Annotated in this window: 58 protein-coding genes and 1 tRNA gene (2 of these 59 only partly in view); 42 read left to right on the top strand and 17 right to left on the bottom strand. The window is 67.5% G+C overall.

Going from position 1 to position 56,367, the window contains the following annotated elements:
* The 4 genes from glmU to pth all read left to right on the top strand — a co-directional run.
* A protein-coding gene (glmU, locus tag ACR4XW_RS04455) for a bifunctional UDP-N-acetylglucosamine diphosphorylase/glucosamine-1-phosphate N-acetyltransferase GlmU (RefSeq protein ID WP_434759297.1) crosses the window boundary here: on the top strand, positions 1 to 1,184 show its 3' portion. 259 nt of this gene lie to the left of the window's left edge; the window shows 1,184 of its 1,443 coding nt (coding positions 260-1,443); the start codon falls outside the window, past its left edge; the stop codon is at positions 1,182 to 1,184.
* Positions 1,181 to 2,161: a ribose-phosphate diphosphokinase gene (locus ACR4XW_RS04450; RefSeq protein WP_434759296.1), complete on the top strand. Its 981-nt coding sequence runs from the start codon at positions 1,181 to 1,183 to the stop codon at positions 2,159 to 2,161. Before glmU ends, ACR4XW_RS04450 begins: the two co-directional genes overlap by 4 nt.
* A gap of 162 nt (positions 2,162 to 2,323) precedes the next feature.
* A complete protein-coding gene (locus ACR4XW_RS04445) occupies positions 2,324 to 2,947 on the top strand; it encodes a 50S ribosomal protein L25/general stress protein Ctc (protein ID WP_434759295.1) in 624 nt (207 codons plus the stop codon).
* Positions 2,948 to 2,958: 11 nt separating this feature from the next.
* On the top strand, positions 2,959 to 3,552 hold the full coding sequence (gene pth / locus ACR4XW_RS04440; protein WP_434759294.1) for an aminoacyl-tRNA hydrolase: 594 nt from the start codon (positions 2,959 to 2,961) through the stop codon (positions 3,550 to 3,552).
* Between the two features lie 6 nt (positions 3,553 to 3,558).
* Here pth and ACR4XW_RS04435 read toward each other — a convergent pair whose 3' ends face one another.
* Complete coding sequence (locus tag ACR4XW_RS04435) at positions 3,559 to 4,941, bottom strand: PrsW family intramembrane metalloprotease (RefSeq protein ID WP_434759293.1); 1,383 nt, start codon at positions 4,939 to 4,941, stop codon at positions 3,559 to 3,561.
* A 237-nt stretch (positions 4,942 to 5,178) separates the two neighbouring features.
* Between ACR4XW_RS04435 and ACR4XW_RS04430 the strand changes: the two genes are divergently transcribed.
* From ACR4XW_RS04430 to mfd, 3 genes are all read left to right on the top strand, one after another.
* Positions 5,179 to 6,357 carry a phosphotransferase gene (locus tag ACR4XW_RS04430; RefSeq protein WP_434759292.1) on the top strand — a complete coding sequence of 393 codons (1,179 nt, stop codon included), beginning with the start codon at positions 5,179 to 5,181 and terminating at the stop codon, positions 6,355 to 6,357.
* A 156-nt stretch (positions 6,358 to 6,513) separates the two neighbouring features.
* Positions 6,514 to 8,589, top strand: coding sequence for an MMPL family transporter (locus ACR4XW_RS04425; RefSeq protein ID WP_434759291.1), 2,076 nt, complete (start codon positions 6,514 to 6,516; stop codon positions 8,587 to 8,589).
* A 9-nt stretch (positions 8,590 to 8,598) separates the two neighbouring features.
* The gene (gene mfd / locus ACR4XW_RS04420; RefSeq protein WP_434759290.1) at positions 8,599 to 12,177 is read left to right on the top strand and encodes a transcription-repair coupling factor; all 3,579 of its coding nucleotides are present in this window, start codon (positions 8,599 to 8,601) and stop codon (positions 12,175 to 12,177) included.
* A gap of 3 nt (positions 12,178 to 12,180) precedes the next feature.
* Here the strand turns inward: mfd and ACR4XW_RS04415 are convergent, their stop codons facing one another.
* Complete coding sequence (locus ACR4XW_RS04415; protein WP_434759289.1) at positions 12,181 to 12,468, bottom strand: hypothetical protein; 288 nt, start codon at positions 12,466 to 12,468, stop codon at positions 12,181 to 12,183.
* A 154-nt stretch (positions 12,469 to 12,622) separates the two neighbouring features.
* On the bottom strand, positions 12,623 to 15,412 hold the full coding sequence (locus tag ACR4XW_RS04410; protein ID WP_434759288.1) for a cation-translocating P-type ATPase: 2,790 nt from the start codon (positions 15,410 to 15,412) through the stop codon (positions 12,623 to 12,625).
* Between the two features lie 105 nt (positions 15,413 to 15,517).
* Here ACR4XW_RS04410 and ACR4XW_RS04405 point away from each other — a divergent pair, with 105 nt between their 5' ends.
* The 9 genes from ACR4XW_RS04405 (at position 15,518) to ACR4XW_RS04365 (ending at position 21,596) form a co-directional block, all read left to right on the top strand.
* Positions 15,518 to 16,045, top strand: a complete 528-nt coding sequence (locus ACR4XW_RS04405) for a hypothetical protein (RefSeq protein ID WP_434759287.1) — start codon at positions 15,518 to 15,520, stop codon at positions 16,043 to 16,045.
* A 29-nt stretch (positions 16,046 to 16,074) separates the two neighbouring features.
* Positions 16,075 to 16,710: a nucleoside triphosphate pyrophosphohydrolase gene (locus tag ACR4XW_RS04400; protein WP_434759406.1), complete on the top strand. Its 636-nt coding sequence runs from the start codon at positions 16,075 to 16,077 to the stop codon at positions 16,708 to 16,710.
* 66 nt (positions 16,711 to 16,776) lie between these two features.
* Positions 16,777 to 18,057 (top strand): phosphopyruvate hydratase, encoded by a 1,281-nt coding sequence (eno, locus tag ACR4XW_RS04395; protein WP_434759405.1) that lies wholly within the window; start codon positions 16,777 to 16,779, stop codon positions 18,055 to 18,057.
* Positions 18,058 to 18,103: 46 nt separating this feature from the next.
* The gene (locus ACR4XW_RS04390; protein ID WP_434759286.1) at positions 18,104 to 18,769 is read left to right on the top strand and encodes an FtsB family cell division protein; all 666 of its coding nucleotides are present in this window, start codon (positions 18,104 to 18,106) and stop codon (positions 18,767 to 18,769) included.
* A gap of 19 nt (positions 18,770 to 18,788) precedes the next feature.
* The gene (locus tag ACR4XW_RS04385) at positions 18,789 to 19,310 is read left to right on the top strand and encodes a DUF501 domain-containing protein (RefSeq protein ID WP_434759285.1); all 522 of its coding nucleotides are present in this window, start codon (positions 18,789 to 18,791) and stop codon (positions 19,308 to 19,310) included.
* Entirely contained in the window at positions 19,307 to 20,239 is a 933-nt protein-coding gene (locus tag ACR4XW_RS04380) for a Ppx/GppA phosphatase family protein (RefSeq protein ID WP_434759284.1), read from the top strand. Before ACR4XW_RS04385 ends, ACR4XW_RS04380 begins: the two co-directional genes overlap by 4 nt.
* Before the next feature lie 59 nt (positions 20,240 to 20,298).
* Complete coding sequence (locus ACR4XW_RS04375; RefSeq protein ID WP_434759283.1) at positions 20,299 to 21,000, top strand: hypothetical protein; 702 nt, start codon at positions 20,299 to 20,301, stop codon at positions 20,998 to 21,000.
* Positions 21,001 to 21,074: 74 nt separating this feature from the next.
* Positions 21,075 to 21,147, top strand: a tRNA-Leu gene (locus tag ACR4XW_RS04370).
* Positions 21,148 to 21,329: 182 nt separating this feature from the next.
* Positions 21,330 to 21,596, top strand: coding sequence for a hypothetical protein (locus tag ACR4XW_RS04365; RefSeq protein WP_434759282.1), 267 nt, complete (start codon positions 21,330 to 21,332; stop codon positions 21,594 to 21,596).
* A gap of 54 nt (positions 21,597 to 21,650) precedes the next feature.
* Here ACR4XW_RS04365 and ACR4XW_RS04360 read toward each other — a convergent pair whose 3' ends face one another.
* The 6 genes from ACR4XW_RS04360 to ACR4XW_RS04335 all read right to left on the bottom strand — a co-directional run bounded on the left by ACR4XW_RS04360 (position 21,651) and on the right by ACR4XW_RS04335 (position 26,671).
* Positions 21,651 to 22,220, bottom strand: coding sequence for a CGNR zinc finger domain-containing protein (locus ACR4XW_RS04360; RefSeq protein WP_434759281.1), 570 nt, complete (start codon positions 22,218 to 22,220; stop codon positions 21,651 to 21,653).
* Between the two features lie 111 nt (positions 22,221 to 22,331).
* Positions 22,332 to 23,762: an FAD/NAD(P)-dependent oxidoreductase gene (locus ACR4XW_RS04355; protein ID WP_434759280.1), complete on the bottom strand. Its 1,431-nt coding sequence runs from the start codon at positions 23,760 to 23,762 to the stop codon at positions 22,332 to 22,334.
* Positions 23,755 to 24,033, bottom strand: coding sequence for a (2Fe-2S)-binding protein (locus ACR4XW_RS04350; protein WP_434759279.1), 279 nt, complete (start codon positions 24,031 to 24,033; stop codon positions 23,755 to 23,757). The genes ACR4XW_RS04355 and ACR4XW_RS04350 overlap by 8 nt, the downstream gene beginning before the upstream one ends.
* Positions 24,030 to 25,199: an NAD(P)/FAD-dependent oxidoreductase gene (locus tag ACR4XW_RS04345; RefSeq protein WP_434759278.1), complete on the bottom strand. Its 1,170-nt coding sequence runs from the start codon at positions 25,197 to 25,199 to the stop codon at positions 24,030 to 24,032. The genes ACR4XW_RS04350 and ACR4XW_RS04345 overlap by 4 nt, the downstream gene beginning before the upstream one ends.
* Positions 25,196 to 26,128 (bottom strand): dihydrodipicolinate synthase family protein, encoded by a 933-nt coding sequence (locus tag ACR4XW_RS04340; RefSeq protein ID WP_434759277.1) that lies wholly within the window; start codon positions 26,126 to 26,128, stop codon positions 25,196 to 25,198. Before ACR4XW_RS04340 ends, ACR4XW_RS04345 begins: the two co-directional genes overlap by 4 nt.
* A gap of 12 nt (positions 26,129 to 26,140) precedes the next feature.
* Positions 26,141 to 26,671, bottom strand: coding sequence for a helix-turn-helix domain-containing protein (locus ACR4XW_RS04335; RefSeq protein ID WP_434759276.1), 531 nt, complete (start codon positions 26,669 to 26,671; stop codon positions 26,141 to 26,143).
* 152 nt (positions 26,672 to 26,823) lie between these two features.
* Here ACR4XW_RS04335 and ACR4XW_RS04330 point away from each other — a divergent pair, with 152 nt between their 5' ends.
* From ACR4XW_RS04330 to ACR4XW_RS04230, 21 genes are all read left to right on the top strand, one after another.
* Complete coding sequence (locus ACR4XW_RS04330; RefSeq protein WP_434759275.1) at positions 26,824 to 28,290, top strand: Na+/H+ antiporter NhaC family protein; 1,467 nt, start codon at positions 26,824 to 26,826, stop codon at positions 28,288 to 28,290.
* 30 nt (positions 28,291 to 28,320) lie between these two features.
* On the top strand, positions 28,321 to 28,704 hold the full coding sequence (locus ACR4XW_RS04325) for a RidA family protein (RefSeq protein ID WP_434759274.1): 384 nt from the start codon (positions 28,321 to 28,323) through the stop codon (positions 28,702 to 28,704).
* Between the two features lie 9 nt (positions 28,705 to 28,713).
* A complete protein-coding gene (locus ACR4XW_RS04320; RefSeq protein ID WP_434759273.1) occupies positions 28,714 to 29,076 on the top strand; it encodes a nuclear transport factor 2 family protein in 363 nt (120 codons plus the stop codon).
* A gap of 83 nt (positions 29,077 to 29,159) precedes the next feature.
* Positions 29,160 to 29,858 (top strand): O-methyltransferase, encoded by a 699-nt coding sequence (locus tag ACR4XW_RS04315; RefSeq protein WP_434759272.1) that lies wholly within the window; start codon positions 29,160 to 29,162, stop codon positions 29,856 to 29,858.
* 159 nt (positions 29,859 to 30,017) lie between these two features.
* Positions 30,018 to 30,890: a hypothetical protein gene (locus ACR4XW_RS04310; RefSeq protein WP_434759271.1), complete on the top strand. Its 873-nt coding sequence runs from the start codon at positions 30,018 to 30,020 to the stop codon at positions 30,888 to 30,890.
* A gap of 120 nt (positions 30,891 to 31,010) precedes the next feature.
* On the top strand, positions 31,011 to 31,862 hold the full coding sequence (locus ACR4XW_RS04305) for a Bax inhibitor-1/YccA family protein (RefSeq protein WP_434759270.1): 852 nt from the start codon (positions 31,011 to 31,013) through the stop codon (positions 31,860 to 31,862).
* A gap of 86 nt (positions 31,863 to 31,948) precedes the next feature.
* Positions 31,949 to 32,818: a KPN_02809 family neutral zinc metallopeptidase gene (gene ypfJ / locus ACR4XW_RS04300; protein ID WP_434759269.1), complete on the top strand. Its 870-nt coding sequence runs from the start codon at positions 31,949 to 31,951 to the stop codon at positions 32,816 to 32,818.
* Between the two features lie 71 nt (positions 32,819 to 32,889).
* On the top strand, positions 32,890 to 33,963 hold the full coding sequence (locus tag ACR4XW_RS04295) for a DNA adenine methylase (RefSeq protein WP_434759268.1): 1,074 nt from the start codon (positions 32,890 to 32,892) through the stop codon (positions 33,961 to 33,963).
* A gap of 390 nt (positions 33,964 to 34,353) precedes the next feature.
* Positions 34,354 to 35,457, top strand: coding sequence for a substrate-binding domain-containing protein (locus ACR4XW_RS04290; RefSeq protein WP_434759267.1), 1,104 nt, complete (start codon positions 34,354 to 34,356; stop codon positions 35,455 to 35,457).
* 13 nt (positions 35,458 to 35,470) lie between these two features.
* On the top strand, positions 35,471 to 35,836 hold the full coding sequence (locus tag ACR4XW_RS04285) for a DUF1707 SHOCT-like domain-containing protein (protein ID WP_434759266.1): 366 nt from the start codon (positions 35,471 to 35,473) through the stop codon (positions 35,834 to 35,836).
* A 53-nt stretch (positions 35,837 to 35,889) separates the two neighbouring features.
* Positions 35,890 to 37,212 (top strand): hypothetical protein, encoded by a 1,323-nt coding sequence (locus ACR4XW_RS04280; protein ID WP_434759265.1) that lies wholly within the window; start codon positions 35,890 to 35,892, stop codon positions 37,210 to 37,212.
* A gap of 84 nt (positions 37,213 to 37,296) precedes the next feature.
* Positions 37,297 to 38,181: a GTP-binding protein LepA gene (locus tag ACR4XW_RS04275; protein WP_434759264.1), complete on the top strand. Its 885-nt coding sequence runs from the start codon at positions 37,297 to 37,299 to the stop codon at positions 38,179 to 38,181.
* Between the two features lie 144 nt (positions 38,182 to 38,325).
* Entirely contained in the window at positions 38,326 to 38,547 is a 222-nt protein-coding gene (gene infA, locus ACR4XW_RS04270; protein WP_434759263.1) for a translation initiation factor IF-1, read from the top strand.
* Between the two features lie 78 nt (positions 38,548 to 38,625).
* On the top strand, positions 38,626 to 38,739 hold the full coding sequence (gene rpmJ / locus ACR4XW_RS04265) for a 50S ribosomal protein L36 (RefSeq protein WP_434759262.1): 114 nt from the start codon (positions 38,626 to 38,628) through the stop codon (positions 38,737 to 38,739).
* A gap of 173 nt (positions 38,740 to 38,912) precedes the next feature.
* Complete coding sequence (rpsM, locus tag ACR4XW_RS04260; RefSeq protein ID WP_434759261.1) at positions 38,913 to 39,284, top strand: 30S ribosomal protein S13; 372 nt, start codon at positions 38,913 to 38,915, stop codon at positions 39,282 to 39,284.
* Between the two features lie 15 nt (positions 39,285 to 39,299).
* A complete protein-coding gene (gene rpsK, locus ACR4XW_RS04255) occupies positions 39,300 to 39,704 on the top strand; it encodes a 30S ribosomal protein S11 (protein ID WP_434759260.1) in 405 nt (134 codons plus the stop codon).
* 23 nt (positions 39,705 to 39,727) lie between these two features.
* Positions 39,728 to 40,333 (top strand): 30S ribosomal protein S4, encoded by a 606-nt coding sequence (gene rpsD, locus ACR4XW_RS04250; protein WP_434759259.1) that lies wholly within the window; start codon positions 39,728 to 39,730, stop codon positions 40,331 to 40,333.
* Positions 40,334 to 40,451: 118 nt separating this feature from the next.
* Entirely contained in the window at positions 40,452 to 41,465 is a 1,014-nt protein-coding gene (locus ACR4XW_RS04245) for a DNA-directed RNA polymerase subunit alpha (protein ID WP_434759258.1), read from the top strand.
* 47 nt (positions 41,466 to 41,512) lie between these two features.
* A complete protein-coding gene (gene rplQ / locus ACR4XW_RS04240; RefSeq protein WP_434759257.1) occupies positions 41,513 to 42,139 on the top strand; it encodes a 50S ribosomal protein L17 in 627 nt (208 codons plus the stop codon).
* A 178-nt stretch (positions 42,140 to 42,317) separates the two neighbouring features.
* Entirely contained in the window at positions 42,318 to 43,436 is a 1,119-nt protein-coding gene (locus tag ACR4XW_RS04235) for an NAD(P)H-dependent amine dehydrogenase family protein (RefSeq protein ID WP_434759256.1), read from the top strand.
* Complete coding sequence (locus ACR4XW_RS04230) at positions 43,436 to 44,221, top strand: SDR family oxidoreductase (RefSeq protein WP_434759255.1); 786 nt, start codon at positions 43,436 to 43,438, stop codon at positions 44,219 to 44,221. The genes ACR4XW_RS04235 and ACR4XW_RS04230 overlap by 1 nt, the downstream gene beginning before the upstream one ends.
* Before the next feature lie 30 nt (positions 44,222 to 44,251).
* Here ACR4XW_RS04230 and ACR4XW_RS04225 read toward each other — a convergent pair whose 3' ends face one another.
* Genes ACR4XW_RS04225 through ACR4XW_RS04190 form a run of 8 tightly spaced genes read right to left on the bottom strand, consistent with a single transcriptional unit; the run spans position 44,252 to position 52,043 of the window.
* Entirely contained in the window at positions 44,252 to 45,856 is a 1,605-nt protein-coding gene (locus ACR4XW_RS04225; protein ID WP_434759254.1) for an ABC transporter substrate-binding protein, read from the bottom strand.
* Between the two features lie 52 nt (positions 45,857 to 45,908).
* Positions 45,909 to 47,063, bottom strand: a complete 1,155-nt coding sequence (locus ACR4XW_RS04220) for an acyl-CoA dehydrogenase family protein (RefSeq protein ID WP_434759253.1) — start codon at positions 47,061 to 47,063, stop codon at positions 45,909 to 45,911.
* A gap of 3 nt (positions 47,064 to 47,066) precedes the next feature.
* Positions 47,067 to 48,071, bottom strand: coding sequence for a hotdog family protein (locus ACR4XW_RS04215; RefSeq protein WP_434759252.1), 1,005 nt, complete (start codon positions 48,069 to 48,071; stop codon positions 47,067 to 47,069).
* The gene (locus ACR4XW_RS04210; RefSeq protein ID WP_434759251.1) at positions 48,068 to 49,258 is read right to left on the bottom strand and encodes an acyl-CoA dehydrogenase family protein; all 1,191 of its coding nucleotides are present in this window, start codon (positions 49,256 to 49,258) and stop codon (positions 48,068 to 48,070) included. The genes ACR4XW_RS04215 and ACR4XW_RS04210 overlap by 4 nt, the downstream gene beginning before the upstream one ends.
* 8 nt (positions 49,259 to 49,266) lie before the next feature.
* Positions 49,267 to 50,061 carry an enoyl-CoA hydratase/isomerase family protein gene (locus tag ACR4XW_RS04205; protein ID WP_434759250.1) on the bottom strand — a complete coding sequence of 265 codons (795 nt, stop codon included), beginning with the start codon at positions 50,059 to 50,061 and terminating at the stop codon, positions 49,267 to 49,269.
* Positions 50,051 to 50,464 carry a Zn-ribbon domain-containing OB-fold protein gene (locus ACR4XW_RS04200; RefSeq protein WP_434759249.1) on the bottom strand — a complete coding sequence of 138 codons (414 nt, stop codon included), beginning with the start codon at positions 50,462 to 50,464 and terminating at the stop codon, positions 50,051 to 50,053. The genes ACR4XW_RS04205 and ACR4XW_RS04200 overlap by 11 nt, the downstream gene beginning before the upstream one ends.
* Positions 50,461 to 51,654, bottom strand: coding sequence for a thiolase C-terminal domain-containing protein (locus tag ACR4XW_RS04195; RefSeq protein WP_434759248.1), 1,194 nt, complete (start codon positions 51,652 to 51,654; stop codon positions 50,461 to 50,463). Before ACR4XW_RS04195 ends, ACR4XW_RS04200 begins: the two co-directional genes overlap by 4 nt.
* Entirely contained in the window at positions 51,651 to 52,043 is a 393-nt protein-coding gene (locus ACR4XW_RS04190; RefSeq protein WP_434759247.1) for a VOC family protein, read from the bottom strand. Before ACR4XW_RS04190 ends, ACR4XW_RS04195 begins: the two co-directional genes overlap by 4 nt.
* Before the next feature lie 118 nt (positions 52,044 to 52,161).
* Here ACR4XW_RS04190 and ACR4XW_RS04185 point away from each other — a divergent pair, with 118 nt between their 5' ends.
* The 5 genes in view from ACR4XW_RS04185 to ACR4XW_RS04165 are tightly spaced (at most 13 nt apart) and all read left to right on the top strand, a layout consistent with a single transcriptional unit that may run on beyond the window.
* On the top strand, positions 52,162 to 53,010 hold the full coding sequence (locus ACR4XW_RS04185) for a class II aldolase/adducin family protein (protein WP_434759246.1): 849 nt from the start codon (positions 52,162 to 52,164) through the stop codon (positions 53,008 to 53,010).
* 7 nt (positions 53,011 to 53,017) lie between these two features.
* Complete coding sequence (locus ACR4XW_RS04180; protein WP_434759245.1) at positions 53,018 to 53,929, top strand: VOC family protein; 912 nt, start codon at positions 53,018 to 53,020, stop codon at positions 53,927 to 53,929.
* Positions 53,926 to 54,852, top strand: coding sequence for an NAD(P)-dependent oxidoreductase (locus tag ACR4XW_RS04175; protein ID WP_434759244.1), 927 nt, complete (start codon positions 53,926 to 53,928; stop codon positions 54,850 to 54,852). The genes ACR4XW_RS04180 and ACR4XW_RS04175 overlap by 4 nt, the downstream gene beginning before the upstream one ends.
* 13 nt (positions 54,853 to 54,865) lie before the next feature.
* Positions 54,866 to 56,092 (top strand): cytochrome P450, encoded by a 1,227-nt coding sequence (locus tag ACR4XW_RS04170; RefSeq protein WP_434759243.1) that lies wholly within the window; start codon positions 54,866 to 54,868, stop codon positions 56,090 to 56,092.
* A gap of 10 nt (positions 56,093 to 56,102) precedes the next feature.
* On the top strand, positions 56,103 to 56,367 hold the 5' portion of the coding sequence (locus ACR4XW_RS04165) for an enoyl-CoA hydratase-related protein (RefSeq protein WP_434759242.1). Its footprint extends 560 nt past the window's final position; 265 of the gene's 825 nt are visible here — the first part of the coding sequence; its start codon is at positions 56,103 to 56,105; the stop codon falls past the right edge of the window.

The following is a 56,367-nucleotide window of genomic DNA, read 5'->3' as shown; positions in this document are numbered from 1 at the left end:
ACGCCGTCGAGTGCGGGCTCGCCGACCTGCCCGATCTCGAGGGTGAGGTCGTGGTCACCTACGGCGATGTGCCGATGTTGACCGGTGAGACGATCACCGAATTGGTGGCCCACCACCGCGAACATGCCGACCAGGTGACCGTGCTGACCGCCGAGGTGAGCGACCCGACCGGGTACGGACGGGTGGTGCGCGACGAGGAGGGCAATGTCGCGCGGATCGTGGAACACCGAGATGCCACCGATGACGAACGACGGATCACCGAGATCAACTCCGGCATCTACGTCTTCGATGCGGGCGTGCTGCGGGCCGGTCTGGCCGAGATGAAGCCCGACAACGACCAGGGTGAGCTCTACCTGACCGATGTGATCGGTTACGCCCGCCGCACCGGGGGCCGGGTCGGCGCCCACGTGATCGACGATGTGTGGCAGACCGAGGGAGTCAACGACCGCGTCCAACTGGCCCGGATGAACGCCGAGGTGAACCGGCGCAATGTCGAACGCGCGATGCGCAACGGGGTGACCGTGGTCGACCCGGCCACCACCTGGATCCACAGCGAGGTCGACTTCGGCCAGGACGTGACGATTCTGCCCGACACCCAACTGCTCGGCGCCACCTCGATCGCCGACGGGGCAACCATCGGCCCGGCCACCACCTTGCAGGACTGTGAGGTGGGGGAGGGCGCCCAGGTGGTGCGCAGCCATTGCCTGTTCGCGATGATCGGGCCCTTCGCCCAGGTCGGCCCCTTCTCCTACCTGCGTCCGAACACCGTGGTGGGCGTCCAGGGCAAGGTCGGGGCCTTCGTGGAGACCAAGAACACCAAGATCGGGGACGGCGCCAAGGTGCCGCACCTCACCTATGCCGGCGATGCCGAGATCGGCGAGGGCGCCAATATCGGCGCGGGCACGATTTTCGCCAACTACGACGGGGTCACCAAGTCGCGCACCGTGGTCGGCAAACACTCCTTCGTCGGCTCCGACTCGGTGCTGGTGGCACCGCTCACGATTGCCGACGGATCCTATGTGGCCGCCGGTTCGGCGGTCACCGACGATGTTGCACCGGGGGAGTTGGCGGTCGCCCGGGGGCATCAGCGTAATGTTGCCGGTTGGGTGTCTCGGCGACGGGCCGGCACCGCCACCGAACAAGCCGCCTTGGCTGCCGAGAAGGCTGGGAAGGACACGGAGTGAGTGGATTCAAGCGCCCCATCGAGCGACATCTGATGTTGTTCTCGGGGCGGGCATATCCCGAATTGGCCGAAGAAGTCGCCGAGTTGATGGAGACCGAGTTGGTGCCCACCCGGGCGCTGAGCTACGCCAACTCGGAGATCTACGTACGCTTCGAGGAATCGGTTCGCGGATGTGACGCCTACGTCATCCAGTCGCACTGTGCCCCGGTCAACGAGTGGCTGATGGAGCAACTGATCATGGTCGACGCCCTGAAGCGGGCCTCGGCCAAGCGGATCACCGTCGTCGCCCCGTTCTACCCCTACGCCCGCCAGGACAAGAAGCACGCCGGCCGTGAACCGGTCTCGGCCCGGCTGGTGGCCGACCTGTACAAGACCGCCGGTGCGGACCGGATCATGTCGGTCGATCTGCACGCGGCCCAGATCCAGGGCTTCTTCGACGGCCCGGTCGACCACCTGTGGTCGATGCCGGTACTGACCGATTACGTGGGCCGCAAGTACGCCCAGGACAACAACCTCACCGTGGTCTCGCCCGACGCCGGACGGGTGCGGGTCGCCGACATGTGGACCGACCGGCTGGATGCGCCCCTGGCCATCATCCACAAGCGTCGCGACCCGAACGTCGCCAATGAGGTCGAGGTGCACGAGGTGGTCGGTGAGGTCGAGGGCCGGGTCTGCCTGCTCGTCGACGACATGATCGACACCGCCGGCACCATCTGCCAGGCGGCCGAGGCGCTGAAGGCCCACGGTGCGAAGACCGTGATCGCCGCGGCCACCCACCCGGTGCTGTCGGGGCCGGCCGCGCAGCGGTTGAACGACTCGCCCTTCGAAGAGGTCATCGTCACCAATACCCTGCCGATCAACACCGACGTGGAGATCCGCAATCTCACGGTGCTGTCGATCGCCCCGCTGATCGCCGCGGCGATCCATGAGGTTTTCGAGGACGGTTCGGTCACCAGCCTCTTCGACGGCCAGCCCTGAGCCACGTTTGGGGCCGGGGCGACCGGTCGGCTAACATGACCGGGTTGCCTCGGCGAGGGGCCGCCTGCGCGGCCCGTTATCGACAGGGTTTTCGCACGATGTGCGGGGTCCGCGATTCGCCGACCACGAACCGAAAAGCGAGAACTACCCGAGGAGCTCCTCATGGTTGACACCCACAAGCTGGACGCCCAGCCCCGCACCGAATTCGGCAAGGGCGCCTCGCGCCGGCTGCGCCGCGAAGGCCGTATCCCGGCGGTGATCTACGGCCACGGCATCGACCCGGTGCACCTGTCGCTGCACGGCCACGAGACCCTGCTGGCGCTGCGTACCGCCAACGCCCTGCTCGAGGTCGATGTGGAGGGCAAGACCCAGCTCGCCCTGCCCCGTCAGGTGCAGCGCGACCCGGTCACCAACTTCATCGAGCACGTCGACCTGCTGCTGGTGCGTCGTGGCGAGAAGGTTCAGGTCGAGGTGCCGCTGGTGGTCACCGGCGAAGCCGCCCCGGACACCCTGGTCTCGGTCGACCTGCAGTCGCTGATGGTCGAGGCCCCCGCGGTCGCCATCCCCGACGAACTGACCGTCTCGGTCGAGGGCCTGGAGATCGGTGCGCAGATCTTCGCCCAGGACATCGAGCTGCCCACCGACGTCACCCTGGCCGGCGAGCCCGAGGCGATGGTGCTCAGCGTCAACGCCCCGGTGGTTCAGGACCTCGGCGAAGAGGACGAGGAAGCCGAGGAGACCGAGGAAGCCGCTGCCGAAGAGCCGGCTGCCGAAGACGAAGAGTGAGCTGATCGGCGATGTGGTTGGTGGTCGGGCTGGGTAACCCCGGCCCGACCTATGCCAAGCACCGGCACAATGTCGGTGCCATGACGGTCGTCGAGCTCGCCCGTCGAGCCGGCGGCCGAGCCACCGCACCCAAGGGGATGCGTGCCGAGGTCGTCCAGACCCGCGTCGGGCCCCTGGGTGCGGGCACGGTGGGTGCCGACACCGTCCCCGTCGCGTTGGTGCGCACCCGCACCTATATGAACGAGTCGGGGATCCCGACCGGTGCGTTGGCGAAGTTCCACAAGATCCCGCCCGAGCAGGTGATCGTGATCCATGACGAACTGGACCTCGACCCCGGACGGCTGCGGATCAAACTGGGCGGCGGCGACAACGGTCACAACGGCCTGAAATCGATCCGGGCCCACCTGGGCACCGGTGACTTCCACCGGGTCCGGATGGGCATCGGCCGCCCGCCCGGACGACAGCCCGCGGCCGACTATGTGCTGAGCGATTTCTCCCGCGCCGAGCGCGAACACCTGGGTGCCGACATCGCCCGGGCCGCCGACGCGGTCGAGAGCCTGATCGTGCGCGGACTGACCGCGACCCAGAACGCTTTCAACTCCTGACGAGGATCACCACTGCGGGTTCGGCCCGCCGTAGGGCTGTTGCGAGGGCATCGGGGGCTGCTGTGGCATCGGCTGTTGCTGCGGCATCGGAGCCTGCTGAGGTGCCGGTGGCTGCTGAGGTGCGTGCGGCTGCTGAGGTGCGTGCGGCTGCTGCTGTTGTTGCGGCGGCATCGGACGCTGTTGCGGAGCCGACGGAGGCGGCGGAGGAGGAACATTGCCGCCGACCGGAGCAATCTTGTGCAGGGTGCTCAGCACCGGCAGGGCCTCGGCGCGGTAATGCCGCACCGCCTGCACCAACTCGGCGTGATCGGCCTCGCGCTGGGGAGTCACCTCGCCGCGTCCGAGCCGGGTGCGGATGAAGGCCAACTCGGTCACCGCGTCACTGAACTGCTGCAGCTTGCGGAGATCTCCCGCGGAGCCGTGCTTGGCGGCGAGCTTGCGGCGTTCCCGACGCCGCGGCAGGGTGGCCAGCCAGAGCGCCTCGTGATGGTCGATCAGCCCCTCTTGCACCATTCCCACGAGTTGGTTCCTGACCTGCCGTCCCTCGTTGCGGCGCGACCAGATCGCCAGCCACACCATGCCGGCGAACAACGGCACCAGGATCAGGAAGTAGAGGACGAAGAACCCGAGGCCGTCCATCACTGCGGTCGAGCCGTTCCACAAACCGTGGGCCAGCATCGCCACCGCGAACCCGGCCACGATCAATCCCACCTTGGCGCCCTTGTTGCGCTGGCGCATCGACAGGTAGATGCCGATCGCGGTCATCGAGGTGAACAAGGGGTGGGCGAACACCGCCATCACCATCCGCATCACGAACAGCAGGACGGTCATCGCCAGCGACTCGGAGCCGGCGAAATAGATCATGTCCTCGACCCAGGCGAAGCCCAGGCCGACCATCCCGGCGTAGACCAGACAGTCCACCAGGCTGGTCATCTGCCGGCGGCGCATGCCGGTCATCATCAACAGCAGGAAGGCGCCCTTGGTGAGTTCCTCGAACAGTGGCGCCCCCACCGCCGCCGCCCAGAACTCGTTCGGCCACACGAACATCCCGGTGACGGTGTTCAGGACGAACGACAGTCCACCGGCGATACCGGCACCCCACAGAAAGCCGAAGATCAGCAAGCGGGGCGGCTCGGGCTCCCAGCGATCCAGCCACAGGTAGGCGAACAGGGCCGCGCAGATCATCACGGCCACCGGAACCAGGGCGATCAGGAAGGGTACGGGGCCGGAGAAGACCGCGACACCGAGCAGCCCGACGATCAGCAGGCCGGCGACGATCATCACCGCCAGCGGTGCGCCCACCTTGCGGATCGTCTGCTGCGGGTGGGTGCGGAAGGTCGCCGGCGAGAACGCCTGCTGCTGTGCTGGAGGAAAGTGGCCGGTACTCACCTGCTCAAGGTTAGGCCCAACCGGATCAGGCGCAAGGACTACCCGTGGCGGCAGTCCCCGTCCGGCGTTGCCCCTTCGCCATCTGCAACCCGTACTCGTTCCTGCGCCACGTAGTAAGCCACGCAGGAACGAGTACGAGTTGCATGTGCGGACCTGGGAGGCGGGAACGCCGCCCATCGGGCACCGTGCGCGCGGGAAGGCCATCGATCGCGGACGGCGGACGTACACTTCGAGGGTATGGACCACGACCGAGCGGCCCGGCTGCTGGCGGCCCCACGGGCCCAGCAGTGGGTTCGGTCCGCGCTCGGCGGCGACCTGGCCGGGCGGCAGGTGCGGGTCGAACTCGACCGGGTACATCACCGCCCCGATGCCGACGCCACCGCCGGATTCCATGTCACGGTGACCGGCGGTGGGCCGCAGCGGCGCGAGTACGTGGTCGCCACCACCGCCGAGCTGGCGGGTTCGGGATTCACCGTCGTCGAGCACGAGGGGCTTACCCTGCGGCTGTGGGAACACCCGGCCGACCCCCGGCTGCCCGCACTGGCCGGCGCCTGTGATGTCGGGGTGGTCGGCGACTGGCTGGGTGCGGAGGTGCTCGAGCTGGACTTGATTGCCTACCGTCCGCTGCGCCGGGCGGTGCTGCGTGCGGTCACCGCCGAGGACAAGTACTACATCAAGTTGCTGCTGCCCGAACGAGCCGGCCCGCACATCACCCGGCACCGGGTGATGGCCGAGGCGGGGGTGGCCCCCGAGGTGATCGCCGAGCCCGCTCCCGGCGTGCTGATCGTGGCCGGGGCGGCCGGGGAGCCGCTGGCCGAACGCTTCGCCGCGATCGCCGAAGGCAAACCGGCTCCGGACCCGGCCGACATCGTGCAACTCCTCGACCGCCTGCCCCATGACCTGCTGCGGGTGCCGAAACGGTCCGCCTGGACCGACCGGCTCGACTTCCATGCGGCCGCGGCGGCGGTGGCGTTGCCGGAGGCCGCCGAGGAGATCGAACAATTGGCCGTCGCGATCGACCAGTTGCTGGCCGAACGGCCCCGCGGGCCGGTGGTGCCGGTGCACGGCGACCTCTACGAGGCGAATGTCTTCGTCCGGGAGGTTCCCGGACGGTCCGACCGCTACACCCTGATCGACCTCGACACCGCCGGCCCCGGCCACCGGGTGGACGATCTGGCGTGTGTTCTTGCTCACCTGGCCGTCCTGCCCGACCTGTCGCCGGCCCACTATGCGGGGTTGATCGACACCCTCGAGAACTGGACCAGGCACTTCGCCGCCCAGGTCGATCCCGGGGCGCTGTATGCCCGCGTGGCCGGGGTGATTCTGACCCTGATCGCCGGTGCCGACCGGGCCCACGCCCTGGCCCGGTTGGATCTGGTGCGCAGTTGGTTGCAGCGCGCCCAACTCGCCGAATGATCGACGTGGACACCACCGCCAAAAAGCTTGGTTTCCAAGCCATTTCTTGAAAGAGTTTCGACCATGGGCCGAGCCGATCAAGACCGAACGCCAACCACCACTGAAGATCCGGCGACTCCTGCCGACGGAGGCGGCTTCGCGGCCTACGGACGATGGGTGAGCGGCAAACGCTCCTGGATCTTCCTGCTGATCGCCCTGCTGGTCTCCGGTCTGGTGCTGGCCTGGGGTGCGGAATCCTCGGTGGAGTCGGCCGACAACCTGCCCGACGGTGCGGAATCGGCGCGGGTCACCGAACTGCAGAAGGAATTCCCCGACGCCGGGGAAGCCCCGGTGCTGGCGGTGTTCACCCGCGACGACGGCGAGAAGCTCAGCAAGGAGGACATCGGCGCCGCCACCGAGGCCCACGCCCGGATGCTCGAGGTCGACCGCGGGGTCGACAACGGCGAACCGGACGGCCCGCCGGTGATCCCCGCCCCCGAAGGGGAAGCGGCCGTGTCGCTGATCCCGGTCGACTCCGGGCTGAGCGGTTTCCCACTGTCCGAAACCGTGGCCGATCTGCGTGCCGCCGGGGCGGACGGACTGCCCGATGACCTGACCATGAAGATCACCGGAGGCCCCGCCTTCGGCGCCGACATCGCCAAGGCCTTCGACGGTGCCGACTTCCGACTGCTCGGCGCCACCGCCGTCGTGGTCGCGGTGCTGCTGCTGATCACCTACCGCTCACCGATCCTGTGGCTGGTGCCCCTGGTGGTGGTCGGTGTCGCCGACCGGGTCGCGGCGATCGTCACCACCCGGGCCGGGGAGGCGTTCGGACTCACCCTGGACGCTTCCACCGCCGGCATCACCTCGGTACTGGTGTTCGGTGCCGGCACCAACTACGCCCTGCTGCTGGTCTCGCGTTACCGCGAGGAACTGCGGCGTTTCGACAACCATCGCGACGCGCTGGCCCGGGCCTCCCAGCACGCCGCCCCGGCGATCCTGGCGTCCAACATCACCGTGGTGCTGGCCCTGCTGACCCTGGTGCTGGCCACCCTGCCGAACACCCGGATGCTCGGGATGAGTGCCGCGGTCGGCCTGTTGATCGCCCTGGCCTTCGGCCTGCTGGTACTGCCACCGGCACTGGCCCTGTGCGGTCGGGGACTGTTCTGGCCGTTCATCCCCCGGGTGGGCGACGAGAACAAGGGCGCCACCGGCGGCTGGTACAAGCTCGCCGGGGGAGTGGCGAAGCGTCCCTTCGTGGTGCTGCTGGCCACCACGCCCCTGCTGGTGGTGTTCTGCCTCGGCCTGCTCGGGGTACGGGTCGGCCTGGAGCAGACCGAGCAATTCCGGGTACAGGCCGAATCGGTCGAGGGCTTCGAGACCCTGAGCGAGTACTTCCCGGCCGGCTTGTCGAATCCGACCGTGGTACTGGCCCGCACCGATGCCGCCGAGACGGTGACCCAGGTGCTCAACGACCACGACGGGGTGGTCGAGGCCCAACCCACCGGCGAATCCGACACCGGCTGGTCACGCTGGCAGGTGGTGCTCGATGCCGAGCCCGCCTCCCGGGAGGCCTTCGACGAGGTCTCCGAGCTGCGTACCGAACTCGACCGGGTCGACGGCGCCGACGCGCTGGTCGGCGGACCCGACGCCGAACAACTCGACAGCCGCGATGCGGCAAGCCGTGATCTGATGGTCATCCTGCCGATGATTCTGGCCGTGGTGCTGGGCGTCCTCTTCGTCCTGTTGCGCGCCCTGGTCGCCCCGTTGCTGTTGATCGTGGCCACCACCTTGAGCGCCTTCGCCGCCCTCGGTGCCGGTGCCTGGTTGAGCACCACCGTCTTCGGCTTCCCGGGTCTGGACACCTCGGTACCGCTGTTCGCCTTCCTCTTCCTGATCGCACTCGGCGTGGACTACACGATCTTCCTGGTGATCCGGGCCCGGGAGGAGACGCCCGAACACGGCACCCGCGGCGGCATCGTCCGGGCGGTGGCGCTGACCGGTGGGGTGATCACCTCGGCCGGCATCGTGCTGGCGGCGGTCTTCGCGGTGCTCGGGGTGCTGCCGCTGATCACCCTGACCCAGTTGGGCATCGTGGTGGGCCTGGGCATTCTGCTCGACACCTTCGTGGTGCGCACCATCGTGATCCCGGCGCTGTTCACCATGGTCGGGTCGAAGGTGTGGTGGCCGAACCGGCTGTGGAAGGTGGCCGAACCGGCCGACGGTTTGGGGCAAGGGTCCCCGCGGCAATAGTGTGTCCAGGTGACCCTGCAGGGAATCGTCCAAGCCGTCAAGGCTGATCCGACCGTCGCCGAGGCCTGTGCCGATGCACGCGCCCGCAACATCACCGCACTCGACCTCACCGCCCCCGCCGCGCTGTGGCCGGTGTTGGCCACCGCTCTGGCCGACTGCGGCCGGACGGTGTTGCTGGTCACCGCCACCCAGCGCGAGGCCGAGGACCTCACCAACACCGTCGGGGCCTTCTTCGGGCCCGATCAGGTGGTCGACTACCCGTCCTGGGAGACCCTGCCGCACGAACGGCTGAGCCCCCGCTCCGACACCGTGGGCAAGCGGCTCACGGTGCTGCGCCGGCTGGCCGGCACCGACGAGTTGCCGGCACCGAAGGTGATCGTCGCCCCGGTGCGCAGCATCCTGCAGCCGCAGGTGCAGGGGCTGGCCGATCTGCGTCCGGTCACCGTCCGGGCCGGCGCCGAATACGAACTGGAACAGCTCGCCCGCGATCTGGTCGATGCGGCCTACATCCGGGTCGACCTGGTCGAGCGGCGCGGTGAGTTCGCCGTCCGCGGCGGCATCGTCGACATCTTCCCGCCCACTGCCGAACACCCGGTGCGGGTCGACTTCTTCGGCGACGAGGTCGACGAGATCCGGCCCTTCACCGTTGCCGATCAGCGCTCCGGTGACGAACTCCTCGACGAGATCACCGCCACTCCCTGCCGCGAACTGCTGATCACCGACCAGGTGAAACAGCGCGCCGCCGCCCTGGCCGAGGAGCATCCGCAACTGGCCGACATGCTGGAACGCATTGCCCGCGGGCACGCCGTGGACGGGATGGAAGCCCTCTCGGCGGTGCTGGTGGACGGGATGGAACTGTTCACCGATGTGCTGCCCGACGACGCCCTGGTGATCGTCGGCAACCCCGAACTGGTCTCGACCCGCGCCACCGATCTGGTGCGCACCAGCGAGGAGTTCCGGCAGTCGTCCTGGGCGGGAGCCGCCGCGGGTGGCAATGCCCCGATCGACCTGGCCGAATCGGCCTTCCACGACTTGGCCGACGTACGCCGCTCGGTACTCGACCGGGGTCTGGGCTGGTGGAGTTTCTCCCAGTTCAGCGCCACCCCCGATGAGCCGGACGCCGACGACCGGATCGTCCCCGAAGTACTGCTCGACGAGGGGGCGGTCGAATCCCGCACCATCGACGCGACCGGCATCGACGGTTGGCGGGGCCAGGCCGAGGACGCGATGACCGAGATCGCCGCAACCCTGGCCGACGGCTGGGCGGTGGTGCTGGTGGCCGAGGGCCGCGGTATCGCCGACCGGATGGGCGAGGTGCTCGGCGATCACGATATTGCGACCCGGCGCTGCGATGAGTTGCCCGAGGCCCCCGAACCGGCGATGGCGACCGTGCTGTCCGGGGCCCTGCGGCACGGCTTCCGGTTGCCGCAGGCCAAGCTGGCGGTGTGGACCGCCGCCGAGTTGTCCGGGCAGCGCCACGTCGACCGGTCGTCGCGCAAGATGCCGGCCAAGCGCCGCAATCAGATCAACCCGCTCGAACTGCAACCCGGTGACGCGGTGGTGCACGAGCAGCACGGCGTGGGCCGCTACCTGGAGATGGTGCACCGCCAGGCCGCCGGCACCACCCGCGAATACCTGGTGATCGAATACGCCGCCTCCAAACGCGGCCAACCCCGCGACCGGCTGTTCGTCCCGATGGATCAGCTCGACCTGGTCACCCGTTACGTCGGCGGTGAGGCGCCCACCCTGGACAAGATGGGTGGGGCCGATTGGAACAAGCGCAAGTCGCGGGCCCGCAAGGCCGTCCGCGAGATCGCCGGTGAACTGATCAAGCTCTACGCCGCCCGACAGGCCACCCGCGGGCACGCCTTCGGCCCCGACAGCCCCTGGCAGAGTGAACTCGAGGACGCCTTCAGCTACGCCGAAACCCCCGACCAGCTCGCCGCGATCGACGATGTGAAGGCCGACATGGAACAGGTCGTGCCGATGGACCGGCTGATCTGCGGCGACGTCGGCTACGGCAAGACCGAGATCGCGGTACGGGCCGCCTTCAAGGCCGTGCAGGACGGCAAACAGGTCGCGGTACTGGTGCCGACCACCCTGCTGGTGCAACAGCACGAACAGACCTTCGCCGGACGCTATGCCGGGTTCCCGGTCAATGTCGCGGCGTTGAGCCGGTTCCAGACCGACGCCGAGGCCAAGAAGGTGCTGGACGGGTTGGCCGACGGCACCGTCGATGTGGTGATCGGCACCCACCGGCTGCTCGGCTCGGAGGTACGGTTCAAGGATCTCGGCCTGGTGATCGTGGACGAGGAACAGCGCTTCGGTGTCGAGCACAAGGAACAGCTCAAGCAGATGCGCACCCACGTCGATGTGCTCACCCTGTCGGCCACCCCGATCCCGCGCACCCTGGAGATGGCTGTCACCGGCATCCGGGAGATGTCGACCATCGCCACCCCGCCGGAGGAACGGCATCCGGTGCTGACCTTCGTCGGCGCCTACGACGAGGCCCAGGTGACCGCCGCGATCCGCCGCGAACTGCTGCGCGAGGGTCAGGTCTTCTACATCCACAACCGGGTGCAGTCGATCGACAAGGTGGCGGCCAAGATCCGGGAACTCGTCCCCGAGGCCCGGGTCGCGACCGCACACGGCCAGATGGGTGAGAAACAGCTCGAACAGGTGATGGTCGACTTCTGGGAGCGGCGCGCCGACGTGCTGGTGTGCACCACGATCGTCGAATCCGGCCTGGACATCTCCACCGCCAATACATTGCTGATCGAACGCGCCGACATGATGGGTCTGTCGCAATTGCACCAGTTGCGCGGACGGGTCGGTCGCGGCCGGGAACGGGGTTATGCCTACTTCCTGTACCCGCCCGACAAACCGCTCAGCGAGGCCGCCCACGACCGGCTCGCCACCCTCGCCCAGCACACCGACATCGGCGCCGGTATGGCGATCGCGATGAAGGACCTGGAGATCCGTGGGGCGGGCAACCTGCTCGGTGGGGAACAGTCCGGCCACATCGCCGACGTCGGTTTCGACCTCTACATCCGGCTGGTCGGCGAAGCGGTCACCGAATACCGCAGCGACGGGTCGGAGGCCGAACCCGAACCCGATGTGCGGATCGAACTGCCGATCGACGCCCACCTGCCCACCGACTACGTCGAATCCGAACGCCTGCGCCTCGAGATCTACAAGCGCATCGCCGAGGTGCGCAACGAGGACGACATCGTCGCGATCGTCGAGGAACTCACCGACCGCTACGGCGCTCCGCCCAAGCCGGTGACAGCCCTGTTGGACGTGGCGCGGTTCCGGCTGGTCGCCCGCGAGGCGGGGCTCACCGAGGTGGTCGCACAGGGGTCGAATATCCGCTTCGGGCCGGTCGACCTGCCCGAATCACGCCAACTGCGGTTGAACCGCCTGCACCCGAAGTCGGTGTTGAAGGCCGCGACCCGCACGATGCTGATTCCGCGTCCGATGACCGCCCCGATCGGGGGACGTCCGGTGGTCGATGCGGAACTGTTGGAGTGGTGTTCGACGGTGGTCAGCGACATCATCGCCCCGGCCCTGGTGCCGTCGCGGGCCTAAGGGTCAGTGCGGGTAGCTCATCCCGAAGATCGTCGACCCGGCGATCAGTAGCGCCACACCGGCCATCGCGAACAGGGCCTTGCGGCCCGTCCCGGGGCAGCGGACGGCGCAAACCAGCGCACCGACTCCGCCGATCATGCCCAGGAAGGCGAAGGGCCGGGTGAGCCACACCAGATCGGCTGCACTCCCGGCGGCGGACGCCAGTACGGCTGCGACACCGATCAGGGCCACGATCATGGCCCCGAAACCGATCCGGTCTTGGGTGAATGACTGCAGTGATCTCGTGCTCATGGGACTTCCCCTCCTCGCGGGGTTGCTGGGTCAGCAGATCTGCAGAACTCAGGGGTCGGTTGAGAAGACCCACGAATCAGACTAGGGGCTGAACTCGGCCAGGGATAGCCCCGACCGCAGGCCCGGGCCGGGGTCGATCAGGTGGCCGCGCCGATCAGGTGGCCGGGCCGATCAGCCGGTAGACCGCCTTGCGCAGTTCCTCGACCCACAACACGATCGAGGCCATCCCGATGCAGATCAGCCATTGCTGCCCACTGAGGTCGGTGGTACCGAAGGCGGTCTGCAGGAAGGGCACGTGCACCGCGGCCACCTGCAGCGCCGCACCCAGCAGTACCGCGGCCCACAACCACTTGTTCGAGAACATGTGGCTGAAGGCCGAATGGATCGGTGAGCGGGCGTTGAAGGCGTTGAACAACTGCAACAGCACCATCACGGTGAAGGCGGCGGTGCGGGCGGTGGTGAGGTCCTCGCGGCCGTAGGTGATCAGTCCACCCTCCAGGAACAGATCCATCGTGACCAGCATCAGCACCGCCATCACCAGGCCCAGGAACAGCACGTGGATCCACATCCGGCCCGAGACCACCCGGTCGGTGATCTTGCGCGGTTTGCGGTTCATCACATCGTCCACCGGCGGGTCGATGCCCATCGCCAGGGCTGGCCCGGAGTCGGTGACCAGGTTGATCCACAGAATCTGGGTGGCCAACAGCGGGACGACCACCGCACCCTCGGCGTGTTGGGTCAGCCCCAGCACCCCGGCCAGCACGACGCCGAAGAAGACCGCCATCACCTCGCCCATGTTCGACGACAGCAGATAGCGCAGGAACTTGCGGATGTTGTCGAAGATCATCCGGCCCTGGCGCACCGCGGTGACGATGGTGGCGAAGTTGTCGTCGGCCAGAATCATGTTGCCGGCCTCCTTGGTGACCTCCGCCCCGGTCACCCCCATCGCCACCCCGATGTCGGCGGTCTTCAGCGCCGGGGCGTCGTTCACCCCGTCGCCGGTCATCGCCACCACATTGCCGTCGGCCTGCAGGGCGTCGACGATCTGCAGCTTGTTCTGCGGTGCCACCCGGGCATAGACCGAGGTGCGGCGCACGGTCTCGGTGAGCTCGTGATCGTCCATCGCGTCCAGTTCGACCCCGGTACGGGCCCGGGCCCCCTGCCGGACGATGCCCAGGTCGGTGGCGATCTTGGCCGCGGTCACCGGGTGGTCGCCGGTGATCATCATCACCCGGATGCCGGCCCGGCGGGCGTCGGCGATGGCGGCTTGGGCCTCGGGACGGGGCGGGTCGATGATGCCGACCATGCCGACCCAGATCAGGTCGTGCTCGATGCTGTCGTCCAGGGCCCGGTCGGCCTCCTCGGCCATCCGGTAGGCCACCCCGAGGGTGCGGTAGGCCTGGGACGAGAGATCCTCCACCGTGCCCAGGATCGAGGCCCGCATCGCCTCGTCCAACTCCTCGACCCGGTCGCCGACCCGGTAGTGGGTGCAGTTGCTCAGCAGCACGTCCGGGGCGCCCTTGCTGAGCACCCGGGTGCCCTTGGCTGAGCGGTCGAGCACCGACATCTTCTTGCGTTCGGAGGTGAACGGCACCTGGCCCAGACGGGTGTAGGTGTCGACGATCTCGGTCGACCCGATCAGCTTCTGCGCCGCGACCAGGAAGGCGGCCTCGGTCGGGTCGCCCTGAATCTGCCACTGGCCATCGAGATGGTCGAGCTGGGCGTCATTGGCCAATGACCCGTACGCCAGCACCAGTTGCGCCTCGGTCAGCAGATCGCCGCTGACCTCCTCACCGTCGGGGCCGGTGGCGCGGCCGTTCTCGGGGGAGTAACCGATGCCCGACAGACTCACCGCGCCGGAGGGGGTGCAGATGCGTTGCACCGTCATCTCCGACTTGGTCAGGGTGCCGGTCTTGTCCGAACAGATCACCGAGGCCGAACCGAGAGTCTCCACCGAGGAGAGGTCCTTCACGATCGCCTTGTGGCCGGCCATTCGCTGCACCCCCACGGCCAGCACCACCGACAGGATCGCCGGCAGGCCCTCGGGGACGGCGGCCACCGCCAGCGAGACACCGAGCAGCAGCACCACCACCGCGTCCGAGGCGGTGCGGATGTCGGAGGTCAGGTAGATCGTGACCATCACCACGAAGGCGATCGCGATCACCGCCGCGCCCAGGGTGCGGCCCAGCCCGTTGACCTCCCGGGTGAGCGGGGTCGGCTCGGATTCGGTGCTGTCGAGCATGGCGGCGATCTGCCCCATCTGACTGTGCATCCCGGTGCCGGTGACGATCGCGCGGCCGACCCCCTGGGTGACCGCGGTGCCCTTGAAGACCATGTTCTTGCGGTCGCCCAGCGCGACCCGGCCGGAGAGATCCTCGGGGCTCTTCATCACCGCCTCGGATTCCCCGGTCAACGAGGCCTCGGCGACCCGCAGGGCGGTGGCCTCGAAGAGGCGGGCGTCGGCGCCCACCGCGTCGCCCTCACCGAGCACCAGCACATCGCCGCGCACCAGGTCGCGGGAGGCGATCTGGTGTTGCTGCCCGTCGCGCAGCACCGTGGCGGTGACCTCGGTCATGCCGCGCAGGGCGGCCACCGCATCGGCGGCCCGGTTCTCCTGGACGAAGCCGAGCACCGCATTGGCCAGCAAAATCGTGGTGATCACCACCGCGTCCACCGGCACACCCCGGGCGCCCTCGATCACCCAGGCGAGCACCGAGATCACCACCGCGGCCAGCAGCAGATAAATCAGCGCGTCCTTGAACTGGGCGAGGAACCGTCGCCAGGCCGGCACCGGTGGGGTGGAACGCAACTCGTTGGGTCCGTCGGCCTCCAAACGCCGCCGGGCCTCGGCCGCGTCCAGCCCCCGTTCGGGGTCGACGCCGAGATCGTCGGCGATCCGGCGCACCGTGCGGGTGTGGGGTTCGGCCACCTCGAGGCTGCTCATGCTCCTCATTATTGACCCGGGCCGATATCGATCCCGGTCGGGTTGGTCCGGTGGCTCGGGGTCGGCGTAAGATGCGGTGGCGTTGGAATCGATGAAGGGGCTGTGATGGCGGGTCGAGTTGCACGATGGTTGGTCGGTGCCGCGGTGGTCGCGATGGTGGCCACGGGCTGTGCCCAGGCCCCCGATAATTTCGCGGTGGTCAACGGCGAGACGATCAGCATCCGCGAGGTGCGCTCCGAAACCGAGGCCCTCAACGAGGAGCTCGCCAAGGTCGGCATGGAGCCGACCGAGGTGCGCGACTACGGCAACGTCCAGATCCTGAAGGTGATCGGCACCGACCTGGCCGAGGAACGCAACCTCAGCTTCACCGGCGCACAGAGGGACCAGTTGATCAAGGAGCGCGGCGCCGAGCAGTTGGCCACGGCCGGTCCGGCCGCGAAGCGCTACACCAACGACATCGCTTTCCTGCAACTGTTGCTCGCCGAGGTAGGGGAGCAGGAGTTCGCCCGTGCCGGTGAGGAAGCCGACGTGGTGCTGAACCCGCGCTTCGGCAGTTGGGGCCCGGGACTGCAGCCGGGCGGTAGCCCACTGTTCCAGCAGGCCCCGCCGCAGCCGCCCGCCAACACCCAGTGACCGACCGGGGGCAGCAGCCCGTCCCGGAGCTGCCCGAGGTGCGCCGTTTCGCGCACGTGATGAGTCGGCTGCGGGCCGAATGCCCCTGGGATGCCGAACAGACCCACCGTTCGCTGGTGCCCTATCTGATCGAGGAAACCTGCGAGGTCGTCGACGCGATCGAGGACGGTGATGCGGCCGACCTGCGCGAAGAACTCGGCGACCTGCTGCTGCAGGTGTTCTTCCACGCCACCATCGCAGCCGAAACCGAGACCTTCGATCTGGACGAGGTGGCCGCCGGTGTCGCCGACAAACTCGTCGGCCGACACCCCTGGGTGTTCGCCGGTGCCGACACCCCCGACGACCTGATGGGCTCATGGGAGGAACGCAAACGCGCCGAGAAGGCCCGCACCTCCGCCCTGGACGGGATCGCCCACCGGATGTCGGCGATGGCCCGCGCCGGCAAGGTCGTCTCGCGCGCCCGCGCGCACCGGGTCGAGGTGTCGTTGCCCACCGAACCGGTCACTGCCGAGGACTTCGGACGGGAGGTGCTCGACCTGGTCGCCCGCGCCCAACACAGCGGGGTCGATCCGGAACAAGCCCTGCGCGATGTACTGCGGGGGTTGGAGGCCGAGGTGCGTCGGGTTGAGGGGGCCGAAGGTGAGGGGTCCGGGGCGGCCCGCTGAGCGGCGGCGTTAGGGTGAGGTCATGGCGTGCAAGCGCCGTAACGAACCCCCATGAAAGGCACCAACGTGGCAACCATCGAATTCGTTGACGCTCGTGAGATTCTCGACTCCCGCGGCAACCCGACCGTCGAGGTCCAGGTCGTCCTGGATGACGGCTCGGAGGGTACTGCCGCCGTCCCGTCCGGTGCATCGACCGGAGCCTTCGAAGCGGTCGAACTGCGCGACGGTGACTCGTCGCGCTACGACGGCAAGGGCGTGACCAAGGCCGTGGAGCACGTGATCGAAGACCTCGGCAACGAGGTGCTCGGTTTCGAGGCCAGCGAGCAGCGCCTGCTCGACCAGGCGATGATCGATCTGGACGGCACCGACAACAAGGGCAAGTTCGGCGCCAATGCGATTCTGGGTGTTTCGCTGGCCGTGGCCCACGCCGCCGCCGATTCGGCCGGCCTGCCGCTGTACCGCTACGTGGGCGGCCCGAACGCGCACGTCCTGCCGGTGCCGATGATGAACATCCTCAACGGGGGTGCCCACGCCGACTCCGACGTCGACGTGCAGGAGTTCATGATCGCCCCGATCGGTGCGGCCAGCTTCCGCGAGGCCCTCGCCAACGGTGCGGCCGTGTACCACACCCTGAAGAAGGTGCTCAAGAAGAAGGGGCTGTCGACCGGCCTGGGTGATGAGGGTGGCTTCGCCCCCAACCTGCCCGCCAACGTCGCCGCCCTGGAGCTGATCGCCGAGGCCATCGAGCAGGCCGGGCTGAAGCTCGGCACCGATGTGGTGCTCGCCCTCGACGTCGCCAGCACCGAGTTCTACGCCGACGGTGTCTACACCTTCGAGGGCGCGAAGAAGTCGGCCGACGAGATGGTCGCGATCTACTCCGACTGGATGTCGAAGTTCCCGATCGTGTCCATCGAGGACCCGTTGGCCGAGGACGACTGGGACGGCTGGGCCAAGATGAACGCCGAGGTCGGTGGCAAGGTGCAGTTGGTCGGTGACGACCTGTTCGTCACCAACGTGACCCGCCTGCAGCGCGGCATCGACGAGAAGGCCGCCAACTCGCTGCTGGTGAAGGTGAACCAGATCGGCACCCTCACCGAGACCCTGGACGCGGTCGACCTGGCCCACCGTCACGGCTTCTCGGCGATGATGAGCCACCGCTCCGGTGAGACCGAGGACACCACCATCGCCGACCTGGCCGTGGCCACCAACTGCGGTCAGATCAAGACCGGCGCCCCGGCCCGTACCGACCGGGTGGCCAAGTACAACCAGTTGCTGCGCATCGAGGAGGACCTGGACGACGCGGCGGTCTACGCCGGTCGCGGCGCGTTCCCCCGCTACCAGGGCTGATGCCGACGTACCCTGGAGTACGTGACTGCTGATCATGGAGTGACCCGTGGCGCGTGATTCGCGCCGCGGGCCCACCCGAAACGGTCCGGGCCGCGACACCCCGCGGGCCCGGACCGTTTCGCGTCCCCGCACCCGCAGCGCTTCGGCCAAGGCCGGCGCCACCGCGCCGCAGCGGCGCACAGCGGTGCCATCGCCCAAGTCGGCGCCGGCAACTCCGGCACCGAGTCTGCGCCGGGCCGGGCTGGGGATCACCCGCCGGGCGGTCGCGATGATCGTGGTGGTGGCGATTCTGGTGCTGTCCTATGCGACCAGCCTGCGGGTCTGGCTGGACCAGCAATCCGACATCGCCTCGACCAAGGCCGATATCGCCCAGCGTCAGGAGCGGATCGCCGAACTGGAGAAGGAACTTGCCCGCTGGGACGACCCCGAATACGTCAAGGCCCAGGCCCGGGCCCGGCTCGGCTGGGCGGTGCCGGGGGAGACCGGCTACCGCGTGGTGGGCCCCGACGGGGAGCCCCTCGGCGGCACCGGAACCCTGAACGAAACCGAAGCCGCCCCACCCCAGGAGGCGGCCTGGTGGGGCAAGCTGGCCGGATCGGTGCACACCGTCGACCAACCCGAACCGGCCGCCGAAGCCGCCGAAGAGGCGGAGCGCGAACCCACCGCCCCCGAAACGATCGGCCCCGAACCCGACAACGAACCCACCCCCTGATTGCTGGGAGACTGGGGCAATGCTCGAACCGATGACCGAAGCCGACGAAGCCGACATCACCGCGCAGTTGGGACGGATGCCCCGCGGGGTTGCCGGGGTGGCCTGGCGGTGCCCCTGCGGAAAACCCGGCGTGGTGGCCACCGCCCCCCGGCTTCCGGACGGCACCCCGTTTCCGACCACTTATTACCTGACCTGCCCACGGGCCACCTCGGCCACCTCCACCCTCGAGGCAAGTGGGCTGATGAACGAGATGACCGCCCGCCTGGGCGAGGACACCGACCTGGCCGAGCGCTACGCCGAGGCACATCGGCGGTATTTGGCCGACCGTGCCGAGATCGGCGCCCGGGCCGGTATCGATGAGGTCACCGAGATCGAGGGCATCTCCGCCGGCGGGATGCCGACCCGGGTCAAGTGCCTGCACGTGCTGGTCGGACATTCCCTGGCCGCCGGGCCCGGAGTGAACCCGCTGGGCGACGAGGCGGTGGCGGCACTCGGTGAGTTCTGGGCCCGCCCCTGCCTGAGTGAGGACGCCGAGTCGTGAGGGTCGCCGGCATCGATTGCGGCACCAACTCGGTGCGGCTGCTGGTGATCGAGGGCAACGGGGCCGAGCCGGTGGAATTGCGCCGGGAACTGCGGATGGTACGGCTGGGCCAAGGTGTGGATGCCACCGGGGAGTTCCATCCCGACGCCCTGGCGCGCACCTTTGCCGCGGTGGACGAGTACGCCGCGATGCTGTCCGAACTGGGGGTGGAGCGAGTGCGGTTCGCGGCCACCTCGGCGGCCCGGGACGTGTCGAACCGGGCCGAGTTCGCCGCCGGGATCCGCGACCGGCTGGGTGTGGAGCCGGAGATCCTGGCCGGCACCACCGAGGCCGAGTTGTCCTACCGGGCGGCGGTGGCCGCCGTGGGCCCGATCGGCGAACCGGTGCTGGTCACCGATGTCGGCGGCGGCTCGTCCGAACTGGTGGTCGGGGCCGACGGCACCATGCTGAGCGCCCGATCACTGGATGTGGGGGCGGTGCGGCTGCGGGAGAGATTTCTGACCGATGACCCGCCGACCCCGGCCCAGGTGGCCGAGGCGACCGCGGCCGTGGACGCGCTGCTGGACGCGGTTGACCTGGGCCCGGTGCGCGGCTGGATCGGGGTGGCCGGCACGATCACCTCGATCATGGCGGTGCACCAGGGCCTGACCGAATACGACCGCACGCGCATCCACGGGGCGTGGATCGGGTTGGGGGCCCTGCACGAGATCACCTCGTGGATGGCCCGGGCCACGGTGGCCGAATTGATGGCCCTGGGCCCGATCAACCCGAAACGGTGTGAGGTGATCGGCGGGGGAGCGCTGATCGTCGACCGGATCGCCGCCCGGCTCGCGGTCGATGAGTTGGTGGTCAGCGAAGCCGACATTCTGGACGGCCTGGCGAGAAGTTTGCTGACCGATGGTGACTACTCAGCAGGTCTATTGAACTGATATATCGACTTGTCCCTTAGGATCGGTGGACAAGCTTGAACCGGGACTGGGAGTGGCAGATGGAAAACATACAACCGTGGATGTGGATTGTGATCGCCGCCATCGTGGCGATCATCCTGATAGTGGTCATCGCCCTGGCCGTCAGCAAGGGCAAGCAGAAGCAGCGTGAGGAAGACCGTGCCGAGGCCGCCCAGTTGCGGGCCAAGACCGCCGAGGAGTCGATCGAGGTGCGCCGGCAGGAAGCCGACGCCCTGAGCGCTCAGGCCGAAGCCGAGAAGGCGCGGGCCGAGGCCGAGGAACTGGAACACCAGGCCCGGCAGCGCCAGGAGGTCGCCGAGGAGAAGCGTCGGCACTTGCAGGAGCAGCAGGAACGGGCCGATGAACTCGACCCCACCGGTGCTCACCGTGACCGCTCCGATGCCGACCGGGCCGCCACCGGCGCCCACAAGGTCGACGACCGGGACGCCCGCGATGAAGTCCGTGACGACGTCCGGCACGACCACCGCGATGCTGATCACCGCAATGACGACCTGCGCGATGCCCGGCATGCCGAGCCGGTGAGCGATGACCACCGGGCCCGCCGTGATGATGCGGTGCTCGACGACCGGCACGATGAGCCGGTGACCGGTCAGCGTGCCCAAGACGATCTGCGCGACGACCGGGTGCAGGATGCGCGCCGCGGTGAAGGCCCGGCCGAGTTCGGCACCGATCAGTACCCCGGCAACGCTCCCCGTCGCGGACACGACGAACCGCGCGCCTGAGTAATCCCCAACCGAGCCGGTGAAGCATGGGCAACCATGCCTCACCGGCTCGGTTACGCTGTGACCGAGCCGTGGCCCCCGTAGCCCAACGGCAGAGGCAGGCGGCTTAAACCCGCTCCAGTATGGGTTCGAATCCCATCGGGGGCACTCGTCCCTATTTCCCACATGCAACCCGCATTCGTTCCTGCGCGGAGAACTATCCGACGCAGGAACGAGTGCGGGTTGCTTTTGCGCGCAATTAAATACCGCGACAAGCCTGTCACGTGCTCGTAGCGTTGAATGCGTGACACCGGCAATCGTGGGTGACACAATCCGACAGGAGGCCCGTGATGGCCATGGACGAGTTCAGCCCCGTTGTGCCGACCACCGAGAAGCTTGGGGTCGACATCGCCCCGGGTGACGCGAAGCGATCGGCGAGGCGAGGCCTGAAGGCGTCCCTATTGTTCGTGGTGGGCCTCGTCCGCCGGGCGGGCGGTGTGATCGGCCGCATCCTGTGGGGCGACGGAGACGATCTGCGTGAGCGAATCGACGCGATTCCCGGTTACCGCGATGCCCGATTCGAAGCAGAGCGACACCGGCATCAATCCCTGCGGTGATCGATGCGCCACGACCTTGCGCGAGCATCAGCCTCGCACAATGTCGCCGGATGGTCAGGCGGTTTTTTGCGACTGCCGTTTCGCTGCCCGGTAGGTCCTGGTTCGCTGACGCGTTTGGCAGGTCAACCCGCAGTACCGTCGACGGGCCGCGGGTGAATGGTCGATGTAGGCGTCCACGCACTCACTGCCGCGACAAAGCCCCAGCCGACTGGAGTCGGGGTCGTGTTCGAGTTGGGCGATCACCGTGAGGACGGCTGCTGCCAAGAGCTGGTTGTCGCCGTGGGGGCAGTGCCACACCGGGCGCACCGCCCGGCCCTCGGCCTCGAAGGTCTGCCGTAGTCCGGCACGGCCGATGAGTTCGTTCAGGTGCTCGGCGCACTCCGAGCCGTCCTGGGCCCGGAAGATCGGGAACAGGCTGTCGGCCACCTCGACCAGGGCCTCATGGGTCGGTCGGGGAAGGTTCGTCCAAGCGGCAGGATCCAGATCGATCAGCCAATCCGGTTCCGGGTAGGGCCGCTCCGTCTTGCCTGGAACGGCGGCCCGAGGGGTGTGTCCCCACTCATTGATGATGTGCAGCACGATGTCTGACGGTAGGGGTTCGGCCGTCACCTCGGCTGCGTCCATCGCTGCTCACTCCTCACGGGAAACAGGTGGCCTGTGTTGTGTCACGCACTTCCAGATTACAACACGTGTCGCAGGTGATCGGCGCACCTGTTGGTGGCCGAACAGGGCCGATCAGCCATCGTCGGGCGGCGGGCCCGCATGCTTCGTCGCCCCGGACGACCGCGATGCGATCGGTATCAGTTGTTCCAGCGGAGTCGGTCGAACCGGGAACTGCCCACTCCAATGATCGCTGGGCACGGCGCCTTGCTTCTGCCTGAGCAGCTCGAGCACCGTCCGCTCGCAATAGCGTCCCTGACACACCCCCATCCCGACCCGGCAGGCCAGCTTGACCGCATTCGGCGAAACCGGCCCGGGTAGCTCGTCCACGAAATCCTCCACGGCTGCCCGGGTCACGCCCTCGCATCGGCACACCGGGGTGTCCCGGCCGGGAGCGTCGGCCAACAGGTGCTCGGGTAGGGCGAAGGCCGTGCGAATCCGGTTCGCGAACCGCAGGGACGACCGCAGCATGCGATCGACGCGGACACGTTCGGGCTCGGGGGCCACCGCCCCGGTCAAGTCGGTCACCATCGCCCGGCCGGCCACCAGGCCCTCGGCCCGGGACAGATCGGCACCGCCCACCCCGGTGGGCTCACCGGCCGCGTACACCTCGGGGACGGTGGTCCGTTGATCGGCATCGTGGCGCACCACCCAGCCACCGGCAGCGGGCCGCCAATCGAGAGCGCATCCGACTTGCCGGGCCAGATCGGTGCTGGGCGCCAGTCCATAACCCAGCAGCAGGGAGCCGGCCTCCACCTCGCGCACCTTGCCGCGGTCACCGCCGATCGGGGACAGCTCCACCCGTTCGACTCCGGCCGGGCCCAGGGCGCGGGAGACGACCGTGCCGGCGAGTACCGGCACCCGGTGTTCGGCCAGGGTTGCCATCGCGGTCACCGCATCCCGCACGATCCGACCGTTGCCCAACCCGGCGGCGAGCAGCTCGCCGGTGAACAACTCGCGCATCCGCTGGGTGAGGGCCAGGGCGCGGATCCGGACGCCGGCGCGCAGCAGATCCCTGGCCACCACCAGCACCAGCGGATGCCCTCCGGCGAGCACGACCGGGTCGTCCACCAGGGCGGACTGGCCCTTGAGCAGGGTCTGGGCGGCTCCGGCTCCGATCACCCCCGGCAGAGTCCACCCCGGGAAGGCGACCGGCAGGTCGTACGACCCGGTCGCAATCAGCAGGCGGCGGCAGCCCAACACCTCGACAGCACCACCCTGGGGGCGGATCACCAGCCTGATCGCCGAGTCATCGTCGCGGAGCACCCCCAAGGCGCTGTGTCCGAAGAACCAGGTGATGGGCTCCCGGGTGGTGTCGTCCAGCAGTTGTCGACCCCAGGGGTAGCTGCCGAAACTGCGCTTCCCGCCGGCTCGTGGGGCCCGAAACACCTGGCCGCCGGCGGCTGCTTGTTCATCCACCACCCCGACCCGCAGACCGGCCCGGGCGGCGACCTGCGCGGCGGCCAACCCGGCCGGCCCCGCGCCGACGATCAGCACATCAAACATCGGCCTCACCCGTAGTCACCCGCATGTCGTGCTCGGCCGGCACCAGGCAGGCCCTGGCCAGTGGCTCCCCGTCGATGGTCACGGCGCACTCGTAACAGGTACCCATGTTGCAGAACCAGCCGCGCGGTGACCCATCGGCCCGCGTCCCGGTGGTCGCCGCACCGTCGCACACCATGGCCGCCAACACGGTGTCGCCGGGCGCGATCGGCACCCGTCGTCCGTCCACGACGATGAAGCCCTGCGGCATCGGTGACCCCGGTGCGCGTTTCATGCTGCCCCGACGAAGCGCTGTGGGGAGTAGGGCTGAATGTCCAGATCCGGCTGTTGTCCCGAGATCAATTGGACGAGCACCGCGGCGAAACCGGGACCCAGGGTGAAGGCCGAACCGCCGGTGGCGATGAAGATGCCCGGAGAGCCGGGCAGGGCACCGACCAGGGGGAGTTGATCCGGAGCGATCGCGGTCACCCCGACCCAGGAACGCAGTACCGCCGTCGACCGCAGGGACGGCACCGTGGCCGTGGCGGCCGCAGCATTCCCACCGACCGAGTCGGCGATCAGCTCACCGCGGAACCCGGCGGCGGCCGGATCGTCATCCCCGATCAGTCGGGCCGGCCAGCCGCCACCGATCAGCACGTTGCCCTCGGTGGTCTGTTTCAGCGACAACCGTCGGCCCACATGCTGCACCAGGTGTGGCAGGAAGAACGGGCGGCGATCGGTCACCATCATCGTCAGCGCCAGCGGAATGATCGGCAGCGAACAACCCAACTGCTCGGCCAAACCGGCACACCACACTCCCGCGGCCAACACCACCGCATCGACCAGCACCTCACCCCTCCCGTCGGCACTCGTCCACCGCACGGCCCACCGGTCGGCCCGCCGGGTGATCGAGCGCACCTCACGTTGCACGTGCACGGCGGCTCCCTGCCGGGCGGCGGCAGCGGCCAGCGTCGGCCCCGCGGCTCGGGTGTTCGCCTTGCCCTCCAGGGGGCAGAAAGCGGCCGCCGGAATGTCGGCGGCCAGGTACGGGGCGAATTCCCGCAGGCGCCGGCCGGTCAAGGTCTGCACGTCCAGCCCCCACGACCGCTCCAAAGCGGCCTTGCGGTCCAACAGTTCCGCTTGTTGTTCGTTCTCGGCGACCATCAGGCCACCCCGGGTCACCACCCCCAACCGTTCCCCGAACAGCTCACCCCATTGGGTCCACAGCCGGTGGGATTCCAGGTGCAGCGGGATGGCCTCGGCGGCTTGCCGGGCCTTGTCCCAGCCCCCTTCGAGCATCCGGTACTCGAGTTGGAAGTGCAGGCTGCCGGCATTCTGGCCCGAAGCCCCGCTGTTCAACTGGCTCTGCTCGAAGAGCGCGACGTCGGCGCCCTGTTCGGTGAGCAGGTAGGCCGTGGCGCTCCCCAGCAGGCCGCCGCCGACCACCGCCACGTCCGTCATCGCAACGGGCCCGTGCTGATGCCCAACTCGTTGAGGGTGTCGCGGACGATGCCCACCTGATGGTCATTGAGCTCCAGCAGGGGTGGGCGGACGTGCCCGGCGGGAACCCCCTGCAAACGCAAGGCGGTCTTCATGATGGCCTGCTGATTGCCGAACTTGGCCCCGTAGTCGGGGTTGAACCAGCGTTGCATCAGCCGACGATCCAGGTCGCCCAACCTCCGGGCTTCCTCGAAATCGCCGCGCTCGAGGGCCTGCCAGAAGCCGGAATGTGCCCGGCCGAGCGGGGCCCCCGAACCCATCAGGCCGTCCCCGTGGCCGGCGCGGACGAGGTCGATGCCGACCCGGGAGGTGGGGATGCCGAAGTAGCGCACCTGCTGATCCAGGGCATAGAGCCCGTCCAGGAACCTGGCGAAAACACCGGTGGAGTTCTTGATCGCGACGACCTTGTCCAACTCGGCGATCCGCTCGAGGGTGGTGGTGTCCATGTCCACCACGCAGCCGCGCGGCCAGTTGTAGGCGCACATCGCGATGTCGATCGCGTCATTGACCATCCGGTAGAACTCCACACACTCGTCCTGGGTCGGCACCAGGTACGGGGGAGGGGTGACCAGAATGCCGTCCAGGCCGGCATCGCTGGCCGCGGCCGCATGGCCGGCCACCGCGTCGGCGGTCAGCGCGGTGCAGCCGCCGATCACCCACATCGAATCGGGGGCGATCTGCCGGGCGGCGAGGAACAGATTCGCGCGCTCCTCGTCCGACATCGAGAACCATTCGCCGGTGGTGCCGGCCAGGATGATCCCGGGAATCTCCTGCTCGGCCAGCCACTGGATCTGTTCGTCCAGGGCTTCGATGTCCAGCCGCAGATCGGCGTCGAAGGGCGTGGTGATCGCGGGAATGTAGCCCGACCAGGCGACGTCATCTCGATCCATGGCGGTGTCCTCCTAGGGGATGGGTGGTGTGACCGACACCAGGAACTCGACGTCCTCCTGGCTGTGGTTCTGGTACAGGTGTGGGAATCCGGCGCCGATGGTGATGGCCTCGCCCTGGCGCAACTCGTGCACCTCGCCGCCGACATCGACGGTCAGTACCCCGGCCAGGACGTAAGCGCACTCCACCGATTCGTGTACCGCCGGTTCGTCACCGGATCGGCTGCCGGGGGCGAGGTTGCCCAACAGCACCTCCAGCCGGCCGTTACCCGCCGCCACCCGCTCGTACTGGATGCGGCCACTGGGCGCACTCAACGTGGACCGTTCACCCGGCCGGGAGACCTGAACCCCGGTGGCGTCGTCGAACAGGGTTGCGACCGACTGGCCGAAGACCCGGGCGATCTGGCGCAACGACTTCAGGCTCGGGTCGGTCACCCCGCGTTCGATCTGGCTGAGCATGGTGGACGACAGCCCGGTCAGCCCCGCCAAATCGCGCAGCGACAATCCGCGGCTCTTCCGCAGGGCACGCAAGCGATCACCGAACACGGGTCGAGGGTATCGCGGCTTTTCCCTACTGTGCAGTAACACTGCACAACGATTTCGCTGCTACGCGCCTTCTATGGACATTAAGGGTTTGCTTGTGCAGTATGGCTGGACGCGCGACGCCGATCAGCCCTCGAACGAACCAAGGGGTACCCGTGACCAACCACACGCCTACGGACACGCCCGCGGAACGCAAGGAGCTCAAGTTCCACGGGGGTTGGCCACTGGCTCTGACGCCGGTCGTGCTCTTCCTCATTGCCTGCATCACCCTGTTCGTCCTGCTCAAGGCTTTCGAGATGTCAGCGCTGGCGACCGGCGGCTTCATCGCCCTGCTGCTCACCGCACCCCTGGCGAAGGATTACAAGGCCTTCTGGGCGGCAGTGATCCGCGGGATCGGTAGTCCCCAGGCGGTGTCGATCGTGGTGATCCTGCTGCTGATCGGCCCGTTGTCGACCTTGAACAAGGCGACCGGCGTTTCGGACGGGTTCGTCTGGCTGGCCGAGACCGTCGGTGCCCCGCCCAGCACCTTCACCCTGTTCACCTTCATCACCGTCTGCCTCGTGGCGATGGCCACCGGGTCGTCGATCGGCACCATGTTCACCGCTTTTCCGATCTTCTACGTCGCCGGAGTGTCCCTGGGTGCCAACCCTGCGTTGCTTGCCGGCGCGATCGTGTCCGGCGCGGTCTTCGGTGACAACCTGGCGCCGATCTCCGACACCTCGGTGATGTCGGCCTCCACGCAGAAGTACCGCAACCGTCGCGGCGTCGCCGACGTCGGCGGTGTGGTCGCGGCGCGGGTTCGCTACTCGGTGGTGGCTGCGGCCATCAGTGCGGTGCTCTACTTCGCACTCGGCAGTGTGACCGGCGGATCGAAGCTGGATCTGGCCGCCGAGGGCAATCCGCTGGGGCTCACCATGTTGATCCCGGTGGCCATTCTGCTCGTGGTGGCCTTCTGGACCCGCGACATCTTCAAGGCGATCACCGTCGGCCTCGTGGTGGGCACGATCACGGCCTTGGTCACCGGTCTGCTGACACCCTCGGACGTGCTCGGTGTGACCGACGGGGCACCCTCCGGGTTCCTGATCGAGGGTGTCGAGTACATGCTCGGCACGGTTGCCCTGGTCATCGCCGTTTTCGGCATCGTCGGCACCTTGATGGAGGCGCGCGTCATCGACCGGGTGATCACGTGGTTCTCCAGGGCCTCGTGGGCCGGCACCCCGCGCGGAGCCGAAGCCGCCATGGGTGCGGGCATCTCGGCGACCACGGTGCTGTTCGGAGGGGTCAACTCCGCGTCGATGCTGGCCTTCGGTCCGGTCGCCGACGAACTCGGCGCCAAGGTGGGCCTGCACCCGTACCGGCGAGCCAACGTCCTGGACTGCTTCGCGCTGGGCGTGGCCTCCACCGTCCCCTTCCTCAGCGCCTACCTGTTCATCGGCGCCCTGCTGGCCACCCAGGGCGGCACGCCGGTCTCGATGGGCGGCCTGTTCCTCGGCACGGTGTACCCGATCATGCTCACCCTGGTCATGATCGTCGCCGTCATCACCGGCTGGGGCCGCACCTTCGAGGGATCCGACGGCCGCGCCCTGAAAACCAATCCCGTCCTGAGCGATACCCCGCAATGACCGACACCCCTCAATGAAAAGGAACACACCATGGAACTGATCAGCCCGGACAACCTGCACCCGACGCCCGGGTTCAGCCACATCGCCATCGCCGAAGGCAGCCGGTTGGTCTGCTTCGCCGGTCAGGTGGCATTGGGCTCGGACTTCAACGTGATCGGAGGCGACGACCTCTTCCTGCAGACGAAGGCGGCGATGGAGAACCTGGCTGTCGCGCTGGAGGCCGCCGGGGTGCGCTGGGACCAAGTCGTGCGGCGCACGATCTACACCACGCAACCGACCGAGTACGAGGTGATGACCCGGGCGATCGAAGAAGTCACCGGTTCGACCGAACACCCCGCGCAAACGATCATCGGCATCACCGGCCTGGCCGTCCCGGGGCTGTTGGTCGAGATCGAATGCACCGCAGTTCTGTAAGGAGCCCCCATGACTGAATCGTTCGACTTCCGCCGTTTCTACGACCATGCCGACACCTTCGACAGCGAGGGCTTCGCCTCGTACTTTTCACCCAAGGGCACGCTGCGGTTCGGCGACGGGCCGGTGGCGACCGGGCCGGAGGAGATCGCCCAAGCCCTGTCGGAGTTCTTCGGCAGCATCTCCTCGATGAGCCATGTGTTCGTCCGGATGGTCCGCGATGGGCAGGAGGTGGCCCTGGAAACCATCACCACCTACGGACGCGCCGACGGCCGACTCGTCGAAGTGCCGGCGGTGGCGATGTACACCTTCGACAAGGACGGAATCGCGGCCGGACGGATCTACTCGGACCTGTCCAAGGTTTTCGCCCCCTGAACAACCGGTGAATAGCTGAACCGGTTGTGGTCACCGGCGCACATTTCGAGCCCGGCCGGGGCAGGCACCGTTAGCGTGACGGGATGAACACCGACGCCACGCCCGTGAACCGCTACGCCTCCGACCCGCAGTGGCGGGCGGTGGACGAGTATTTCACCGAAACACTGGTGGCCGAGGACGAAGCGCTCGTCGGCGCACGTGATTCCGGTGCCCGAACCACGATGCCCAATGCCGAAGTGGCCGCCAACCAAGGGGCCCTGCTCGCGCTGCTGATCCGGATGTCCGGCGCTCGCCGGGTGCTCGAGTTCGGCACCCTGGCCGGCTACTCCACGATCTGGTTCGCCAGAGCCGCCGGGGACACCGGACGGGTGGTCACCTTGGAACTGGAAGACCTCAACGCCGAGGTGGCCCGGGCCAACATCGAGCGCGCCGGTGTCGGCGATCGCGTCGAGATCATGGTGGGCCCCGCCGCCGAATCCGCGCAGCAGTTGATCGACGCCGAGGTCGAACCCTTCGATTTCGTATTCATCGATGCCGACAAGCCGAGCAACCCCGCCTATCTCGAGGCGTCGCTGCGGCTCACCCAACCCGGCGCGGTGATCGTGATCGACAATGTGGTGCGGGACGGGGCCGTGGTCGATGCCGACAGCGACGATCCCCGGGTACAGGGAGTGCGCGAGGTCGTGGCCGCGATCGGTGCCGACTCGTCCCTGACCGCCACCGCGGTGCAAACCGTCGGCATCAAGGGCTGGGACGGCCTGCTGATTCTGCAACGCCGATAGCTGCCGACCACCCACATGCAACCCGGACTCGTTCCTGCGTGCACAACTAGGCCACGCAGGAACGAGTCCGGGTTGCATGTGCAGGTGGGGATGGTCGCCGAGAGGGGTGATTGGTCGCCGATGCGGTGACCGGGGCCGGGCTCTGGCAGACTCCGGCACATGACTTCTGGAACACCCCATTCTGGAACCAGCGATCTGCCCCCGTCCGACACCGGCCATTCCGCCACCCCGAAGCGCCGTCCGCGCTGGGTGCTGCCGGTCGGCATCGTCGTGGGCCTGGTGGCGCTGGTCATCGTCGGCCTGCTGGCGTGGACGCTGTGGCGACCGGTGCTCGGTGGCGACTACAGCAAGGTGCACAACCGCAGCCAGGAGCTGTTGACCAAACACCGCGATGAGGTGATGTTCCAGGTGGTGCAGGTGGCCCAGAGCGAGTCACCCGATCCGGCCGACAACGAGACGAAGGTCGACGCGATGATGCAGGTGGTCCGCGACTACGGCACCCAGGTCGAGGAACTGAGCCAGGAACGGGCCTTCTCCGATTCCGAGGTCGCCGAGGCCTATCGCCCGGTGTCCGAGGCGGTGAACTCCTACCGGACGTTCCTCACCGATTGGGGCGCCTCGGTGCCGCCGGTGAAGCACATGCAGCGGGTGTGCCACGAGTTCGACAAGGCCAATGCCTACATGGATCGTGGCGCGACCGGTGAGTCGTTCGACGCCGCGGCGGCCGAGTGCAAGGCCGCGGTCGAGCAGGCCGGCGAGGTGAAGGTGCAGGACGGGATCGTGCAGGCCCGCGCCACCTACCTGCAGGAGCGCCGGGCGGCCTGGCAGCTCAACGGCGAGGCCCGTTCGAGTGGCCGGATCGACCGGGAGAAGAACCGGCAGGCGATCCGGGCCGAACACGAGGCGACCAATGCCTGGCAGCAGGCCGATCAGAAGGCGGCCGGTGAGGTGGCCACCGAGATCGAGAACGGGTCGCAGCGGGTGGTCACGGCCTGGGAGGAGTTCGGCCGGGTGGTCGAAGCCAAGTCCTGAAGCACGCCCGACGAAGCTCCGAACCCGATGCGTGATCGTGACCGGAGCAACGGGCCGAAGCACTCCCACAGACCGCATACACTGGACCAGTCAAGATCGAGCGCCTGAAAGGCACCCGCAATGTTTCACAGCTCCAATCCCGTACTGACCCGGCAGAAGGAATTCCAGCCGCAATACTCCTCGGCCCCCTACTCCGACCCGCAGTACGGCGACCCCCGGTACCAGGGCCAGGGGCCGGATATCTACGGTGGCTACGGTGGCGCACCGTCGATGCCGCCGCAGCAGCCCGTCCAGGGCGTGATGACGATGGAAGATGTCATCACCAAGACCGCGATCTGCCTCGCCCTGGTGGCCGGCGTCGCCGCGGCCGCCTGGTTCTTCATCCCCGACGCCCTGGTGATCCCGGCCCTGCTCGGTGCCGGCCTGCTGTCGATCGTCGCCGCCGTCGCGATGATCGTCATTCGCAAGGTCAACCCGGCGGTGGTGATCGGCTACTCGCTGATCGAGGGTGTCTTCGTCGGCATGCTGTCGAAGATCTTCGAGTTCTACTACCCGGGCATCGTGGTCGCCGCCGTGGTGTCGACCTTCCTGGTGGCCGGTGTGGTGCTGGCCGCTTACCGCTTCTTCAACCTGGGCCGGATCGCCAGCCGCATTCGCAAGGTGGTGCTGATCGCCACCGCCGGTCTGGCGCTGGCGCTGGTGGCGAACTTCCTGCTCAGCCTCACCGGTGTGGTCAACCTCGGCCTGCGCGCCGGGGTCACCGGCCCGGTCGGCATGCTGCCGATCCTCGTCTCGATCGTCGCGGTGGTGCTCGCCTCGCTGAACCTGATTCTGGACTTCGAGTTCATCGAAACCGGTATTCGCAACCGGGTTCCGGCCTCGATGTCCTGGACGGCCGCTTTCGGTCTGACCGTCACCATGGTCTGGCTGTACACCGAACTGCTGCGGATCCTTTCCTACTTCCGCCGCTGACCGACCCGGCGTCCCTCAAGTCGCTATATCGCCCCTATGCTTGGCTCAAGCCGGCATAGGGGCGATCTGCGTGATGGAGGTTGGCGATGCGCTACAACGAGAAGGCGAATCTTGATCCGTCCCGGATGCGAACAGGTGGGGGTCGCGGAGGCGGACGTGGCGGCCTCGCCATCGGTGGTGGTGTCGGCGGCCTGGTGATCGTGTTGATCGCCCTGTTCCTGGGCATCAACCCCGACATGCTGACCGGCGGCCCCGCACCCGATCCGCAGGAACCCCAGCAGAGCAATGCCTATGAGCGCTGCCAGGGGGAGGGCATTGATATCTCCAAGGATCGTGAGTGCCGCTGGGTGGCCTATGAGAACTCGATCCACAACTACTGGGTGGAACAGTATGAGGGTCACCGTCCGGCCTCGATGAACATCTTCACCGGCCAGATCAGTACCGGTTGTGGCACTGCCGACTCCTCGGTCGGCCCCTTCTACTGCCCGGCCGATATGGGCATCTACCTCGACACCGGTTTCTTCGACCAGTTGGTCTCCCAGCTCGGTGCCAAGGGCGGTGACGCCGCCGAGGCCTATGTGATCGCCCACGAATACGGCCACCACATCCAGAACCTGTCCGGTGACATGAACCGCGCCCAGGGCGACCGCTCGACCGGCCCCCAATCGGCTGCGGTGCGCCTGGAACTGCAGGCCGACTGCTATGCCGGGGTGTGGCTCAGCAATGCCGCCAAGGATCCCGAGAGCCCGATCGCCGAAGTGACCGCCGACGACGTGCAACGGGCTCAGGACGCCGCCCACTCGGTGGGTGATGACCGGATTCAGGAGCGGACGGCCGGCCGGGTCGATCGCGAATCGTGGACCCATGGCTCGGCCGAACAGCGCCAGAAGTGGATGCGGATCGGCTTCGACTCCGGCGACCCCCGCAAGTGCAACACCTGGAGCGGACGCCTCTGAGCAGCACGGTGTGCATGACCACATCAGGATCCGGTACGACGTGAACCCGTCCAACATGATCAAGTAGCGCCATGATCAAGTACCTGGGCTCCAAACGCCGTCTGGTCGGCGTGCTGGGGGAGCTGGCCGAGAACTCCGGTGCCGCCACGGCCCTGGACCTGTTCACCGGCACCACCAGGGTGGCTCAGGAGTTCTGCCGCCGCGGGCTGCACACCACCGCGGTGGACCTTGCCTCCTACAGCGAGGTCTTCGCCCAGTGCTATGTCGAACTGGACGCCGACACCCTGACCACCGAGCAGCACGCCGAACTGGCCGAGGCCCTCGACTGGCTGGGCGGGTTGGCGCCGGTGCGCGGCTACGTCACCGAGATGTTCTGTGAACAGGCCCGCTACTTCCAGCCCGACAACGGGCAACGGATCGATGCGATCCGGGCCGGCATCGACCGCCGCTATGGCGCATCGTGGCTGCGTCCGGTGCTGTTGACCAGCCTGATCGAGGCGGCCGACCGGGTCGACTCCACGATCGGGCTGCACATGGCCTACCTGAAGAACTGGTCGGCCCGCTCCCACAGCCCCCTGCGGCTGCGCGCCCCGGTACTGGTGCCCGGCACCGGACGGGCGGTGCGCGGTGATGCCACCAAGTTGGTCGACCAACTACCCCCGGCCGACTTGGCCTATCTGGATCCGCCCTACAACCAGCACCGGTATTTCACGAACTACCACATCTGGGAAACCCTCGTGCGCTGGGACGAACCGGAGACCTATGGGGTGGCTCGCAAGCGTGCCGATGCCCGCGAGCCCGAAACCCGCACCGTGTTGGACAGCCGTCGCACCATGCCCGCCGCTCTGGCAGAACTCATCGCCCGGGTTCGGGCCGAGGTGGTGGTGGTCTCGTTCAACGACGAGGGTTTCGTCCCGTTGGACGACCTGGTCGACATGTGCCGGGTGCACGGTGAGGTGGAGGTGCTGGCCTTCGACAGCCGCCGCCACATCGGGCACCGGATCGGGGTGCACAATCTGCGCGGTGAGGTCGTCGGAGAACCGGGCCGGGGCCGCAATCTGGAATATGTCCTGGTCGCCGGTGCCCCCGATGTGGTGGCCCGCACGGTGCCCGACCGGGCCTTGTTGCCGTCGCCGACCCAATAGCTCCCGTGGTGCGGTGCCGGTTGCGATGCACCCCGAGTGATTAGTCTGTGCCGAGGACACGCACGGAAGTGGGAACGGATGAGTTTTGGCCAGCAGCCGGGTCCGCAAGGACCCCAGCACCCCGGCGGCGCACCGGGCCCACAGTGGCAACCGCATCCCGGCGGTCTGCCGGGTCAACAGGGGTCGCAGCCGGGTCAACACGGGCCGCAGCCCGGCGGACCTCCGCGCGGGCACCATGGCCCGCAGCCCGGCGGACCGCCACCGGGGCCTGGCCCGTACCCCGGTGGTGGCCCGCCCCGCCCCCCTCGCGGTCCCCACGGCCCGTACCCCGGTGGATCCGGCGGGCCGCCGAAGAAGAGCGGCGCCCGCTGGGCGATCGCGGCAGCGGTGTTGGCGATCGCGCTGATCCTGCTGCTGATCACCGTCTTTGCGGTTTACCGGGTGATGACGCCGTCGAGTTCGCAGGAGGTTCCGGCCTCCGAAACCACCGACGGCACTGCGGATCCGGACGATTCCCCCGACTCCTCGCAGCCAGACGTGCCACAGGTCAGCGGTGAACTCGACGGCGGCGGAGCCGCGAACGCGGTGTCGGCCATGGAGGGGTGGAGCCTCGCCCTCGAGGAGGCCGGCTCACTGAAGCTGGGCTACAACCCGGTTGGCAACAACATGGGGCTGGAAGAGTTCCTCAAGGGTGATCGTCAGTATGCGATCACCACCCGGCCGATGGACGAGACCGAGGCCAACAGTGCCGACGGGTGCGAAGCGCCACCGTTGCATCTGCCGGTCTTGGCCGACCCGGTGGCCCTGGCCGTGAACGTGCCCGAGGTCGAGGACCTGGTGCTGGACGCCAAGACCCTGGCCGCCATCTACCAGGGTGAGATCACCTCGTGGAACGACCCGGCGATCGCCGAACTGAACCCCGAGGCCGAGCTGCCCGACCTGAAGATCACGCCGGTCTATCGCAGCGATCGCACCCCGGTCAACCGGGCGATGACCGAATGGCTGCAGGCTTCGGGAGCGTGGTCGCTGGCAGCCGGCGACGATTGGCCGGCCAAGGGGGGCACCCCGGCCACCGCGTCGGAGACTCGCCGACAACTGGAGACCGCCGGAGCGATCGCCTACCTGCCGGCATCGGCGGCGGTGCGCGATACCCAGGTGGCGCTGGTGCGCCACGGTGGCAAGGATCTTTCCGCGCACGGACCCGAGGGCGCCTACCAAATCGACGGCTCCCCGAAGGTCCCGGGACGCCCCGAACACGACCAGGCTCGTCAACTCGACCGCAATATCGACGGCGCCTACCCGGCGGTGGTGGTGAGCTACGTGGTCGTGTGCGGCAAGTACCCCGATGCCGCCGATGGGGAACGCGTCAGGGAAGTGTTCGGCTGGATCCTCTCGCCCGAAGGGCACCGCTTGGCGGTGGACGAGAAACTCACTTCGGCCTTCTCCGAGGGCCTCTACGGCGAGTTGGCCTCGGCCATCGAATCGATCGGCTAGCTAGGCTGTAGGCATGAGCAATCTGCCGATCTCGTCGAAGTACCGCAGCACTCCGCATGAGCCGGTGGATGACAACGAGCGCAATCAGCTCACCGCCCGGCTCGCCGACGCCTTCGCCGAGGGCAAGCTGGACGACGTCGACTACCGCAACCGGCTCGATCGGCTCTATGCCGCCAACACCCTGGGCGAACTCGTCCCGGTCGTGGAGGGACTCCCGCCGGTGCAGACCTACCAGGACCCGGCCATCGTGGAACAGGGCAGCACCGCCCCCGGCGAACTCGCCCCGAGCCGCGACGCGAGTCGTTTCGCCCTCGCGGTGGGCGGCGGTATCGCGGTGAGCATCGTGCTGCTGGTGATTCTGCTCGTCATCCTGCTGTGAGCCGTCGCCCGGCTACGCTGGCCCCGGTCTGGGGCGAGGGCGAGTGAGGGCGAATGAGCGGGTGGCAGACGGGCGGGTCACCGTTCGGCGGCGGATCGAGCGGTTGGTCGCAGCCGAACAACGGACGGAACGTCCAGCCCGGCTGGAACCAGGGACAACCACAGTGGGGCAGTCAACAGCAGTGGGGTACCCAGCAACAGTGGGGTAACCAGCAACCCTGGGGTAACCACCAACCCTGGGGTAACCAGCAACCGTGGTCCGGGCACCACCAGTCGGGCGGCCAACCCGGCTGGGGTGGTCAACCGGGGTTCGGAGCACCGCCACCGCCGCGACGTCGCTGGCAACCGGTGTTGATCGGCGCGATCGTCACGGTGTTGATTCTCGGGGTCGCCTTCGTCGCGCTGTCGCTGAGCAACCGCACCGAGGTGGTGGAGCCGGACCCTGCGCCCACCACGTCCGAGCCGACCCCGTCCGAAGATCCCGAGCCGGCACCGACCCCGACCGAGGATCCCGAGCCCGAGCCGAGTCCGACCGAGGACCCCGAGCCCGAACCGACCCAGGACCCCGAACCGGAACCGGACCCGACCCAGGACCCCGCCCCCGATCCGACAGCGGGCGATCAGGTGCAGCCCGAACACAACGGGAAACCGCACAACCAGGGCCAAGCCGCCGATACCGCCGACCATCGGGCCATTCCGGAAGACCCCGCCTATGCCAGGGGCATCCTGTTGAACAACCGGCTCTACTGGTTGGCGGCCCAAGACGTGAACTGCTCGGCCCGTCCGGTGAGTTTGACCGATCCCAGCCGCGAAACGCAGCACAAGGGCCTGTTGGAATGTGCACGGCAGGTGTACGGGCCACAACTGGACGAGTGGTTCAAGCCGTCTCCCGAACCCGACCTGTACTACTTCTCGGGGTCGGGTACCACGCCCTGCGGCACCCTGGATCCGGAGGGCTGGGGCTACTTCTGTGGTAGCTGGAGCGGTGACACCGAAACCAACGGCATCTACCTGAACGAGCAGACCATGCTCGAACAGCCGCCGATCCTCACCACCCACGTGCTGTTCCACGAGTACGGGCACTACATCCAATGGCGCACCCAGAACCTGATGGCCCAGCAGAAGTGGCCCGAGGACAGCACCACCACCATGAAACGCAGTGAGAGTCAGGTCGAATGCCTCGGTGGCCTGCTCGCCGGACGGATCTCGACCACCATTTACAGCCGTGAGGACTACGACTGGTTCGCCAACTGGTACGGCCGGATGGGGGACACCCCGGGCTACGGCACCGGCCAGGAACGTTGGGCGTGGATCTGGTCGGGATACAACTCCGGTGAGGCCACCGCCTGCGCCACCTGGTCGGTGGACCGGATCTGACCGTCCGGCAACAAAAGATGGCCGAGGAATGAACGAATTCCGCTGCGGTCTGCGGTACCGCAGAACCGCTCTAGTATGGGGCCCGTGGCACGTCAAGAGATCACGCTGACCAAGATCCATGATCACGTCGCGCGGCTCGGGGAGCTGTACCCGCCGATCCCGCTGAGCTCCATCGACCGCACCGTCAACAACCCCGACCTGGTGCGAACCCGTTACGGCCATTTGCTCGCCTACCTGGCCCGCGTCGAACTCGAGGTCGACCGCAACGTCCTCGAGTTGCTGACCGTGCTGCCCGACGTGGAGGAGAACGACCGGTTCTTCTACGAGGACGTGTGGCAGCCGCAGGAGATCCAGCACGGCATCATCCTCGACCAACTCGCCCAGGACATCGGCATGCTGCCCGCGGAGCCGATGCTGACGATCAACTGGAAGTACAAGATGCTCGGCGCCCTGGGGCGTTTCCGGGGCATCCAGGACGTGTCCCGCCTGATGTACTACCTGACCGGAGCGAGCACCGAGCGTCAGGCCGTGCTGGCCTACAACACCTTCACCGAAGGGCTCACCGAGATGGGTGAGCAGGCGATGGTCGACACCGTGATCACCCCGATCAAACGTCAGGAGCCCGGCCACTTCGCCTTTTACCGCATGTCGGCCGAGTACATGGTGCACACCTTTCGGTTGAAGCCCTGGCAACTGTGGCTGACCCGGGTGCTGCGCAGCGTCTCGTACAACCTGGTCGGCACCAATGGCCTGCCCCGGTACAAGCAGGACATGGGCAGCGTGATGGCCACCCTGGGGGTCGACGCCGACCTGGAGAAGTACGCCAAGGAGATCGGCCGCCTCGAGGCGCGGGTGTTGTGGGCCAACCGGGAGGGGATGGAGTTTCCGCCCTACTTCCTCGAGGCGCTGCGCGAATCGGTGGAGATGTACCGCGAACACGGTCTGGGTAACGTCCGCACGGCGGTCTGACTCCGGCACAGAAGCGGGCGCCGCGTCCGCTGTTAGCACACCTTCCGGTCGAATTGGGTGGTTGGGGCGTCGGCGTGTAATATGTCTCCTCGGTCACCTGTGCCGGTGATCTGTCGACGCGTGCAACTGCACAGATGGGGATTCATGGCGAAGAAAGAGGGAGCACTCGAACTCGAGGGCACCGTGGTTGAGGCTCTGCCCAACGCGATGTTCCGTGTTGAGCTGGCCAATGGCCACAAGGTGTTGGCCACGATCAGTGGCAAGATGCGGCAGCACTACATCCGCATCCTCCCCAGCGACCGCGTGGTCGTGGAAGTCTCCGCCTACGACCTCAACCGCGGACGCATCGTCTACCGGCACAAGTAATCCACAGCAAGACAGACCCATCCACCCATACCGGGCATGGCCTCTTCATGCCCGGCGCCGATCGGAGAAAGTAGCTCGATGAAGGTTCAGCCGAGCGTCAAGAAGATCTGCGACCGGTGCAAGGTGATTCGCCGGCACGGTCGTGTGATGGTGATCTGCGACAACCCGCGCCACAAGCAGCGTCAGGGCTGATCGCAGCACAACTCAACAAAGCGTGGACGCAAACCCCGTCGGCCTGCCAGGCCGGCGGAACCACCCCCGGACGAAGGCCGGGGCCCTGCTCATGGCGGGCGGGGACGCGACGCGCCAGACACCTTCGCAGCTCGATGGCAAAGAGCTGGCCAACCCAGAGAGGAACCCGCCTCATGGCACGTTTGATCGGTGTCGATCTTCCGCGCGACAAGCGCCTGGAGGTCGCACTCACCTACATCTTCGGCGTCGGTCGTACCCGCGCCCTGGAAACCCTGGCAGCCACCGGCATCAGCGGTGAGCTTCGTGTGCACGAGCTCTCCGAAGATCAGCTGGTAGCGCTGCGTGACCACATCGAAGCGAACTACCAAGTTGAGGGTGACCTTCGCCGTGAGGTCGCTGCCGACATCCGCCGCAAGGTCGAGATCGGGTCCTACCAGGGCCGTCGCCACCGCAGTGGCCTGCCCGTGCGTGGTCAGCGGACCCGCACCAATGCGCGTCAGCGCAAGGGCAAGAAGAAGGCCGTGGCCGGCAAGAAGAAGAAGTAGTAGGGGAGAAACCACATGGCTACTGCAGGACGCAGTGGCGGCGCCAAGAAGGTGCGCCGCAAGGAAAAGAAGAACGTTATCGCCGGTCAGGCCCACATCAAGTCGACGTTCAACAACACCATCATCGCGATCACCGATCCGAACGGCCAGGTCATCTCCTGGGCGTCGGCCGGCACGGTCGGCTTCAAGGGTTCGCGCAAGTCGACCCCCTACGCCGCCCAGATGGCTGCCGAGGCCGCGGGTCGCCGCGCCATGGAGCACGGCATGAAGCGCGTTGACGTATTCGTGAAGGGCCCGGGCTCGGGTCGCGAGACCGCGATCCGCTCGCTGGGTGCCCTCGGTCTGGAGATCGGTCCGATCTCCGACGTGACCCCCATTCCGCACAACGGCTGCCGCCCGCCCAAGCGCCGGCGCGTCTGAGACAACGAAAGGACTGAACAGACATGGCCCGCTACACCGGCCCAATGACCAAGAAGTCCCGTCGTCTCGGGACCGACCTGGTAGGCAACGACCAGGCCTTCGAGCGTCGTCCGTACCCCCCGGGTATGCACGGCCGCGCCCGCACCAAGGACTCCGAGTACTCGCTGCAGCTCCGTGAGAAGCAGAAGGCTCGTTACTCCTACGGCGTGCTGGAGAAGCAGTTCCGCCGCTACTACGAGGAAGCGAACCGCCTCCCCGGTAAGACCGGTGAGATCCTGCTGCAGATCCTGGAGAGCCGCCTCGACAACGTGGTGTACCGCGCCGGGTTCGCCTCGACCCGTCGTCAGGCCCGCCAGCTCGTCGTGCACGGCCACTTCCTGGTCAACGGCAAGAAGGTGAACATCCCCTCCTACCGGGTCAGCCCGCACGACATCATCTCGGTGCGCGAGAAGTCGCTGAACCTGCACCCGCTGGTGGTGGCCCGCGAGACCCACGGTGAGCGCTCGGTGCCCGGTTGGATGGAAGCCCGTCCGAACCAGATGAAGATCTTCATCCACCAGTTGCCCACCCGTGACCAGATCACCATCGACGTTCAGGAACAGCTGATCGTCGAGCTCTACTCCAAGTGAGTTGACCGGCCGGGTTCGGTGGCAGCCGCCATCGGACCCGGCCGAACCGCCCTGCGTGCCCGCGCCGGGCGGTGTGGATCGCACCATCAAATAGCGGTTGGTGCGGAAAGGAACCCTCATGCTCATTGCTCAGCGGCCGACCCTGACCGAAGAGGTCGTCTCCGAGTACCGCTCCCGGTTCGTGATCGAGCCCCTGGAGCCCGGCTTCGGCTACACCCTCGGCAACTCCCTGCGTCGCACCCTGCTGTCCTCGATTCCGGGGGCTGCGGTGACCAGCATCAAGATCGACGGCAACCTGCACGAGTTCGCCACCCTGCCCGGCGTCCTGGAGGACGTCACCGAGATCATCCTGAACCTCAAGGGCCTGGTGCTGTCCTCGGAGGAGGACCAGCCGGTGGTGATGTACCTGCGCAAGGCCGGTGCCGGCGCGGTGACCGCCGCCGACATCGCCCCGCCGGCCGGGGTGGAGATCCACAACCCCGAGCTGCACATCGCGACCTTGAACGACCAGGCCCGGTTGGAGATGGAACTGGTCGTCGAGCGCGGCCGTGGCTACGTCTCCGCCGCTCAGAACAAGCCGGTCGAGAACGAGATCGGACGCATTCCGGTCGACTCGATCTACTCCCCGGTGCTGAAGGTGACCTACAAGGTGGAGGCCACCCGTGTTGAGCAGCGCACCGACTTCGACCGTCTGATCGTCGACGTCGAGACCAAGCCGGCGATCAGCCCGGCCGACGCGCTGGCCTCGGCCGGCCGCACCCTGGTCGAGCTGTTCGGCCTGGCCCGCGAGCTGAACGTCGACGCCGAGGGCATCGAGATCGGCCCGTCCCCGGTCGATGAGCAGATGGCCGCCGACCTGGCGCTACCGGTGGAGGAGCTGAACCTGACCGTCCGCTCCTACAACTGCCTGAAGCGTGAGGGCATCCACACCGTGAGCGAACTCGTGTCGCGCAGCGAGCAGGACCTGCTGGACATCCGCAACTTCGGCAGCAAGTCGATCGACGAGGTCAAGCAGAAGCTGCACGAGATGGGCCTGGCCCTCAAGGACAGCATGTCCGGCTTCGACAACGCGATGTACGACGACATCGACGACCAGGGCGACGCGGACTACGCCGAGACCGAGCAGTGCTGAGAACGACCCCAGTACTGCTCGACCAGTACTGAGAAACTGGAGAACCCATGCCTACTCCCACCAAGGGCCCCCGCCTCGGCGGCAGCCCCACGCACGAACGGATCATCCTGGCGAACCTGGCCACCCAGCTGTTCGAGCACGGAAAAATCACCACCACCGAGGCCAAGGCGAAGCGGCTGCGTCCGCTGGCCGAGAAGCTGATCACCAAGGCCCGCCGTGGTGACCTGCACAACCGTCGCCAGGTGATGCGCACGGTGCGCGATACCGACGTGGTGCACATTCTGTTCGCCGAGATCGCCCCGATGATGGAGGGTCGTGAGGGTGGCTACACCCGGATCACCAAGATCGGTCTGCGCAAGGGCGACAAGGCTCCGATGGCGATCATCGAACTGGTGACCGAGAAGGTCGAGCCCAAGGCGAAGGCCAAGAAGGACGAGACCAAGGCCGCCAAGAAGGACGAACCGAAGGCCAAGGCGAAGAAGGACGAGGCCGAGGAAGCTGCTGCGGAGGAGACCGCCGCCGAGGAAACCGAGGTCGAGGAGACCGAGGCCACCGAAGCCGAGGAAACCACCGAGGACGCCGACGCCAAGGCCGACGAAGCTGACGAGGCCAAGGCTGACGAGGCTGACGCGGACGACGACAAGGCCGAGAAGAAGGACGACAAGAAGGCCTGATTTCGTCCGAACCTGTCTGAACGGCGCCCATCCCATACCGGGGTGGGCGCCGTTCTTCGTCCCCGGAAAACCCGCCCCCGGCTACCGGTCAATGGAAGGTTACGCTACGAATCGTTGCGTAATGCTCCGGGCTCTGTCATCGTGAGCGAAAGCCGGAGCGAACGCGAGGAGTGCCGAGATGGTGCACAGGGTCATTTGGTGGGGGTCGGGATATGTCGGCAAGTTGGGGCTTGCCGCGGTACTGGACCACCCGGATTTCGAACTCGTGGGCATGATCGCGCACACTCCGGAGAAGATCGGCAAGGACGCCGGCGAGATCGTCGGCCGCGCGGGCGATACCGGCGTGATCGCCACCGACGACATCGATGCGGTACTCGCCCTGGACGCCGATGTGGTGGCCTACTTCGCCAACAGTGCCTTCCGTGAGGCCGACGCGGTGGCCGACTGCGCCCGGGCGCTGCGCGCCGGCAAACACGTGATCTCCAACTGTCTGCCGCCGCTGGTGTACCCACCGACGGCACCGAAGGCCTTCACCGAACCCTTGGCCGCGGCCTGCGCGGAGGGTGGCCGGTCGATGTTCGTGACCGGCGTCGAGCCGGGCTTCTTCAGCGACCTGTTGCCCCTGACCCTGGCCGGCGGCTGCGCTCGGGTCGACTCGATCAAGGTCACCGAGGTACTCGACTACTCGACCTTCTTCAACGCCAACTTCATGGACGCACAGGGTTGGGGCGGGCCGATGGACGTGGTGCCGCCGGCGGCCCGACCCGGTGCCCTGCGCACCACCTGGCGCGGACCGATCGACGCGATGGCCGCCGGGCTGGGCATCGAACTCGACGACATCGAGGAGTACGTCGAACGCCTCCCGACCGACCGCGCGATCTCGATGCCCGGCGGACTGCCCGACATCGAGGCCGGCACCATGGGTGCGCTGCGGTGGCGGTTGAGCGGCATGGTGGGCGGCGAACCCAAGATCGTGATCGAACACTTCAACTTCATGGCCGCCGACGTGGTGCCCGATGGTTGGCCCACCGAAGAGGGCTACCGGGTCGAGATCAAGGGCAACCCGAACATCAATTCCTGGACGGGCCTGACCGGCCCCGACGGGGACGGCAACACCGGCGGCTGCGTGCTCTCGGCCTGGCGCGGGCTGGCTGTCGTGCCGTACTTGGACAACCTACCGCCCGGGTTGAAGAGCGTCCTCGACTTCGGGTTGGTGCCCGGTCGCGGCAACGTCTTCGGCGATCCGGGGCAGCCCTACAGCCCGATCTGGCTGGCCGAACAGGGAACAGCCCGGTAATGCCCGGGACGCTCGAGGGCCTGACCGCGGTGGTGTCCGGGGTGGGCCCCGGGCTCGGCCGCGCGGTCGCGCTCGACCTCGGTCGCCACGGGTGCAACCTGGTGTTGGTCGCCCGGCGGATGACCTTCCTGGAACAGGTGCGCGAGGAGCTGGGCGCGTTGGGTCGGGAGGCGGTGTGCGTGTCCGCCGACGTCACCGATCCGGACGCCTGCGCCCACGTCGCCGCAACGGCCGAGCAGCACTTCGGCCGCGGCGACATTCTGGTCAACAACGCCTTCCTCTCCGGGCCCCGCACCACGGTGTTGGACAGCGACTTCGATCAGTGGCGCAGCGTGATCGAGGTGAACCTCTTCGGCACCCTCAACATGACCCGGGCGATGGTGCCGCTGTTGAGCCGGCACGGGGACGGGCGGGTGGTGATGGTGAACAGCCTGCAGGCCTGGAAGGTGATCGACGGTTTCGCCGCCTACTCGACCTCGAAGGCGGCCCTGTCCGGGGTCACCAGAACCCTGGCCCAGGAACTCGGTGGGCAGGGGATCCGGGTCAATGCGGTGCATCCGGGCATGATCTGGTCCGAACAGGTGGAGGGCTACCTGCGGCTGAGGGCCGAACAGTCCGGCCGCTCGTACCAGGACGTCCATGCCGAGGCCTGTCGCAATACGGCCCTGGGCTACATCCCGGGGCCGGAGGAGATGGCGGGGACGATCACCTATCTGGCCTCCCCGCTGGCGCGGCCGGTGACCGGTCAGAGTATCGGTACCAATGCCGGAGAGTGGTTCCACTGACAGTTGTCGGTGGAACCACTCTTGCTCACATCACTTCGGGGCGATCCATGCCTTGTCGAGGGTCAGCATGATGTCGTTCGACACCCCGACGCCGAAGACGTTCTTGTTCCAGGCCGCGAAGGAGATGTCCCCGCCCAGGGGTACCACCGGCAACTGATCCAGCAACCGGTTCTCGAGCTTGTTGATGGTCTCCCGGCGGTCATCACCCTGCTTGCCCCGCAGTTCGTCCAGCAGGGCGTCGGTCTCGGGGTCCTTGAAATTCGACGCATTGCCCGGCGAGGTCGAGTACAGCAACATGTGCATCCGCCAGTAGGGGTCGGTGTTGGTGAGGAAGGCCGAGGTGCTGGAGGCTTCGTAGTTCTTCTCGACGAAGACCTTCACGGTCAGCTCCACCACCGTCCGCAGGTGATCGGACTTCACCTCGAAGCCCACCGCTTCGAGCTGGCTGGTGAGCATCAGCACCTGCTCGCGCATGATCGGCGCGGAGTTCGCGGTGATGGTGAGTTGGCCGTCGAAACCGTCCTGCTTGGCCTCCTCGAGCAGCTTGCGTGCCTCGTCCGGGTCATGGGCGGGAGCCTCGGCGGACTCCTGGTACCACGGTGAGGTGGGTCCGAAGAAGTGCTTGGACGGGATGCCGAGCCCGTCGTAGACCCGGTCGTGGAGAGCCTCGGCATCGATGGCGTGGGCGATCGCCTTGCGCACCCGCACGTCCTCGGCGGGCTTACCGTCGGCGGTGTTGAGCACGATGATGTTGCCCTGGTTCTCGACCTCCATCCAGCCGGAGACGTCGGCCTCCCGGGCCTGCTCGATCACCTTGAAGTCGCGCAGCATCGCCAACTGCACCGAACCGGACTGCAGGGCTTCGAAGGACGTCTGGTTGGCTCCCAGCCAGACGAAACGCACCTTGTCGAGATGGGGTTTGCCGTCCCAGTACTCGGGGTTGGCCTTGAGCACCATCTCTTCCTGCGGCTTGTACGACTCGACGACGAACGGGCCGGCACCGATCGGCTTGAAGTTGTCCTTGCCGCCGGCGATCGCCGCCGGAGCGACGATGAAGCCGAGCCCCTTGCCCAGAGACATGTTGAAGGTCGCCCAGGGCTTCTTCAGGGTGACCAGGACGGTGTGCTCGTCGACCTTTTTGGCCCCACCCCAGATCGGGCCGAGCACGCCGAGGTCGTAGCCCTTGTTCTCGAAGTAGTACGTGAACGAACCCAGCACGGCATCGGCATTGACCGGACTACCGTCGGAGAACTTCGCATCCGGACGAAGCTTGATCGTCCACTCCGTGAAGTCGTCATTGGGCTCCACCGACTCGGCCAGGCGCGGCTCGAACTTCTGCTCGACCTCGTTCCAGCGCAGCAGTTGGTCGTAGACGGCGGTGAAAACCGTGCCGCCGGTCAAACCGGTGGGGATCAACTGAACCGGATCGAGGGAGCGGGGTTCGCTCACCTCCGCAATCGTCAGGGTGCCGCCGTCGACCGGATCCGAGGGCGGCTCCTGTACGTGCATGCCGGGTTCGTAGGAGTTGGCCGGATCCTTGGTTTCCGGCTCGTCGGTGCCCCGAACCGTGCCGCAGGCGGCCAGCGCGAGTATCCCGACCAACACGACAGTGCCACGAGCTATCCGTCGTTTCATGGATGAGTCCTTTCAAGCGATACACAAAGCACGGCGACGGGCGCCGAAGGGCTCAACGTTCGATGATCGCCGGCAGCAGGCCGGGGCCGTCGTCGTCGAGAATGAGTCGGGCGAGCTGCTCATCGGCGTAATGGGGCTCGGCCCACAGCATCTGAACTTGTTTCGCTCGCCGGTAATAGAGCTGCACGTCGACATCGGTGATGAAGCCGATGCCGCCGAAAACTTGTTGACCGTTCGCGGTCACCGCGCGGTAGAGATCGCAACCGCGACGCTTGGCCATCCACGCCAGGGTCAACGCCGCCGGCGTATCCCGGTCCTTGGCCCAAGCTGCCTGGTACGCCAACAGCCGCGCGGAGTGATAGTCGACCAACTGGTCGGAGACCCGATGGGCGGTGGCCTGGAAGGAACCGATCGGCTTGCCGAACTGCTCCCGGGTCGCGGCGTAATCGCGGGTCATCCGCAGCACCTCCCGGATGCCGCCGACACAGTAAGCGCTCAGCGCGACCTGGAAGGTGGCCAGCACGGCCTCGAGTTCGGCCGCGCTCACCGGACGGGCGGTGACTTCGGCCGAAGCGGGCACGACCAGGTCGAAGCCGACCTGATGCAGCAGCTCGCGAGCCATCGTGTTCTGCTCGGCGAGGGTGCCCTCGGCCACCGGTACGGCGTAGACCCCGTAGCCCTCCCCGCGGTGGTGCCGCGCCACCACCAACAGCGGATCGGCCTGTGCGGCACAGTGCACGAAAGACTTGGTACCGCGCAGCCGGATCCCGTCCCCCTCGGGTTCGGCCGTGCTGGTCATGGCAGCGGGGGAGTACCCACGTCCGGGCTCGGCCCAGCCGATGCTCGCGATCTGGGTTCCGTCGGCCAGCCTCGGCAGGATCTGCGTGCGGGAGTCGTCGGTGCCCAGGTCGTTGACCAGTTCGGCGACCAGCACACTCGAGACCAGCACCGACATCGGAATCAGGGCGGCGCCGAATTCTTCGCTGATCACCGCGGTCTCGACCATGCCGCCACCGGAACCACCGAAGTCGGGGTCGATTCGCATACCGAGCACACCCATCCGGCCCAGGTGCTGGTGCACCTCGGGTGGGAGCACTCCCGGCCCGTCCTCGCCCTGCCGGACGATGTCGGTGTCGTAGTGCTTGGTGCACATGTCCCGCACGGATTCGGCGAGAGCCTCAAGATCGGCATCGAGTTCGAGATCCATGTTTCACCTTTCGTCGGTGTCGATCAGGTCGGTCCAGGGGATGTCCCACGCGCCCGCGCCGGTCAGCACCGTCGCGGTGCCATGGCCGACCGGGTGGGTGGTCGATTCGGTGAAGCGCACGTCGCGGCGGTGCACCGAATCGTTGAGTTGTTCGGTCGCGGTCTGTCGCCCGGACAGGGTCAGATGCTCGCCGGGGTGGATGGAACGGTTGAGGTTCAGCCGCAATTGGCACAACCGGGCGTCGGGCCAGGTGTCGGTGACCAGCCAGCGGCTCAGGAACCCGAGCCGGGCCGGGGTGTTCACGATGATGTCCTCCATGCCGGACGCACGGGCCGCGGCCGGGTCATGATGAAAGGCCGTCACATCGCGGCTGGCCAGGGCGCTCAGGATCACCGTCGAGGTGTCGATCGGCACCTCCAGTGAGGGCAGCGGCTCGCCGTCGATCTGCTCCGGCTGGGCGGCCGGTTTCGCTTCGGCTTTCGATTCGGCACCCGCAGCCGATTCGTCCAGGCGGTAGGCCGAGAAGCCCCAGGTGGTCACGGCCACGATCTCGTCGCGCTGGTTGCGGATCTCCACGCCGATGTCCCAGGTGCGCCCCGGGCCGCGGCGCATCGGCCGTTCCGGCGATACCCGCTTGATCGCATAGCGCGAGGTCAGCAGATCGCCCTCGTGAACCGGCGCCCCGTAACGGTTGTCGATGCTGCGCACCACGGCGAAGGGATAGCCCAGGGCTGCTTTCAGGTCATGGTGCAGGCTCAGGCCGCTGCCCTGTTGTTCGTGCGGTGACCAGCGCGGCCCGGCCAACCAGGTCGTCGCCATCACCGCGGGGGCCCGCCGCTCACCGGGGGCCGACGTCCAGTAGCTCGCGCCGCCGTCGCGCACCCCGGAGGCCCAGGCCATTATCGAGTAGGCATCCACCGGGGCCGGTGCCGGCCGCTCCAGGGTGGTGCGCAGCAATTCCCGAGCGGACTCGGGGAGTTCCTCGGATCGGGCGTCGGGGGCGGTCATGACCGCACCGGGAGTTTCAGGCCGAGCCGGGCCAGCAGGTTCTTCTGGATCTCGGTCGAACCACCACCGACGGTGACGTTCACCGTGGCCCGGTAGGAGGTCTCCCAGAAGCCGTCGGCCACCGCACCGGCTGCGTCGCTCTTCAGCACCGCCTCGGGGCCGAGCTGCAGCGACATGAACCGGGCCATCTTCTGGTGCAGGTGGGTGAGGGCCAGCTTGCACATCGAGGCCTCGATCGACGGCACCTTGCCCTTCAACCCCTGGTCGGTGACATACAGCAGCAGCAGCCTGGCAACCTCCAGGTCCATCGCCAGGTCGACGATGCCGGAGCGCACATCGGGCCGGTCGGCCGGGCGCTCACCGTCGACGTCCGGGGTGCGGGCCCAGTCGACGATCATCTGCATCTTCGATTCCAGCCAGCCCACCGCGTAGATGGTGAACCGCTCGTAGGCCAGCGCCTCGCGAACATAGGTCCAGCCCTTGTTCACCTCGCCGACGACATGGGAGTCGGGCACGAAGACGTCATCGAAGAAGACCTCGTTGGTGCGCTCGTCGCCGAGGGTCTTCTGTTCCAGGACGGTGAGCCGGGAATCGTCCAGGTCGACCAGGAACAGGGTGATGCCCTCGTGCTTCTTCGCCTCCGGGTCGGTGCGGGCGGCCACCCAGTACCACTCGGCGAAATGGGCCGAGGTGGTGAACCGCTTCTGGCCGTTCAGGATCCAGCCGCCCTCGGTGCGGGTGGCCCGCAACTTCAGCGAGGCCAGGTCCGACCCGGCGTCCGGTTCGGAATAGCCCAGCGCGAAGTCGATCTCACCGCGCAGAATCCGGGGCAGGAACCAGTCCTTGAGCTCGTCGCTGCCGTGGTTCATCAGGGTCTTGCCGATCAGGCCGACGCCCTTGCCGGTCAGCGGGGCTCCGCTCTGGGCGAGCCGCTCGTTGAGCAGGTACTCCTGGGCGCCGCGGATGTTCTTGCCGCCGTACTCCTCGGGCCAGGTCAGCCCGAGCCACCCCCGGGCACCAAGACGCTTGATCAACTCGCGTCCGGCCGGCTCGCTGGCCGCCGAGGCGAAGGTGTCCATGTACGGACGGAAGATCAGGTGGGCATCGTCGCGTTGCCGCTCCCCGTCCAGGAACTCCTTGACCTGGCGATCGAACTCTTTTTCTTCCGCGCTGAATGTGAAGTCCATCGGTTCTCCTAGCGGGTGATGCTCTCGGGGCGCTGCCGGGTGGCGAAGCTCTGCTGTCCTCGGCGCAGCAACTCGCGCTGGTTGCCCGCACCGAGCAGGAAATTGGCCGAATCCAGGGCGGCGGTCAGCCCGTGGCGCCGGGCGGTCCACAGGGCCCGGACGGTGGCCTGTACCGGCACGGTGGGGGAAGCGGCGATCGCGGTGGCGATCCGCTGGGCGAGCCCGGGGAGTTCCTCGGCCGGCACCACTTCGCTCACCAAGCCGGTGCGGCAGGCGGTCTCGGCGCTGAGCCGCTCGCCGAGGCCGGTCAGGGACATCCGAGCCAGATCACCGAAGTGCATCCGACCCGAGAGCAGGATGGGTTCGTAGACCGCGGCCATCCCGTAACTGACGTGCGGGTCGAAGAAGGTCGCGTGCTCTGCGGCGATGACGATGTCGGCCTCGCCGAGCAGGTAGAAGGCCCCGCCACAGGCCAGCCCGTTCACCGCGACGATGACCGGCTTCCACACGTCATTCGCCTTCGGCCCGATCATGTTGAGCATGTCGTCGTAGGTGAACGGGTCGTACGGGGGAGCCTCGCCGTCATTGACCGGAATCTCGGAGCGGTCGATGCCGGCGGTGAAGGCCTTCGACCCGGCCCCGGTCAGGATCACCACCGAGATGTCGGCCCGGCTGCGCGCCTCCGCCCACACCTCGCGGAGCCGCGTGCACAGTGCCGCGCTCAGGGAATTCAGGGCATTGGGCCGATTGAGGGTGACCGTGGCGATCCCGTCCTCGACCTGCAGCAGTACTTCATCGGCCATCGTCGGCGACTCCTTCGTCGGGGGTGATGCGAAAGTTCGGTAGCCGGCGATCGTCATCGCCGGTTTCGAAGCAGACCTCGACCGGGGTGCCGAAGGTGATGTCGGCTTCCCCCGGTATCCGGGCCACCATGCGGGGGCCCTCGTCCAGTTCCACCACCGCGACCGTGTACGGAACCCGACCCCGGTCGGCTTCGGTGAAGGCGCGGTGGGTCGTGGTCCAGGTGTGGACCCGGCCCCTGCCGGTCACCGGAAACCAGGTGAACTCGGCAGACCGACATTCGGGGCACAGCGGTTGCGGATAGTGCCGCAGGCGCCGACAGCCGGTGCACTGCTGCACCGCCAAGCGGCCGCGGCGGGTTTCGTCCCAGAAGGTGTTGGGGCGGTCGTCCGGCTGTTCGCTCATGCCGCCTCCAGAATCATCACGGCACCCTCGAAGAAGTGCCCCTCGTTGCTGACCAGGGCGAGCTCGGCGTCGGCGACCCGACGCTCGGTGGGCACCTCACCGCGCAACTGCCGGACGGCCTCGACCACGTGGTTCATGCCGGAGACGTGTGCCTCCGACAGCAGCCCGCCGTGCGGGTTGACCGGCAGGTCACCCGACAGGGCGATCCGGCCCCCGGCGACGAACTCCCCGGCCGCCCCGCGTTCGCAGAAGCCCAGGATTTCCAGGCTCACCAGCACGAACCAGGTGGTGGCGTCGTACAGCAGGGCCAGATCGATGTCGGCGGGCCTCACCCCGGCCATCTCGAAGGCCCGGCGCCCGGCGTGGGCGAGGCCTTCGACGACGGTGAGGTCGGCCTTCTGGATCAGTGAGGTGGACGGGTAGGCGTGCCCCTGGGCGATACCGCGAATCCGGGGTGCCGGCTTGGGCAGGTCGGCTGCCCGGTCGGCGCCGGTGATCACCACCGCCGCGGCCCCATCGGTTTCCAGGGAGCAGTCGAAGCGGCGGAAGGGGGTGCTCACCCACCCGGAACCGAGGTAGTCCTCGAGGGTCATCGGGCGGCCGTGGAAGTAGGCCCCCGGATTGAGTTGGGCATGCCGGCGCATGGTGAGGGCGACCTCGGCCAGGTGCAGTTCGTTCAGCCCGGTCTCGTACATGTGCCGGGTGGCGGCCTGGGCGAACCACTGCATCGCATTCAAATGGCCGTGCGGGGCCTCGAACTCGTCGATATTGGCGCGCACCGGGGAGCCGGCCCGGCCGGCCGAGACCCGTTCGCCGGAGTATCCGCGCCGTCCCGCGGGCACCAGGACGACCGAGGCCTGCCCGGTGGCGACCGCCATACACGCGGTCTGGATCGACGAAATCACGCTCGCACCCCCGGTGTGATGGGTGGCGGAGTACTTCAGATCCTTGAGCCCGAGGTTGTCGATGAACTCCTCGGCCGCGCGCCCGGACACCGAGTTCGGGATCACCGCATCCACCTCGTCGGCGCTCAGCCCGGCGTCCTCGAGTGCGGTCAGGCTCGCTTCGAGTTGCAGTTCCAGGGTGCTGCGCCGGGTGCCCCGGACGTAGTCGGTGTGCCCGATCCCGGCGATCACTCCCACATTGCTCAGGGGGTGCCGGTCAGCGAGCGGTGGTCGGGCAGGCGTCACGTGCTCTCCCGCATGACCTCGATGGTGTTGCCGTCGGGATCGGTCACCAACGAGGTCCACACCCCCGGCCGCAGTTCGAAGGGCTCCCGGATCACCTCGCCGCCGGCGAAGTCACGGACCCGACCGATCACACCGTCGAGATCCTCCGCCGTCCAGATCGCCAGGTAGCCCAGGCCCACCTCACCGAAGGCGGACGAGCGGGAGGACGCCTGCGGGGTCTGGTTCGGCACCGCGATCTTGATCATCACGGCGTCGCGCCCCAATCGATGGATCGTGCCCATCGGGGTGTCGGCCGATCCGAGGTCGCCCAGACCGAAGACATCCCGGTAGAAGCGCACCAGGTTCTCGTCGCGGGAAACCAGCCCCACTTCGCATCGCAGTACTGACAAGGTTTTCCGTCCTCTCGATTGCTCCCGGCGGGAGGGGGTTGTGGGGAGCTCGAATCGATAGTTACACTACACGGCATAGCGAAATGCGGCAATAACCAAATTCGATGGGTAGGTCACGATGACTGAGACGCTCCACAACGCCACAGCCCAAGGAGGGGACGGCGCCGCCGCGCCCGATCCCTTCAACCCGCGCGAGGTGTTGAAGCGCCCGACCTTCGCGACCCACGAGGAGGAGCGGGCCTACCGGAAACTGCGCCTGGCCGCCGGGTTCCGGGTGCTGGCCCAGTTCGGGCTGACCACCGGAATCGCCGGACACATCACCGTGCGCGACCCCGAGGACCCGGAGGCCTTCTGGGTGAACCCGCTGTCGAAGGCCTTCCGATTGATGAAGGTCTCCGACCTGATCTGTGTCGACCAGCACGGCAACGTCCTGGAGGGCAACCAGCCGGTGAACCGGGCCGCCTTCGCGATCCATTCCCGGATCCATCACCACAACCCCGAGGTGCAGGCGGCCTGCCATTCGCACTCCCCGTGGGGCCGGCCCTGGGCCGCGACCGGACGGCTGATCGAACCGACCAGTCAGGATGCCTGTGCCTTCTACGAGGCCCAGCAGTTGGTTGGCGGATTCGACGGCGTGGTCACCGGCCTCGAAGTGGCCGACAAGCTCGGTGAGGCCTTCGCCCGCGAATCCCGATCCGCCGGCGGCGTCACCGTCGTGGTGCACGAGAATCATGGTCACCTCACCGCCGGTCACAGCGTCGACGAGGCCGTGTTCTGGTTCGTGCTCTTCGATCAGGTCTGTCAGTCGCAGATGCGGCTGGAGGCGACGGGACGTCCGTACCGGGTGCTGAATGACGCCGAGGCGATGGACACCAACGCCCTCACCGCCACGCACTACGCGGGATGGCTCGGCTTCCAGAGCCTCTACGAAGACGTGATGGCGAACTCGCCCGACATTCAGGATTGAGGATTCGATGAACTTCCATTTCGACGGCATCGGTTACATGGGCCTGGAGGTCGACGACCTCGAGGTGTGGCGCGACTTCTGCGTCAACGTGCTGGGCATGTCCGATGTCACCGGCAGCCCCGTGGTCTTCGGCAATGAGGAGGAGGCCTATTTCAAGGCCGACGACCGGGCCTTCCGCTACCGGGTGAAGCAGGGCAGCAACAGCGGCCTGACCACGCTGGGCTTCGACGTCCGCGACGAGGAGGCACTCGAACATCTGGTGTCCCAACTGCAAGCCGCCGGCCATGAACCACGGGAGGCCGAGGCCGAGGTCTGTGCCCGCCGCGGGGTGAGCCGGATGGTCACCCTGACCGACCCCGAGGGGATCGAGTTGGAGTTCGTCTACGGGGCGATCATCGACGGTGCCCCGAAAGCCCACCCCCAATCGATGGACTTCTTCACCGAGCACGGTTTCGGCCATGTCGTGCTGATGACCCCCAACCCCGAGCCGATGCTCGAGCTGTACCGCAAGGGCCTGGGATTTCGGGTCAGCGACTACATCCGCTTCGGCGAGAACGGCGGGGTCGACTTCCTGCGCTCCGGCCCACGACACCACAGTGTGGCGATCAGCTGCGCCGGCCCGTCCCGGGGCACCCACCACATCGCTGTCCAGCTCAAGGACGTGGATCAGGTCGGCAAGGTGCTCGACCGGGTGATGGACCGGGGTTACGAGATCACCGCCTCCCTGGGTCGGCACAAGAACGACCGGATGCTGTCGTTCTACATGCGCGGACCCTCCGGTTTCGACGTCGAAGTGGGTTGCGATGCCCTGCTGATCGATGAGCGCACCTGGCACGTCCGTCAGGACGCCGCGGGCGACCTGTGGGGACACCGCGGGCTGAGCTCGGAGTCGTTGCAGAAGCGCGAGGAGTCGGCATGAGTGTGACCGTGCTCAGCCAGGTCGGCCCGCTCGACCAGGTCGAAGCCCAGTTCCCCGACGTCACGGTGATTCAGGTACCGCCGAACGAGAAGATCCCGGACGACGTGCGCGGCGCGGTGCTCTTCACGCCGATGCGGGCCACCCAGAATCTCGCCGAGGTGCTCGACCGCGGGGTCGAATGGATTCACCTGGCCGGAACCGGAATCGACGGATTCCGTCCCGAACTGGTGACCGACCAGGTCGTCACCTGCAGCCGCGGAGCCACCGCCACCTGGATCGCCGAATGGGTCGTCGCCCAGATTCTCGCCTTCGAGAAGCGGTTGCCCGATGCCTGGGCCACCGAGCCGCCCGAGCGCTGGGGTACCCCGGCGCTGGGTGGGTTGGCCGGCAAGAAGGTGGCCCTGGTGGGTTTCGGTTCGATCGGGCAGGCGGTCGCCGCCCGGCTGCTGCCCTTCGAGGTGCAGCTCAGCGCTCTGCGGCGCAGCGACGGGCCCTCGGGTATGGACGGTGTGCAGAGCACCCGCTCGGTGGCCGAGCTGCTGGACCGGGCGAGCCATGTGGTGCTGGCCGCCCCCGGAACACCCGAGACCCAGGGCATGGTCAATGCCGACTTCCTGGCGCACCTGCCGGAGGGGGCGCACCTGGTGAACGTGGCCCGCGGGTCGCTGATCGACGAGGACGCGCTGCGTCGGGCCCTGGATTCGGGCCGACTCGCGGCGGCCTCGCTGGACGTGGCCGACCCCGAGCCGCTGCCGGCCGGGCACTGGTTCTACGACCACCCGAAGGTGCGCTTCTCCGCGCACGTGTCCTGGAGCGGGCCCCGGGTCTGGGACAACATGCAACGCACCTTCGTGGACAACCTCGAACGCTGGATCGCCGGCGACCCGCTGCAGAACGTGGTCGATTTCGACCGGGGCTATTGAGGGAGCGGTACTGATGACCGAACAGGCCACCTGTCCACACAGCGGCGCGATCTATGATCCCTACGCGCCGGAGGTGATGCTCGCACCACGGGACACCTATCTGCGGATGCACGAGGAAGCCGGCATGCACTTCCTGCCCGAGTACAACGCCTGGGCGGTCAACTCTTTCACCGCCCTGCGCGCGATCGGCCGCGACACCAAGAACTTCACCGCAGCGGCGGGCTCGACCCCGAACCACGTCCTGCTCGGTGAACCCGCACCGCCGACCTTCGCCAGTTCGAGCAACGAGGAACACCAGCGGCGGCGCGCGATCCTGCAGCCCGGCTACCTGCACAAGGCCGTGGTGGCCGATTCGGGGATGATCCGCGAGATCGCCCGGCAGGTACTCGACGAGGTATTGGTCGAGAAGACCAGCTTTGACTTCTTCGAGGACTACACCCGCAAGGTCTCCACCTGGGTGGCCGGCGTCAAGGCCGGAATCCCGGTCGAGGACATGCCGTGGCTCAGTGAACGGGTGGACGACTTCCTGGCGCGCACGCCCGGGCAGAAGGGCAGCTCACCCGAGAACCTCGAGGCCATCAAGGAGGTCGCGGTCTATCTGCGCCGGATCATCGACGAGGACCCCGGCCCCGAGGACCGGGAAGCACTCAGTCGGTTGCTGGAAGCCGTCCGGGACGGGAAACTGACCCGCGACGAAGCGGCCGCCGACCTGCACACCCTGATCGTCACCGGTGCCGACACCACCGAGATCTCGACCGCGGCCACCCTGTACTACCTGGCCCGGACCCCGCGGTTCCTCGAGGAGGTCCGAGCCGACCCGTCCCTGATTCCGGCCGCCTTCGAGGAGGCCGTCCGGCTGGATCACCCGACCGACATCCTGTGCCGGCAGGTGCTCAACGACGTCGAGATCGACGGTTATCAGCTCAAGAAGGGCCAAGCCGTGATCCTGATGTGGGGTGCCGCCGGGCTCGACCCGAAGCAGTATCCCGAGCCGGAGAAGTTCGACCTGCACCGGCCCGCGAGCCGCAAGATGTCGTTCGGGATCGGCCCGCACATCTGCCTGGGCGAGAAGCTGGCCCGCACCATGGGCGAGATCATGCTGACTGTGTTCTTCGAAGCGGTCGACGAGGTCACCGTCCATCTCGATCGGTGTGAGCGACGGCCCGCCGAGTTCGTGAAGGGCTTCGTCCGGGTTCCGGTCACGGTGGTGCCGAAGCAGCGGCCGAGTGAAGGCGCGTGATGCAGGCGATGTGGATACAAACTACGCCGAAACCGCACCAGAAGGACACAAGGGCCACGAAATGGTGAATGCGGTGGAATTTTCGGTCAGCGACCGGGTCGCGACGATCCGGCTGAACGACCCGGAGCGGGGCAATCCGCTGGCCGAGCCGTTGAGTTCGCAACTGCGCGAGGCGCTGCTGCGGGTGAGTGCGAGCCGCGACATCGACGTGGTGGTGATCACCGGGGCGGGCAAGCTGTTCAGCGTCGGTGGGGCCTTCGCCGCCGAGCCCGACC

Origin of the sequence: Pseudenemella bisphenolivorans, from assembly GCF_051133435.1 — a bacterium.
Lineage (GTDB): Bacteria > Actinomycetota > Actinomycetes > Propionibacteriales > Propionibacteriaceae > JAAYAO01.
This window is presented reverse-complemented; position numbering and strand designations above follow the sequence as displayed.

Coding starts and splice junctions, on each gene's coding strand:
- ACR4XW_RS04445 (WP_434759295.1), top strand. CDS start 2,324: ATGGTTGACACCCACAAGCTGGACGCCCAGCCCCGCACCGAATTCGGC.
- pth (WP_434759294.1), top strand. CDS start 2,959: ATGTGGTTGGTGGTCGGGCTGGGTAACCCCGGCCCGACCTATGCCAAG.
- ACR4XW_RS04430 (WP_434759292.1), top strand. CDS start 5,179: ATGGACCACGACCGAGCGGCCCGGCTGCTGGCGGCCCCACGGGCCCAG.
- ACR4XW_RS04415 (WP_434759289.1), bottom strand. CDS start 12,468: ATGAGCACGAGATCACTGCAGTCATTCACCCAAGACCGGATCGGTTTC.
- ACR4XW_RS04410 (WP_434759288.1), bottom strand. CDS start 15,412: ATGAGCAGCCTCGAGGTGGCCGAACCCCACACCCGCACGGTGCGCCGG.
- ACR4XW_RS04405 (WP_434759287.1), top strand. CDS start 15,518: ATGGCGGGTCGAGTTGCACGATGGTTGGTCGGTGCCGCGGTGGTCGCG.
- ACR4XW_RS04385 (WP_434759285.1), top strand. CDS start 18,789: ATGCTCGAACCGATGACCGAAGCCGACGAAGCCGACATCACCGCGCAG.
- ACR4XW_RS04375 (WP_434759283.1), top strand. CDS start 20,299: ATGGAAAACATACAACCGTGGATGTGGATTGTGATCGCCGCCATCGTG.
- ACR4XW_RS04365 (WP_434759282.1), top strand. CDS start 21,330: ATGGCCATGGACGAGTTCAGCCCCGTTGTGCCGACCACCGAGAAGCTT.
- ACR4XW_RS04360 (WP_434759281.1), bottom strand. CDS start 22,220: ATGGACGCAGCCGAGGTGACGGCCGAACCCCTACCGTCAGACATCGTG.
- ACR4XW_RS04355 (WP_434759280.1), bottom strand. CDS start 23,762: ATGTTTGATGTGCTGATCGTCGGCGCGGGGCCGGCCGGGTTGGCCGCC.
- ACR4XW_RS04350 (WP_434759279.1), bottom strand. CDS start 24,033: ATGAAACGCGCACCGGGGTCACCGATGCCGCAGGGCTTCATCGTCGTG.
- ACR4XW_RS04345 (WP_434759278.1), bottom strand. CDS start 25,199: ATGACGGACGTGGCGGTGGTCGGCGGCGGCCTGCTGGGGAGCGCCACG.
- ACR4XW_RS04340 (WP_434759277.1), bottom strand. CDS start 26,128: ATGGATCGAGATGACGTCGCCTGGTCGGGCTACATTCCCGCGATCACC.
- ACR4XW_RS04325 (WP_434759274.1), top strand. CDS start 28,321: ATGGAACTGATCAGCCCGGACAACCTGCACCCGACGCCCGGGTTCAGC.
- ACR4XW_RS04320 (WP_434759273.1), top strand. CDS start 28,714: ATGACTGAATCGTTCGACTTCCGCCGTTTCTACGACCATGCCGACACC.
- ACR4XW_RS04315 (WP_434759272.1), top strand. CDS start 29,160: ATGAACACCGACGCCACGCCCGTGAACCGCTACGCCTCCGACCCGCAG.
- ACR4XW_RS04310 (WP_434759271.1), top strand. CDS start 30,018: ATGACTTCTGGAACACCCCATTCTGGAACCAGCGATCTGCCCCCGTCC.
- ACR4XW_RS04305 (WP_434759270.1), top strand. CDS start 31,011: ATGTTTCACAGCTCCAATCCCGTACTGACCCGGCAGAAGGAATTCCAG.
- ypfJ (WP_434759269.1), top strand. CDS start 31,949: ATGCGCTACAACGAGAAGGCGAATCTTGATCCGTCCCGGATGCGAACA.
- ACR4XW_RS04295 (WP_434759268.1), top strand. CDS start 32,890: ATGATCAAGTACCTGGGCTCCAAACGCCGTCTGGTCGGCGTGCTGGGG.
- ACR4XW_RS04285 (WP_434759266.1), top strand. CDS start 35,471: ATGAGCAATCTGCCGATCTCGTCGAAGTACCGCAGCACTCCGCATGAG.
- ACR4XW_RS04280 (WP_434759265.1), top strand. CDS start 35,890: ATGAGCGGGTGGCAGACGGGCGGGTCACCGTTCGGCGGCGGATCGAGC.
- infA (WP_434759263.1), top strand. CDS start 38,326: ATGGCGAAGAAAGAGGGAGCACTCGAACTCGAGGGCACCGTGGTTGAG.
- rpmJ (WP_434759262.1), top strand. CDS start 38,626: ATGAAGGTTCAGCCGAGCGTCAAGAAGATCTGCGACCGGTGCAAGGTG.
- rpsM (WP_434759261.1), top strand. CDS start 38,913: ATGGCACGTTTGATCGGTGTCGATCTTCCGCGCGACAAGCGCCTGGAG.
- rpsK (WP_434759260.1), top strand. CDS start 39,300: ATGGCTACTGCAGGACGCAGTGGCGGCGCCAAGAAGGTGCGCCGCAAG.
- rpsD (WP_434759259.1), top strand. CDS start 39,728: ATGGCCCGCTACACCGGCCCAATGACCAAGAAGTCCCGTCGTCTCGGG.
- ACR4XW_RS04245 (WP_434759258.1), top strand. CDS start 40,452: ATGCTCATTGCTCAGCGGCCGACCCTGACCGAAGAGGTCGTCTCCGAG.
- rplQ (WP_434759257.1), top strand. CDS start 41,513: ATGCCTACTCCCACCAAGGGCCCCCGCCTCGGCGGCAGCCCCACGCAC.
- ACR4XW_RS04235 (WP_434759256.1), top strand. CDS start 42,318: ATGGTGCACAGGGTCATTTGGTGGGGGTCGGGATATGTCGGCAAGTTG.
- ACR4XW_RS04230 (WP_434759255.1), top strand. CDS start 43,436: ATGCCCGGGACGCTCGAGGGCCTGACCGCGGTGGTGTCCGGGGTGGGC.
- ACR4XW_RS04225 (WP_434759254.1), bottom strand. CDS start 45,856: ATGAAACGACGGATAGCTCGTGGCACTGTCGTGTTGGTCGGGATACTC.
- ACR4XW_RS04220 (WP_434759253.1), bottom strand. CDS start 47,063: ATGGATCTCGAACTCGATGCCGATCTTGAGGCTCTCGCCGAATCCGTG.
- ACR4XW_RS04215 (WP_434759252.1), bottom strand. CDS start 48,071: ATGACCGCCCCCGACGCCCGATCCGAGGAACTCCCCGAGTCCGCTCGG.
- ACR4XW_RS04210 (WP_434759251.1), bottom strand. CDS start 49,258: ATGGACTTCACATTCAGCGCGGAAGAAAAAGAGTTCGATCGCCAGGTC.
- ACR4XW_RS04205 (WP_434759250.1), bottom strand. CDS start 50,061: ATGGCCGATGAAGTACTGCTGCAGGTCGAGGACGGGATCGCCACGGTC.
- ACR4XW_RS04200 (WP_434759249.1), bottom strand. CDS start 50,464: ATGAGCGAACAGCCGGACGACCGCCCCAACACCTTCTGGGACGAAACC.
- ACR4XW_RS04185 (WP_434759246.1), top strand. CDS start 52,162: ATGACTGAGACGCTCCACAACGCCACAGCCCAAGGAGGGGACGGCGCC.
- ACR4XW_RS04180 (WP_434759245.1), top strand. CDS start 53,018: ATGAACTTCCATTTCGACGGCATCGGTTACATGGGCCTGGAGGTCGAC.
- ACR4XW_RS04175 (WP_434759244.1), top strand. CDS start 53,926: ATGAGTGTGACCGTGCTCAGCCAGGTCGGCCCGCTCGACCAGGTCGAA.
- ACR4XW_RS04170 (WP_434759243.1), top strand. CDS start 54,866: ATGACCGAACAGGCCACCTGTCCACACAGCGGCGCGATCTATGATCCC.